Annotated in this window: 33 protein-coding genes and 1 pseudogene; 10 read left to right on the top strand and 24 right to left on the bottom strand. The window is 71.2% G+C overall.

Translation table 11 applies throughout. The annotated features are described in order from the left end of the window. The coding region (locus tag C1I98_RS04985) for a CAP domain-containing protein (protein WP_233507173.1) at window positions 1-435 on the top strand (435 nt) is incomplete at its 5' end. A 49-nt stretch (window positions 436-484) separates the two neighbouring features. Here the strand turns inward: C1I98_RS04985 and ilvC are convergent. The 7 genes and pseudogenes from ilvC to C1I98_RS04950 all read right to left on the bottom strand — a co-directional run bounded on the left by ilvC (window position 485) and on the right by C1I98_RS04950 (window position 9336). After that, window positions 485-1471, bottom strand: coding sequence for a ketol-acid reductoisomerase (gene ilvC / locus C1I98_RS04980; RefSeq protein WP_111165882.1), 987 nt, complete (start codon window positions 1469-1471; stop codon window positions 485-487). 44 nt (window positions 1472-1515) lie between these two features. Further along, window positions 1516-2040 (bottom strand): acetolactate synthase small subunit, encoded by a 525-nt coding sequence (gene ilvN / locus C1I98_RS04975; protein WP_111165878.1) that lies wholly within the window; start codon window positions 2038-2040, stop codon window positions 1516-1518. Between the two features lie 4 nt (window positions 2041-2044). After that, window positions 2045-3796 (bottom strand): annotated as a pseudogene (locus tag C1I98_RS04970) (acetolactate synthase large subunit); the annotation flags it as partial. Between the two features lie 232 nt (window positions 3797-4028). Next, window positions 4029-6719 carry a putative bifunctional diguanylate cyclase/phosphodiesterase gene (locus C1I98_RS04965; RefSeq protein ID WP_111165876.1) on the bottom strand — a complete coding sequence of 897 codons (2691 nt, stop codon included), beginning with the start codon at window positions 6717-6719 and terminating at the stop codon, window positions 4029-4031. A 401-nt stretch (window positions 6720-7120) separates the two neighbouring features. After that, a complete protein-coding gene (locus C1I98_RS04960; RefSeq protein WP_111165875.1) occupies window positions 7121-8056 on the bottom strand; it encodes a 2-hydroxyacid dehydrogenase in 936 nt (311 codons plus the stop codon). A gap of 80 nt (window positions 8057-8136) precedes the next feature. Next, window positions 8137-8709, bottom strand: coding sequence for a DUF421 domain-containing protein (locus C1I98_RS04955; RefSeq protein ID WP_111165874.1), 573 nt, complete (start codon window positions 8707-8709; stop codon window positions 8137-8139). A 63-nt stretch (window positions 8710-8772) separates the two neighbouring features. Then, on the bottom strand, window positions 8773-9336 hold the full coding sequence (locus C1I98_RS04950; protein WP_199536729.1) for a TipAS antibiotic-recognition domain-containing protein: 564 nt from the start codon (window positions 9334-9336) through the stop codon (window positions 8773-8775). 320 nt (window positions 9337-9656) lie between these two features. On the opposite strand from C1I98_RS04950, the gene C1I98_RS04945 reads away from it, so the two are divergent. Next, complete coding sequence (locus C1I98_RS04945; RefSeq protein ID WP_111165873.1) at window positions 9657-10790, top strand: PQQ-dependent sugar dehydrogenase; 1134 nt, start codon at window positions 9657-9659, stop codon at window positions 10788-10790. A 14-nt stretch (window positions 10791-10804) separates the two neighbouring features. Here the strand turns inward: C1I98_RS04945 and C1I98_RS04940 are convergent, their stop codons facing one another. The 9 genes from C1I98_RS04940 to C1I98_RS04900 form a co-directional block, all read right to left on the bottom strand. Beyond that, complete coding sequence (locus C1I98_RS04940; RefSeq protein WP_146607290.1) at window positions 10805-12679, bottom strand: VanW family protein; 1875 nt, start codon at window positions 12677-12679, stop codon at window positions 10805-10807. A gap of 520 nt (window positions 12680-13199) precedes the next feature. Continuing rightward, window positions 13200-14705, bottom strand: coding sequence for an Asp-tRNA(Asn)/Glu-tRNA(Gln) amidotransferase subunit GatB (gatB, locus tag C1I98_RS04935; RefSeq protein WP_111165881.1), 1506 nt, complete (start codon window positions 14703-14705; stop codon window positions 13200-13202). 35 nt (window positions 14706-14740) lie between these two features. After that, window positions 14741-15394, bottom strand: a complete 654-nt coding sequence (locus C1I98_RS04930; RefSeq protein WP_111165871.1) for a DUF4276 family protein — start codon at window positions 15392-15394, stop codon at window positions 14741-14743. Continuing rightward, on the bottom strand, window positions 15391-16620 hold the full coding sequence (locus tag C1I98_RS04925; protein ID WP_111165870.1) for an AAA family ATPase: 1230 nt from the start codon (window positions 16618-16620) through the stop codon (window positions 15391-15393). Before C1I98_RS04925 ends, C1I98_RS04930 begins: the two co-directional genes overlap by 4 nt. A gap of 21 nt (window positions 16621-16641) precedes the next feature. Further along, entirely contained in the window at window positions 16642-18132 is a 1491-nt protein-coding gene (gene gatA / locus C1I98_RS04920; protein WP_111165869.1) for an Asp-tRNA(Asn)/Glu-tRNA(Gln) amidotransferase subunit GatA, read from the bottom strand. Continuing rightward, the gene (gene gatC / locus C1I98_RS04915) at window positions 18129-18428 is read right to left on the bottom strand and encodes an Asp-tRNA(Asn)/Glu-tRNA(Gln) amidotransferase subunit GatC (RefSeq protein ID WP_111165868.1); all 300 of its coding nucleotides are present in this window, start codon (window positions 18426-18428) and stop codon (window positions 18129-18131) included. Before gatC ends, gatA begins: the two co-directional genes overlap by 4 nt. Window positions 18429-18542: 114 nt before the next feature. Beyond that, window positions 18543-20723: a putative bifunctional diguanylate cyclase/phosphodiesterase gene (locus C1I98_RS04910; RefSeq protein WP_111165867.1), complete on the bottom strand. Its 2181-nt coding sequence runs from the start codon at window positions 20721-20723 to the stop codon at window positions 18543-18545. Window positions 20724-21029: 306 nt separating this feature from the next. Then, entirely contained in the window at window positions 21030-23342 is a 2313-nt protein-coding gene (ligA, locus tag C1I98_RS04905) for an NAD-dependent DNA ligase LigA (RefSeq protein WP_111165866.1), read from the bottom strand. A 101-nt stretch (window positions 23343-23443) separates the two neighbouring features. Further along, a complete protein-coding gene (locus tag C1I98_RS04900) occupies window positions 23444-24451 on the bottom strand; it encodes a methionine synthase (protein WP_233507172.1) in 1008 nt (335 codons plus the stop codon). Window positions 24452-24470: 19 nt separating this feature from the next. Between C1I98_RS04900 and C1I98_RS04895 the strand changes: the two genes are divergently transcribed. Together C1I98_RS04895 and C1I98_RS04890 are read left to right on the top strand one after the other, a co-directional pair. Continuing rightward, a complete protein-coding gene (locus C1I98_RS04895) occupies window positions 24471-25115 on the top strand; it encodes an MBL fold metallo-hydrolase (RefSeq protein ID WP_111165864.1) in 645 nt (214 codons plus the stop codon). 21 nt (window positions 25116-25136) lie between these two features. Next, window positions 25137-25619 carry a GNAT family N-acetyltransferase gene (locus tag C1I98_RS04890; protein WP_199536728.1) on the top strand — a complete coding sequence of 161 codons (483 nt, stop codon included), beginning with the start codon at window positions 25137-25139 and terminating at the stop codon, window positions 25617-25619. A gap of 35 nt (window positions 25620-25654) precedes the next feature. On the opposite strand, the gene mnmA is transcribed toward C1I98_RS04890, so the two are convergent. Further along, a complete protein-coding gene (gene mnmA / locus C1I98_RS04885) occupies window positions 25655-26728 on the bottom strand; it encodes a tRNA 2-thiouridine(34) synthase MnmA (protein WP_111165863.1) in 1074 nt (357 codons plus the stop codon). Between the two features lie 86 nt (window positions 26729-26814). Here mnmA and C1I98_RS04880 point away from each other — a divergent pair, with 86 nt between their 5' ends. Both C1I98_RS04880 and C1I98_RS04875 read left to right on the top strand, forming a co-directional pair. Further along, a complete protein-coding gene (locus C1I98_RS04880) occupies window positions 26815-27339 on the top strand; it encodes an RNA polymerase sigma factor (RefSeq protein ID WP_111165862.1) in 525 nt (174 codons plus the stop codon). Next, on the top strand, window positions 27336-27818 hold the full coding sequence (locus C1I98_RS04875; RefSeq protein ID WP_111165861.1) for a hypothetical protein: 483 nt from the start codon (window positions 27336-27338) through the stop codon (window positions 27816-27818). Before C1I98_RS04880 ends, C1I98_RS04875 begins: the two co-directional genes overlap by 4 nt. 514 nt (window positions 27819-28332) lie before the next feature. Here the strand turns inward: C1I98_RS04875 and C1I98_RS04870 are convergent. Next, on the bottom strand, window positions 28333-29217 hold the full coding sequence (locus tag C1I98_RS04870; protein WP_233507171.1) for a helix-turn-helix domain-containing protein: 885 nt from the start codon (window positions 29215-29217) through the stop codon (window positions 28333-28335). Window positions 29218-29987: 770 nt separating this feature from the next. Here C1I98_RS04870 and C1I98_RS04865 point away from each other — a divergent pair. Continuing rightward, window positions 29988-31037 (top strand): DUF695 domain-containing protein, encoded by a 1050-nt coding sequence (locus C1I98_RS04865; protein WP_111165859.1) that lies wholly within the window; start codon window positions 29988-29990, stop codon window positions 31035-31037. Between the two features lie 212 nt (window positions 31038-31249). Here the strand turns inward: C1I98_RS04865 and C1I98_RS04860 are convergent, their stop codons facing one another. Then, on the bottom strand, window positions 31250-32416 hold the full coding sequence (locus C1I98_RS04860; protein WP_111165858.1) for a cysteine desulfurase family protein: 1167 nt from the start codon (window positions 32414-32416) through the stop codon (window positions 31250-31252). Between the two features lie 137 nt (window positions 32417-32553). Here C1I98_RS04860 and C1I98_RS04855 point away from each other — a divergent pair, with 137 nt between their 5' ends. Together C1I98_RS04855 and C1I98_RS04850 are read left to right on the top strand one after the other, a co-directional pair. After that, window positions 32554-33081 carry a TetR/AcrR family transcriptional regulator gene (locus C1I98_RS04855; RefSeq protein WP_111165857.1) on the top strand — a complete coding sequence of 176 codons (528 nt, stop codon included), beginning with the start codon at window positions 32554-32556 and terminating at the stop codon, window positions 33079-33081. A 228-nt stretch (window positions 33082-33309) separates the two neighbouring features. Further along, complete coding sequence (locus C1I98_RS04850; RefSeq protein WP_111165856.1) at window positions 33310-34545, top strand: MFS transporter; 1236 nt, start codon at window positions 33310-33312, stop codon at window positions 34543-34545. A gap of 15 nt (window positions 34546-34560) precedes the next feature. On the opposite strand, the gene C1I98_RS04845 is transcribed toward C1I98_RS04850, so the two are convergent. The 5 genes from C1I98_RS04845 to C1I98_RS04825 all read right to left on the bottom strand — a co-directional run bounded on the left by C1I98_RS04845 (window position 34561) and on the right by C1I98_RS04825 (window position 40266). Next, window positions 34561-35514, bottom strand: a complete 954-nt coding sequence (locus C1I98_RS04845) for an electron transfer flavoprotein subunit alpha/FixB family protein (protein ID WP_111165855.1) — start codon at window positions 35512-35514, stop codon at window positions 34561-34563. 18 nt (window positions 35515-35532) lie between these two features. Next, window positions 35533-36318: an electron transfer flavoprotein subunit beta/FixA family protein gene (locus tag C1I98_RS04840; protein WP_111165879.1), complete on the bottom strand. Its 786-nt coding sequence runs from the start codon at window positions 36316-36318 to the stop codon at window positions 35533-35535. Window positions 36319-36461: 143 nt separating this feature from the next. Beyond that, window positions 36462-37733: a serine/threonine-protein kinase gene (locus C1I98_RS04835; RefSeq protein ID WP_111165854.1), complete on the bottom strand. Its 1272-nt coding sequence runs from the start codon at window positions 37731-37733 to the stop codon at window positions 36462-36464. Between the two features lie 92 nt (window positions 37734-37825). Beyond that, on the bottom strand, window positions 37826-39685 hold the full coding sequence (locus C1I98_RS04830; RefSeq protein ID WP_111165853.1) for a serine/threonine-protein kinase: 1860 nt from the start codon (window positions 39683-39685) through the stop codon (window positions 37826-37828). Next, window positions 39685-40266, bottom strand: coding sequence for a hypothetical protein (locus C1I98_RS04825; protein ID WP_111165852.1), 582 nt, complete (start codon window positions 40264-40266; stop codon window positions 39685-39687). The genes C1I98_RS04830 and C1I98_RS04825 overlap by 1 nt, the downstream gene beginning before the upstream one ends. 33 nt (window positions 40267-40299) lie before the next feature. On the opposite strand from C1I98_RS04825, the gene C1I98_RS41180 reads away from it, so the two are divergent. Next, the coding region (locus C1I98_RS41180; protein WP_158557915.1) for a hypothetical protein at window positions 40300-40566 on the top strand (267 nt) is incomplete at its 3' end.

The raw sequence follows: 40566 nt of genomic DNA, 5'->3' as shown, positions 1-40566 counted from the left end.
CCCGGGACCAAGCCCGCCCCCACTCCCACTCCGCCCGCAGGCTCGGTGGGCACGCGGATCGAAGAAGAGGTCGTCCGGCTGACCAACGAGGCCAGAAAGCGCGCGGGCTGCGCCCCCCTCACGCACGACGCCAAGCTGCGCGCCGCCGCCCACGGGCACTCCGCAGACATGGCGCAGAAGAACTACTTCTCGCACACGTCCAAGGACGGCAGGGACCCCGGGGCCCGGATCAGGGCGGCCGGCTTCGCCCCGATCAGGGCCTGGGGCGAGAACATCGCCATGGGCCAGCCCACCCCGGCCTCCGTGGTCAAGACCTGGCTGAACTCCTCCGGTCACCGGGCCAACATCGAGAACTGCTCCTTCACCCACATCGGCAGCGGAGCGGTCAAGGGCGCACGCGGCCTGTACTGGACGCAGACCTTCGCCCGCCACTGACCCGGCATGCCCCGAGCACGGCAGGCGGCCTGCCGTGCTCGGGCAGCGGTCACTTCTCCTTGAGCCAGCTCATCATCGGGCGCAGCTCGGCCCCGGTCTTCTCGATCGGGTGCTCGGCCAGTTCCTCGCGGAACCTGCGGAACTGCTGCTGCCCGCCGTCGAACTCCTCAACGAGCTGACGCGCGAACGTGCCGTCCTGGATCTCGCCGAGGATGCGCTGCATCTCCTTCTTGGTCTCGGCGTTGACCACGCGCGGGCCGCGGGTGTAGCCGCCGTACTCGGCGGTGTCGGACACCGACCAGTACATCTTGGACAGGCCGCCCTCGTACATCAGGTCGACGATCAGCTTCATCTCGTGCAGGCACTCGAAGTAGGCGACCTCCGGCTGGTAGCCGGCCTCGATCAGGGTCTCGAAACCCGACTTGATCAGCTCGGACACGCCGCCGCAGAGCACCGCCTGCTCACCGAACAGGTCGGTCTCGGTCTCCTCGGTGAAGGTCGTCTTCAGCGCGCCCGCGCGGGTGCCGCCGATGCCCTTGGCGTAGGAGAGCGCGAGGTCCCAGGCGTTGCCGCTGGCGTCCTTCTCCACCGCCACCAGGACGGGCACGCCCCGGCCCGCGGCGAACTGCCTGCGCACCAGGTGACCCGGGCCCTTCGGGGCGACCATGGCCACGTCCACGCCCTCCGGCGGGGTGATCAGGTTGTAGCGGATGTTGAGGCCGTGCCCGAAGAACAGCGCGTCGCCCTCGACCAGGTTGGGCGCGACGTGCTCGGTGTACAGGGCGCGCTGGATGTGGTCGGGAGCCAGGATCATGATGAGGTCGGCCTCCTCTGCCGCCTCGCCCGGCGTGAGCACCCGCAGGCCGTCGTTCTCGGCCTTCTCCCTGCTCTTGGACCCCTCCGGCAGGCCCACCCGCACGTCCACGCCCGAGTCGCGAAGCGACAGCGCGTGGGCGTGGCCCTGGCTGCCGTAGCCCAGGACGGCGACGTGCCGGCCCTGGACGATCGACAGGTCGGCCTGGTCGTCGTAGAAGATCTCGGTCAAAATTCTTACCTTTCCTAACTCTCTGCGGAAGGGCCCTACGCGCTGCGGTCCAGGGCGCGCAGGGAGCGGTCGGTGATGGAGCGGGCGCCGCGGCCGATGGCCACCATGCCCGACTGCACGAGTTCCTTGATCCCGAACGGCTCCAGCACCCGGATGAACGCGTCCAGCTTGTCCGGCGTGCCGGTGACCTCGATGGTCACCGCGTCCGACACGACGTCCACGCACCGGGCGCGGAAGAGTTGCACCAGCTCAAGGACGTGCGAGCGGGTCTCCCCGTCCGCGCGGACCTTGATGAGCATCAGCTCTCGCTGCACCGACAGGGAAGTGTCCAGTTCAACGATCTTGAGAACGTTGACCAGCTTGTTGAGCTGCTTGGTCACCTGCTCCAGTGGGAGGTCTTCCACGTTGACCACGATCGTCATCCGGGAGATGTCGTCGTGTTCGGTGGGGCCGACGGCCAGCGAGTCGATGTTGAACCCGCGCCTGCTGAACAAGGCCGCGACCCGGGCGAGCACGCCGGGCTTGTTCTCCACGAGCACCGACAGCGTGTGCCTGCTCATATCGCTATTCCTCCGCGTCCCAGACGGGCGCCATGTCCCGGGCCACCTGAATGTCGTCGTTGCTGGTGCCCGCGGCCACCATGGGCCAGACCATGGCGTCCTCGTGCACCACGAAGTCGATCACGACGGGCACGTCGTTGATCTCCATCGCCTTCTTGATGGTGGCGTCGACGTCCTCGGCCCGCTCACAGCGCAGGCCGACACAACCGTACGCCTCCGCGAGCTTCACGAAGTCCGGAATCCGCTTGACGGCCTGCAGGTTCGTGTTGGAGTAGCGCTGGTTGTAGAACAGCGTCTGCCACTGGCGGACCATGCCGAGGTTGCCGTTGTTGATCACGGCGACCTTGATCGGCACGCCCTCCAGGGCGCAGGTGGCGAGCTCCTGATTGGTCATCTGGAAACAGCCGTCGCCGTCGACGGCCCACACGGCGGAGTCCGGGCGGCCCATCTTGGCGCCCATCGCGGCCGGGACGGCGAAGCCCATCGTGCCCGCGCCCCCGGAGTTGATGAACGATCCGGGCTTTTCGTAGCCGATGAACTGCGCGGCCCACATCTGGTGCTGGCCGACGCCCGCGACGTAGTAGGCGTCCGGGCCGACCAGCGCGCTCAGCCGTTCCATGACGTACTGCGGGGCCAGCTCACCCTCGCCCGGCTCGTCATAGCCGAGGGCGTAGGTCGTCTTGTAGCCGTTGAGCTGTGTCCACCAGGCGCTGTAGTCGCCTCGGCGGCCCTCGCGGTGCTCGTTCTCCACGGCGTTGATCAGCTCGGTGATCACCTCGCGGCAGTCGCCCACGATCGGGACGTCGGCGTGCCGGTTCTTGGAGATCTCCGCCGGGTCGATGTCGGCATGGACGATCTTGGCGTGCGGGGCGAAGCTGTCCAGCCGGCCGGTCACCCGGTCGTCGAAGCGGGTGCCCAGGGCGATGACCAGGTCGCTGCGCTGGAGCGATCCCACCGCCGCCACGCTGCCGTGCATGCCGGGCATGCCGAGGTGCTGGGGGTGGCTGTCGGGGAAGGTGCCCCTGGCCATCAGCGTGGTGATGACCGGGATGCCGGTCAGCTCGGCCAGCCGGAGCAGCTCTGCCGCCGCGCGCGCCTTGTGGACGCCGCCGCCGACGTAGAGGACCGGGCGCTTGGACTCGGCCATCAGCCGGGCGGCCTCGCGGATCTGCTTGGAGTGCGGCCGGGTCACCGGCCGATAGCCCGGCAGTTGCAGCGTCGGCGGCCAGGAGAAGGACGTCATGGCCTGGAGCGCGTCCTTGGAGACGTCCACGAGGACAGGCCCGGGGCGGCCGGTGGAGGCGATGTGGAACGCCTCGGCGATCGTGCGGGCGATGTCACCGGCCTCGGTGACCAGGAAGTTGTGCTTGGTGATCGGCATGGTGATGCCGGAGATGTCGGCTTCCTGGAAGGCGTCGGTACCGATCAGCGGCGCGGCCACCTGGCCGGTGATCGCCACGATCGGCACTGAGTCCATGTACGCGTCGGCGATCGGCGTGACCAGGTTCGTCGCCCCCGGTCCACTCGTCGCCATGCAGACGCCGACCTTGCCGGTCGCCTGCGCGTATCCCTCGGCCGCGTGCCCGGCGCCCTGCTCGTGACGCACGAGCACATGCCGGACCTTGGTCGAGTCGTAGAGTGGATCGTAGGCGGGGAGGACCGCGCCGCCAGGGATCCCGAACACCGTGTCGACCCCGACGTGCTCCAGCGCTCTCACGAGTGCCTGCGCACCTGTCATCCGTTCGGTCATCGGCTCGTTCCTTGCGTGGCTGAGCGGGCATGAGCTGTCTCGTCACATAAAAAACGCCCCGCCCGCCGAAGTCGGCGGCGCTGGGGCGGCGCGCAGGTCGAAGTGCTTCGCTAGTGGCCTGCGCGCCAGCGAAGTACTACGAGAATGTCCCTGCGGAGCATGGCATCTACCATAGCCGCTCCAGCGGCCAGAATGTCAACTTACTGGGACGGTTGTCTCAGGATTCGAGATCGGTGTTTCAGGCGGTGCTCTGCAGGCTGGTGCGCATCAGCGTGTCGACGCCCCGGGCGGCCATCGGCCGGGCCACCAGATAGCCCTGCCCGCGGGTGCAGCCCATCTCGCGCAGCAGCTCCAGTTGCTCGGGCCGCTCGATGCCTTCGGCGACCACGATCAGGCCGAGGTCGTGGCCGAGCCGCACGATCGTGCGGGTCAGCAGGCTCAGCGTCTCGTCGCGGCCGAGCCCGGACACGAACGACGGGTCGATCTTGATCATGTCCACCGGGAGCTGGCGCAGGAACGCCAGCGAGGCGTAGCCGGTGCCGAAGTCGTCGATGGCCAGCCGTACGCCGAGGTTGCGCAGCTCCGACAGCCGGGTGATGGTCTCCTCGGCGTCCTCCACCAGCATCTCCTCGATGACCTCAAGGGTCAGCGCGCTCGGCGGCAGCCCGCTCTCGGCCAGCGCCTCGGCGACGGTCTCCACGAAGCGCGGCGCGGTGATCTGGCGCGCGGAGAGGTTCACTGACAGGCCGATGTCCCAGGACGAGGCCCGCCAGGCGGCCACCTCGCGGCACGACTCGCGCAGTATCCACTCGCTGAGCGGCACGATCAGCCCGGTGTCCTCGGCCGGGCCCAGGAACTCGTGCGGCGGGACGAACGCGCTGCCCCGCCACCAGCGGACCAGCGCCTCGACCGCGGTCACCCGGGAGGTCGCGAGGTCCACGATCGGCTGGAACTCCACCGCGAACTGCCGGTCCAGCAGCGCCCGTTGCAGGTCGGCGGCCAGCTCCAGGCGGCGGACCACGTCGGCGTGCATGTGCGCGGCGAACACCTCGACCCGTCGCCCGCCCTGCTCCTTGGACCTGGCCATCGCCACGTCGGCGTTGCGGATCAGGTCGCCGGCCGGTACGCCGTCCTCGGCGAAGGCCACCCCCACGCTCGCGGTCAGCGCGATGTCGCGGTCGGCCACCCGGAACGGCTCCTGCGACACCGCCCGCACCAGCCGTTCGGCGAGGTCCACCACCGCCTTGGCCTCGATCGGCGACTCGACGAGCACCGCGAACTCGTCGCCGCCCCAGCGGGCCAGCGTGTCGTCGGAGCGTACGGCCGAGCGCAGCCGACGCGCGGCCTGCGCGAGCAGGTAGTCGCCGCTGGCGTGCCCCACCGAGTCGTTGACCGCGGTGAAGCCGTCGAGATCCAGGAAGATCACCGAGCAGCCGGCCGCCCGGCCGGCCAGCACCTCGCGGGTGCGCTCTTCGAAGTAGGCCCGGTTGGGCAGCCCGGTCACGCCGTCGTGGAAGGTCAGGTGCGCGACCTGGTTGCGCAGCGCCTCCTGGTCGGTGATGTCGCGGGCGCTGATCAGCAGCAGGTCCTCGCCGCGCAGGTGGCGGGTGGCGACGGCCTCCGTCGGCCGCCAGGTGCCGTCGGCCGCGCGGACCCGGCAGGCGATCACGCAGGTGGTGCCCTGTTCGGGGGCGTCGTCGTCGAGGTCCATGTCGTGCAGCGCGGTGCGCAGGCCAGGGACGTCCTCGGGGTGGATGTAGTCGAAGATCGAGCCGCCGACCAGGTCGCCGGGGCGGTAGCCGTACACGCTCTCGACCTCGTCGCAGACCTCGTGCAGCACGCCCTCGTGGTCGCACAGCAGCACGATGTCGCCGGTGCTCGCGGCCAGCTCGCGCAACTGGCGGTCGCCCAGCGCGACCAGACGGCGCAGCCGCGCGCCCTCGGCCAGCAGCACGAACAGCCGGACCAGCATGACCAGCACCACCGAGGCGATGACCGCGGAGATCATCGGCACCGGGGCGGTCGCCCCGCCGCGGATCACGTCGGACAGCACGAAACCGGTGGCCAGCGCGACCAGCGCCAGCGGGGCCCCGGCGATCAGCCCGGCCACCACCGGGCCGGTGGTGGCGCGGACGCCGTCGTCGCCGTCGTCGGTCCGCTCGTCGCCGGGCGACGGCGTGCGGCGGCGGCACCATGGCGTCGCGGCCAGCAGCAGGAACCCGGCGGGGGCCAGCCACAGAGCCCACGGAATGCCGTCGTCGCCGGCCAGCCGGGCGACCGCGGTGGCCAGCTCGCCCGCGGTGATCGCGGCGAGCACGGCCAGCCCGGCCAGCCCGACCGCCCAGCCGGGCGCGCGGGCCGCGACCACCGCGGGCCCCACCGCGCACGTGGTCACCAGGCACAGGATCGGCGACAGCAGCGGTACGACGAACGCCGAGGAGTCGCCGATCTCCTGGTAGACCGGGCCGAGCACGGCCACCCAACTGATCACGAACAGGGACGCGGCGCACAGGTAGGCGTCGGTGACGTACCGGACCAGCGCCTGCCCCTGCGGGCGCGACGCCGCGGTCAGCCACGCGCCGCCCGCGAGCAGCACCGTGCCCACGAGAACGGGTAGATCAGCGAAACCCATCGCGAAGGCGACGTCCTGGGCGACCGGGCGCAGGCCGATGCCGATCAGCCAGGCCAGCCCGCCCGCGGCGAGCCACCGCCAGGCCAGCGTCGTACGGCGGCGTCCCGGGGTGATCCGCCCGCCCGCCACGATCAGCGACACCACGGCGCACATCGCGGCGAGGGCGCCGGCCGCCGCGCCGGCGACGACCGCGGACGCGCCGGCGATCAGCGCGGCCGCCAACCCCGCCGCACCCACCGCCGCGGAGGCGGTGAGCGGCAACCGTGGATCTCGCCAGCGGATCAAATTCCTGCCCATCCGGTGTCTTGGAGTGTGGCCGGCCCGTGCCTGGCCGGCTCTGGCCGGCTCGCCCGGCCGGTCGCGGTGTGTTCGCCGTCGGACACGCCACGACAACTCATCGACAGTCTGTGCGCTTCCGCCGACGCGGGGTACGGCAACGGTTCAGTTGTCACCGATCTGATAACCAGCCTGGCCCGGTCGCCACCGATCCGATGGCGGGCCCGGCCCGGCGGCCGGTGCGTGCCGATGTGCCCGGCAGCGCCCGGCCTGCGTCGCGTGAGACGCCGGTGCGGCTTCACAACGGCGCTTACTGACTTTCAAGGCCAAGGTACGCATCGCAGGTCACAAGGCAGCCACGGTCAGGATTCCATTGTCCGGCGACCGTGCCCGCACACCGGGCCGCGGCGTGTCTCAGGGGCTCAGTAGGCACCTGTGATGACGTTGACCAGCGGTTCCCCGGCCAGGTGACGGGCGACCTGAGCGCGTATGAGTTTCCTCACCCGCCGCCCGGAGGCGGGCGTGCTGCCCGCGATGTGCGGGGTGATGAACACTCCGGGCGCGCTCCACAGCGGATGCCCGCGCGGCAGCGGCTCCGGTTCGGTCACGTCGAGGGCGGCCAGCAGGCGGCCCGATTTCAGCTCGGCCAGCAAGGCCGCGGTGTCCACCACGGTGCCCCTGGCCGCGTTGACCACAAGTGCGCCGTCGCGCATCCGGGCCAGGAAGGCGGCGTCCACCATCCCGGCGGTGGCGGGGGTGGCGGGCATGAGCAGTACGACGACGTCGGCCCGGGGCAGCAGGTCGGGGAGTTCGTCCTCGCCGTGGACGAGCACGGGCCTGCCGTCGGGTCCCTCGACTTCGCGGCGGGCGCGGGCCACCCGTACGACGTCCACCTCGAAACCGGCCAGCCGCCGCTCCAGGGCGGCCCCGATGGACCCGTAGCCGACGATCAGCACGGTCGAGTCGGCCAGCACGCCGGTGTGGTGGTACGTCCACTCGCCGGCCCGCTGCGCCACCGCGAACCCGGGGAACTCCCGCAGCACCGCCAGCATCGCCCCGACCGCCCACTCCGCCGTCCCGGCGTCGTGCACGCCGCGGGCGTTGCAGAGCACCACGCCCTCGGGCAGGTGCGGCCGGTACGGCTCGACCCCGGCCGTGACGGTCTGGACCAGGCGCAGCTTGGGCATGACGGCGAAGGTGCCCGGGACGTCGTTCAACGGCATCAGTGGGGGGACGAGCACTTCCACGTCTTCCGCTCCGGGGGGAAGCGGCGTGCGGCCGTCGTAGACCGCGCACCGCACCCCTGGGAGATCCGCCAAAGCCTCGGCGATGTCCCCCGATGGCACCCAGATCATCATGAGGCACACCATAGCCGGGCGGCCGGGGCCGGGGAGCCGGAAAACCTGAGCATCTTTCGGGTGCCACGACCCGCGTGGGGTCATCGCGGGCGGGCGGCCAGGGAGCGGAGGGTGTGTTCGATGCGGTCCAGGCGGGCGGTGAGTTCGGCGAGGTCCCCGACCGAGGCGCCCTCCTCCTCGGGGCGCAGCCGGACGACCACCGTGCCGCCCGGCTCCAGCGTCACCTTGGCGGTGTCCCCGACGCTCCCACCGCCCTGCCTCCTGATCGCCATCTCCAGGTCGGCGAGCCGCAACCCGAGCCGCCTGATGGTCGCGATGTCGTAGCGGCCGTCCTCGGCCAGGACCGTGTCCCTGCCTTCGAGCAGCCGCCCGGCCCGCCCCCATCTGGCCGCGGCCCGCGCCAGCACGGTGTTGGTGCCGAGCAGCACCACGGCGCCGAAGATCGCGCCGGTGACGGAGTCGTCGTCACCGATGATCGCGTTCTGCACCACGTTGGACAGCAGCAGCATCACGACCAGGTCGAGGGTGTTGAGCTGGGCCAGGTCCCGCCTGCCGATGACCCGCAGCAGGACGACGATGCAGAGGTAGACCGCGACCGTGCGGATCGCCTTCTCCGCCAGCGGAATGCCGCTGGCGAGCATGTCGTGCCACATCGCCGGACTCCTCCAGGGGCGACCTGGACCCCTTGTGGTGTGCCTACCCGTCGCGGGCGCGGCTCAGCTCAGTCGCGCGGCGGCGTAGGCCGCCATGGCGTCGCGCATGAACTCGGCGAGCCCGGCGGCGACGCGCTCGTACTCGGCGCGGAACCGCTCGTCCTCCGCCTGCATCGCGCCGAAGGAGGCGTACTCCTCGGCGCTCGGCGTCCAGAACTTCGCCATCTGCGCATAGTGGGCGTCCAGTTCGGTGAACACCGCCGGATCGTCCACCGGCGTGCCCGCCTCCATCAGCCCGGCCATCCGGACCAGCGCGGCGGTGGCCTCCCGCTGCATGCGCTCGAGCTCCTCGGGCGAGGACGACTCGATCAGCCGGAGCTGCCCGGCGTTCTCCCACTGCTCGCCGTACTGCCGGGCGGCCTCGTCGCGGTAGCTCTCCGGGTCGAATCCCGCGAACAGGTTCTCCGGCTGGTTGATCTTCCGCATGGTCCCCATCTCCTTGTCGTGCCGGAGTTCGGCAATGGTGCCGGCGACGCTCGCGATCACCGAGTCGAGCCGGTCGCGTTCGGTGAGCAGCCGTTCGTGGTGCTCGCGCAGCGCCACCACCGGGTCGGTGTGCCGGTCCACGATCGCCCGCCGTTGGCCCCGATGCTGGCGGGGATCAGGAGCCCGATTTCGTGGTAATGGCGTAGAGTACGCGCCGTCACCCCGGCATCCGCGCCACTTCGGCGATCGATCAAGCCATCTCGCAGCCCCGCTTTTCCGATCCGTTTTCCGATCCGCTTGGTTTCGACCGTAGCCGTTGCCGTAACGGAAGGGTCAACACCGGCCTTTATCCAGGTCTGCCTGCGGACTCATGGCGCCGGACGCGGATTTACGCGGCCGTGCGGTGCCGGGTGGGAAGCTGGCGCGAGGTGGGAAGAGGCGATTTGATGAGGAGGTGCCCGATGAGGATCGGCATACCGGCGGCGGTGGCCGTAACGGCGGCGGTGCTGCTCGGGGCGTGTTCGGCCGCGCCGGAGACGGGGGTCGGGGCCGGGCGGACGCCGAGTCCGGCCCCCACGGAAAGCCCCGTGACCAGCCCGCCGGCCAGTCCTCCCAGTGGCGACATGCGGGTGGCGGAAGCGCGGACCCTGGTCAAGGGGCTGGCGGCGCCGTGGGCCATCGCCTTTTTGCCGAATGGCGACGCGCTGGTGACCGAACGGGATTCGGCGCGCCTGCTCCGGGTGACCCCGCAGGGGAAGGTCACGCCGCTCGGCACGATCGAGGGCGTTTCCCCGGCGGGCGAGGGCGGCCTGATGGGCGTCGCGGTTTCACCGGACCACGCCGATGACAATTACATCTTTCTCTACTTCACCGCCGATGACGACAACCGGATCGTGCGTTACCGGCTCACCGGCAATGGGCTTTCCGACGCCCGGGTCATTCTCTCCGGCATTCCCAAGGGCGCCATTCACAATGGCGGCCGGCTGGCCTTCGGCCCAGACCGGCGGCTTTACGCCACGACCGGGGAGGTCGGCGACCGGCCGCTCGCCCAGGACCGCGGCTCCCTGGCCGGGAAGATACTGCGGATGACCGTGGACGGCAAGCCCGCGCCGGGCAACCCGTTCGACGGCTCCCTGGTGTGGAGCTACGGCCACCGCAACGTGCAGGGCCTCGCCTGGGACCCGGCCGGGCGGCTGTTCGCGACCGAGTTCGGGGCCGACACCTTCGACGAGGTCAACCTCATCCGCGAAGGACAGAACTACGGGTGGCCCGAGGTCGAGGGCGTGGGCGGCGGCGGCCGGTTCGTGGACCCACTGCTGACCTGGTCCACCGGCGAGGCTTCGCCGTCCGGGCTCGCGTACGCGGGCGGCTCGCTGTGGGCGGGCGCGCTGCGCGGCGCGCGGCTGTGGCAGGTGCCGGTGTCCGGCGAGGGCGCGGTGGGCACGCCGGTGGCCCACTTCCGCGAGGAGTACGGCCGGCTGCGCGCGGTCGCCGCCGCCCCCGACGGCTCACTGTGGGTGGCCACCAGCAACAAGGACGGCCGCGGCTCCCCCGCTGCCGACGACGACCGCGTTCTCGTCGTCCCCGCCGGCTGACGCGAGGGCCCGGCTCAGCTCCCGCCGCTCGGCTTCGGGGACGCGGTGGGGGCGGGCCCGCAGGTCAGGTCGGTCTCCGGGCGGTACACCGTGCGGATCGGCGAGTCGCGCCTGATCTCTTTCCCGTCGTTGAAGAAGACCCGGGTGACCTCGATGGTGAACCCGCGCTGCCCGGTCATCGGAATGCAGTCCGGCTTGTCGTCGGTCTCACGGGTGAAGTCGGTGAAACTGTGCGGCTCGGTGGCCACCGCCTTGATGGTGTCGTACCGTTTGGTCCCCCAGAACGACACCGTGATCGACGTCGAGGTATAACTGGTCTTGATCAGCACCCCGTGGCCGGAGTCGTTCTGCCACTGGAAGTCCGGTTGCGGGAAGGACACCGTGGACTCCCGGCCCGCCGGATACCGGGAGATGTAGAACTCGTGCGGCGTGTGCTTCACGTCCTTCAGGCCCGCGAAGAACACGGCGTTGTACATCGTCGTGACGAACTGGGAGATGCCACCGCCCACCTCGTTCACCAGGCGGCCCGCGGTGATCTGCGGGGCCGGGACGAAACCGCGCGCCGTGTCGCGCCGCCCGACGATCTCGTTGAGTGAGAACGTCTCCCCAGGCTTGACCAGGTGCCCGTCCAGGATGTCGGCGATCGCGTGGATGTTGGTCACCCGGGGAGCGCAGCAGGGGTGCTGGGTGGTGAACTCGCTGATCTTCTCCTTGATGCCCAGCTTGCGCACCTCGGCCGCGCCCACCCTCGGCTCGACCTCGACGAGCGACACCCGGATCGTCCGGCTCCCGCCCTCCTCGACGACCTTCTCCACCGCCGCGGCCAGCTTGTCGGCATCGACGCCGAGGCCGGGCTTGCCGGGGGTCAGCTTCGGCTTGCCGTTGACGATGTCGTAACCGGCCTCGACGGGGGCCTTGGCCGGGTCCACCAGGCGGCTTTCCACCGCGGCCAGCGCCGCCTTGGCGTCGAAGACCGGGTCGAGCCCGCCGCTCTCGCCCGGCTCGAAGGTGAGGTTGGCGGCCAGCACGGACGGCGTCAGCCGAGCGCGCCCGACGCCCGTGCTGAGCACGATCGGCGCGGCGACCGCAGCCCGGGCCATCGCCGCCGCCGCCTTGAACTCCTTCTTGGCGACCTTGGGCCGCACCACGGTGACCGGAAGCTGGACGGGGCCGCTCGCCTCCGACAGGTAGGCGCCCTTGATCAACTCGGCGGCGGCGGCCCGCTGCAGCGCGGCGCCGTCACGCGGCTCGACGATCCGCGGCCGGACGCCGCTGTAGCGGATCTCGCCCTCGCGCACCGGCCGGTCGATCTTCTTGGCCAGGTCGTCAACGGCCTCCGACAGCCGGGCGGAGTCCACTGTGATCTTGGGTTCGAGCACGGTGGTGCCGGTCAGCCCGCGCCACACCTCGATCGGATCGGGGAACCCGCTGGGGGCGTGCTCGATGGTGCCCACCACGTCGAGCTCCAGCCCGGCGCGCTCCGGCTTGATCTCGTACGGCACGCTCAGCGCCCGTACGGTGATCTCCTCCCTGCTGCGCTCGTCGAGCCGCTCGCGCAACCGCTCGGCCGCCTGGGTGACGGTCAGCCCGCCGAGATCGACGCCCCGCACGGTGGTGCCGGGCAGGATGGCGCCCGACATGTACACCGCGGGCAGGGTATAGGCCAGGGCCAGGACGATCAGCACGCACATGACCGTGACGAGCGTGCCGCGCCCGCGGCGGCGCGGCGGCGGGTCGGGCACCTGGATCTGCACGGGAGCGCCACCGCTGAACGTGTGATCGCCCTCCATCGCCCCGGAGACCGGTGCCGACAGCGGCGCGGACAACGGAACCGGATGACGCCGCTCCGGCGGGCCGGAGGTGGGCCAGGGCTGCGGCGGCAACGGCACCGGGGGCAGCTTGGTACCGGCCGCGGAATCGGAGCCACCGGCATTTTCCGATGGTGAATCCAATCCGCCGAAAATGTCGGGAGAAACCCCTGGCGGCAGTTTTCTGTCGCCGTCACCGTCCGGGTCGGACGCTTCGGAACGCTGCTCCGCGGCCCCGGGCTTTCCGCGTTTTCCGGCCTTGCCGCCGGACTCCGGCGGAGCGGGCAGGGGTATCGCAGCGAACGGGTCCGTCGGCGGGTCTATCGACGCTCCGGCGTTCCGCACGCCTCCGTCCTCTCGCTTCGTGGCCTCTCCTCACGCAACCCTACGGCACGGCCGTGATCTGATGTCGCAGAAAGAAGACATTGCACATCGAGGTCCGGCGGTGCCGAGCGGTCCTGCGATTTGGCAGGGAGTCGGGCTGGTCCTGTGACGCACAGGTATTCAAGGTAGCGGCGCGCGCTCACCCGGGAAAGCCCGATGAACACGGTTCTTTCCGCGTGCTAAGGAACGCGCGCCCGACCCTCTGCGGGGGCCTCGCTCACTCGGAGACGCCGAGCTTGGCCAGGATCAGCTCGCGGGCCCGGCCCGCGTCGGCCTTGCCCCTGCTGGCCTTCATCACCCCGCCGACCAGCGCGCCGACCGCGGCGACCTTGCCGCCGCGCACCTTGTCGGCCGCCGCCGCGTTGTCCGCGATGACCTGGTCGATGATCGCCGACAGCTCGCCCTCGTCGCTCACGACGCGCAGGCCACGCCGCTCCACGACCTCGTCGGGGCCGCCCTCGCCGGCCAGTACGCCTTCCAGCACCTGCCTGGCCAGCTTGTCGTTGACCGCGCCCTCGGCCACCATCGCGCACACCCGGGCCACCTGCACCGGCGTGATCGCCAGCTCGACCAGTGCGGAACCGGCCTCGTTGGCCCGCCTGGCCAGCTCGCCCATCCACCACTTCCGCGCGTCGGCGGGCGCGGCCCCGGCGGCGACGGTCGCCTCCACCAGGTCGATCGCGTCGGCGTTGTGCATCGAGCGCATGTCCAGGTCGGACGCGCCCCACTCCTCCTGCAACCGCCCGCGGCGCACCCGGGGCAGCTCCGGCAGCCCGGACCGCAGGCTCTCCACCCACTCCGGGTCGGGGGCGATCGGCACCAGGTCGGGCTCGGGGAAGTAGCGGTAGTCCTGGGCCTCTTCCTTGGACCGCCCGGCGGTCGTGGCGCCGGTGTCCTCGTGGAAGTGCCGCGTCTCCTGGATGATCCGGCCGCCGTCGGCGAGGATCGCGCCCTGCCGCTCGATCTCGTGCCGGACCGCCCGCTCCACGCTGCGCAGCGAGTTGACGTTCTTGGTCTCGGTACGGGTGCCCCAGGTGGACGTGCCGCGCGGCATCAGCGAGACGTTGACGTCACAGCGCAGCGACCCCTCCTCCATCCGCACGTCGGACACCCCGAGCGCGCGCATCAGCTCACGCAGCTCCGCGACGTACGCCCTGGCGATCTCCGGCGCGAGCCGGTCGGTGCCCTCGATCGGCCTGGTCACGATCTCCACCAGCGGGATGCCCGCACGGTTGTAGTCGACGATCGAGTGGTCGGCCCCCTGGATCCGCCCGGTCGCCCCGCCCACATGGGTGGACTTCCCGGTGTCCTCCTCCAGGTGCACCCGCTCGATCTCGACCCTGACGATGCGCCCGTCCACCTCGACATCGAGGTACCCGTCGGTGCACAGCGGCTCGTCGTACTGGCTGATCTGGTAGTTCTTCGGCATGTCCGGGTAGAAGTAGTTCTTCCGCGCGAACCTGCACCACGACGCGATCGAGCAGTTCAGAGCCAGCCCGATCCTGATCGTCGACTCGATCGCCTTCTCGTTGGCCACCGGCAACGACCCCGGCAACGCCAAACACACCGGACACACCTGCGTGTTCGGCGCCCCCCCGAACTCCGCCCTGCACCCGCAGAACATCTTCGACGCCGTCCCCAGCTCGACATGGACCTCCATGCCCAGCACGGGCTCGAAGCGCTCAAGCGCCTCGTCGTAGGCCATGAGTGTCTCAGTGCTCATCAGCTCTCCCACCACTTCTCACATATCCCTGGTCGTCAGCCGTACCGGAAGCCCAGCCGATCCAGCGCGCGCACCATCTCGTTCCACCAGTCGCCGAACGCGGGAACCTCCCGCAGCAGCGGTATGTTCAGATTCTCCGCGATCTCACTGAAGTATCGCTCCACATCGTCGCCGTCCGGCCGCACTCTGCGATGACGCCTGACCAGCGACCGCATCACCTGGCCCAGCACCGCCTTGGGGTCGGGCACCCCCTCGGCCTGCGTGGCCTGCGCCGGGACCAGTGCCCTGACCCTGTCCTCGGGCACGGACAGCGCCATGGCCAGCGTACGCGGGTCGGCGAGGATCCAGACCTCGGTCTCGCGTACCGGCACCACGGACACGCAGTCCTCGGTCACCCCGGCCTTGTCCAGTGCCGCGCGCACCTCGGCGATCTTCTGCTCCGCCGTACGCCTCGGGGCCCCGTCGTGGTGGTAGAGCAGCACGTCGAAGGCCCCGCGCTCGCGCAGCACCGCCGCCACGATCTCCGCGGGGATCTGGTGGTCGGCGCGGAGCACCCGGACGTCTCTGACCTCCACGTCGCCGGGGAAGGTCTCCAGGCAGATGGCGTGCGTGGCCCGCTGGAGCAGCACCGGCAGCAGCCACTCGTCGGTCCGTCCTTCGCACACGAGCACGGACTGCAGGCTTCTCATGGGGAGAGCGACTCCCTCCCGGCACGGAAGCGGTCGAGTTCGCTCTCCGTCACCCGGGGAAGCTCCTCTCCCGGCATCTTGTTGGGCTGCCCCGGCTCCACCAGCCGTCTCGCTTGGGTGACCCGCGAGGCCACGCCGTTCTGGATGCGGGTCACGTTGTCCAGGAAGACGATCTCGCGACGCGGGACGGTGTCCAAAACCACCGGCGAATGGCTGGTGATCAGCACCTGCTTGAGCGGCCAGTCGGGATCGTCGTGAGCCGGATCGCTGACCAGGCGGCGCATGGTGGTCAGCAGCTCGCGCAGCCGCTCGGGGAACACGCCGTTCTCAGGCTCCTCCACGGCGAGCATCCCGGACTTGTGCGGGTCGTTGAGCACGGCCAGCAGCGCCAGCACCCGCAACGTGCCATCGGAGGCCACCTCCGCCCCGAACCTCGGGGTGTCCCGGCCCTCGAACACGATCCGCAGGTCACGCCGTTCGATGTCCTCGATCACGTCGAACGACACGACCTCCCGCACGATCCGCACCAGATCGGCCTTGATCTCGGCCAGCACCCCCTGCGGCTCCTCGGCGGTGGCACTCGCCCGCCGTAGGAACTCCAGGTAGGCGGGCAGCCCACCGCCATTCGGCTGAAGGTCGGGCCGCGCGGGCATGGGACTGACCCGCCGGAGCGCCGTGTCCTCCAGTTGGAAGGCGTCGATCGCGGCGAGAGTGGTCTCGACGCCGTGGAACAAGGCCTTGTCGTCGGGCAGAGACCTCCATTTCGCCTGGTCCATATAGCTGATGTAATTCGCCGACCAGGCGGGATCGGCGTTGATCGACTCCGCCCAGCGGTCGGCCGACTCGCCCAGTGGAGAGAACGATCCCACGGTCCTGATCCCGTTCTCGATGAGCCGGACCGTGACGTCATAACGCCACCGGGAGCCGGGCCACTCCCCCTCGGGCACGTCCCAAAGCCGTGGGTCCACCACGCACTCGACGCCGAATGTCATCGTGTCCACCCGGGAGCCGTCGCCGAGCTGCCGGAACAGGCCGATCGCATCCCCCCGAACCGCGTCAACGGCGTCGAAGACGCTGCCGCGGGACAACGCTGACAGGAAGCGCAGCGCGTCGAACAGGTTGGATTTGCCGCTGGCGTTGGTGCCGATGACGGCGAGGAACGGCGGCAGATCGATGCTGAAGTCGGCGAAGGACTTGAAGCCGTCGATCTCGATGCGGGTGATCATGCCACCGTTCCTCCCCTCTTGCTACAGGGCCGGGGCCTTGGACAGCAGGGGGCCGCCCCAGCGGGACTCCAGGGCCGTTTCCAGAGCGGCGCCGACGCGGTAGCAGCGGTCGTCGCCGAGGACCGGGGCCATGATCTGGAGGCCGACCGGGAGGCCGTCCTCGTCGGCGAGGCCGCAGGGGATGGAGATGGCCGCGTTGCCGGCGAGGTTGGCCGGGATGGTGCAGAGGTCGGCGAGGTACATCGCCATCGGGTCGTCCACGCGCTCGCCGATCGGGAAGGCGGTGGTCGGGGTGGTGGGCGAGATAAGGACGTCGACCTGGTGGAAGGCGGCCTCGAAGTCGCGGGCGATCAGGGTGCGGACCTTCTGGGCCTGGCCGTAGTAGGCGTCGTAGTAGCCGCTGGACAGGGCGTAGGTGCCGAGCATGATGCGGCGCTTGACCTCGGGGCCGAAGCCGGCCGCCCGGGTCATCGCCATGACCTCCTCGGCGCTGCGCTCGCCGTCGTCGCCGACCCGCAGGCCGTACCGCATGGCGTCGAAGCGGGCCAGGTTGGAGGAGCACTCCGAGGGCGCGATCAGGTAGTAGGCCGGCAGCGCCGTGGTGAAGGACGGGCAGGACAGCTCGACGACCTTGGCGCCCAGGGACTCCAGCAGCTCGACGGTCTCGTGGAAGCGGGCCACCACGCCGGCCTGGAAGCCCTCGCTGTCGAACTCCCGGACCACGCCGACGCGCAGCCCCGCGATGTCGGCGCGCTTGGCCGCCTCGACGACGCCGGGGACCGGCGCGTCGATCGACGTGGAGTCCATCGGGTCGTGGCCGGAGAACGCCTCGTGCAGCAGCGCCGCGTCGAGCACGTTGCGGGCGAACGGCCCGGGGGTGTCGAGCGAGGAGGCGAACGCGATCAGCCCGTACCGGGAGGAACCCCCATAGGTCGGCTTCATGCCGACGATGCCGGTGACGGCGGCGGGCTGCCGGATCGAGCCGCCGGTGTCGGTGCCGGTGGACAGCGGGGCGGCGTAGGCGGCGACGGCGGCGCTGGAGCCGCCGGAGGAGCCGCCGGGGACGCGCGTGAGGTCCCACGGGTTGCGGGTGGGGCCGAACGCGGAGTTTTCGGTGGAGGAGCCCATCGCGAACTCGTCCAGGTTGGTCTTGCCCAGGATCACCAGCCCGGCCTCGCGCAGCCGCCGGGTGACCGTCGCGTCGTACGGCGGGCGCCAGCCCTGGAGGATCTTCGAGCCCGCGGTGGTCGGCATGTCGGAGGTGGTGAAGACGTCCTTGTGCGCGATCGGCACGCCGGCCAGCGGCCCCAGCCTCTCGCCCTTCGCCCGGCGTTCGTCGATCGCGCGCGCCTGGGCGAGCGCCGACTCGGCGGCCACGTGCAGGAAGGCGTGGACCTTGCCGTCGATCTCGGCGACGCGGTCGAGATGGGCCTGGGCCACCTCGACGGCGGACACCTCGCCCGCGCCCAGCAGCGCGCCCAGCTCGGCGGCGCTCTTGCGGATCAGGCTCATGCCTCCTCCCCGAGGATGCGCGGCACCCGGAACCGGTCGTCCTCCACGGCGGGCGCGCCGGACAACGCCTGCTGCGGCGTGAGGCTCGGGCGCACCTGGTCGGGGCGGTAGACGTTGGTGATCGGCAACGCGTGCGACGACGGCGGCACATCCTCGGCGGCGACCTCGCTCACCTTGGCGACAGCGACGATGATGGCATCGAGCTGGGCCGCGTAGTGGTCGAGCTCGTCGTCGGAGAGCGCCAGCCGGGACAACCGCGCCAGATGGGCGACCTCGTCGCGGGTTATGGCTGACATAAGTCGTTAACCCGTTTCATGAATGGCGATTGGACACAGCCATCCTAGGGGCAGTGACCGGCCGTGGCCGAACGGATAAGCGCCAGGGCGGGCCCGCGCCTCACCATTCGTGCCTCACCAGAGGTCGGCCATCGCCAGGCCGTCGGTGAGCCCGTCGTTGAACCCGGCCTTGCCGACCGCCGCGGGCATGCGTTCGCCCGCGGGGACGGTACGCGCCGCCGCGCCCGCCGCGGTGAACACCGCCGCCGGTCCCTGCGCGGGCGCCAGCATCGTACGGCGGGAGCGCAGCCAGGTGGTCGCCTCGCCGGCCGGCATCGCCGCGCAGAACCACCAGCCCTGCCCGACGTCGCAGCCCATCTCCGAAAGCCGCCTGCTGACCTCGTCGGTCTCGACGCCCTCGGCGACCGAACGCAGCCCGAGCGAACGCACCAGATCGATGATCGAGCGCACGATGCGCGCGTTGTCCTCACCGGCGGGGTCGGCCAGCCGCCGTACGAAGGACGCGTCGATCTTGACCTCGGAGACCGCCATCCGCTGTAGCCGTACCAGCGAGGAGTATCCGGTGCCGAAGTCGTCGAGCGCGAGCGGCACACCGAGGCCGACCAGGGCGTGGATCATGTCGGCCGCGTACGCCTGGTCGGTCATCAAGATCCGCTCGGTGACTTCGAGCTGGATGGCGGTGGGCGGCAGGCCGTAGCGGTCCAGCCCGGCCGCCAGGCGCTCGGGCAGACCGCTGTCGAGCAGGTCGCGGGCCGAGACGTTGACCGAGACCTGCACCCGCAGCCCGGCGTCCCACCAGCTCGCGGCCTGTTTCAGCGCCGCGTCGATGACGTACTGGGTGAGCTGCCGCATCAGGTAGGACTGTTCGGCGAGCGGCACGAAGTCGGCGGGGGCGATCAGGCCCCTGGTCGGGTGCTCCCAGCGCAGCAGGCCCTCCAGGCCGACGACCCGGCCGGTGCCCAGGCCGATCTTGGGCTGGTAGTGCAGGGTCAGCTCCCCGGCGTCCAGGCCGCGGCGCAGGTCGCCGAGCAGCAGCAGTCGCTCCGGGGAGTTGCGGTCGCGGTCGGCGACGTAGGTCTCGACGCCGGTGCGCCCCTCCTTGGCCAGGTACATCGCGACGTCGGCGCGTTGCAGCAGGAGCTGGAAGTCGGGGGCGTGGTCGGGGTGCAGCGCGATGCCGACCGAGGCGTCCAGGTCGAAGGTCATGCCCTCCAGGCGCACCGGTTCGGTCAGCGCCACCCGCAGCCGCGCGGCCACCTCCCTGGCCGCCGTGGCGTCTCTGACCGAGGGCAGGAGTACCGCGAACTCGTCTCCGCCGAGCCTGGCCACCACGTCGCCGGGGCGCACACTGTGGGTGAGGCGGTGCGCGACGATCTGGAGCAGCCGGTCGCCGACCGGGTGTCCGAGGGTGTCGTTGACCTCCTTGAAGCGGTCCAGGTCGAGCAGGAACAGGCCGACCCGGTCTTCGCCGCGCGCCTCGGCGATGGCCTCCTCGGTGCGCAGCAGCAGCAGTTTGCGGTTGGGCAGCCCGGTCAGGCCGTCGTGCAGGGCCTGGTGGTCGCGGCGCATCGACATGCCGGCGGTGAAGTAGACCGCGACCAGCGGGGCGACGAACAGCGGCACGAGCACCGGCGAGTACGTCATCACGACGACCACCAGCGGGGCCAGGCCGAGCAGCCCGGTGTAGACGAGGGCCTGGTGGCCGATGGTGGCCCTGATCACCCGCATCGGGGAGCGGCGCTCGTGCAGGGACACCGCCCAGCACACCAGCATGGCGCGGACCAGGAAGTAGGCCGCCGCGGCGAACACGATGGCGATCAGGTCGCCGCCGCCGGGGACCCAGGGGGCGAGCGGGCTCGGCCGGATGCCGAAGGCGGTCAGCACCGCGGCCGCCGCCGTGCCGGCCATGGTGACCTGGGCGATGTTGAACATCACCCGGTGCCATGCCTTGCGGGTGACCACGCCGTTCACCAGTACCGCGACGGCGTGCAGCAGGAGCGCCACCGGCAACCCGTAGTGCATGAGCACGGCGAAGTTGAACATCACCGAGGGGTAGGTGCCGTTGACCACCACCGACGAGGAGATCATCACCGGCCGCAGCTCGCCGAGCACGACCAGGACGCCGAGCATCCAGAACAGCGGTTCGCGGGTGAGCCCCGCCGCCTCGGCGGGGTCGAGCAGAGCCAGGGCCACGGCCAGCGTCGTGAAGCCGATCGTGATGACGCCCGCCAGGTAGGCCCACAGCGGTGAGCCGACGCGGGGTCCGGTGTCGCGTGTGTCGGTCGGGTCGGTCATGAGTAACGAAACCCCCTGGAGGTCACTATGGGAGGGTACGACCTATGGGCCACTTCGCGAAACCGGCTGCGTACGGTGCGTCACGGGCGATTTCTGGGGAAATGTCACTATTCACCCAATGAGTGACGACAGAGCGCTACATCGCCGCCGGTTCGGTCATGATTTCGTCACCCTCAGTGAGGGAAGAATTCGGAAATTTCGTATACCAAATTTGGCCGGAACAGGGGTTCCGGCTGTTCTCCCATGCTGCCCCCGATGCCCGTCTGGTGTCCGTCGTCTCACGTGGTCGTCCCGCAGTCGTGACCTTCAGGACCCCGGCTCGGGCTCTTGCGCAGGCCCCGGCTCAGGCCCCGGTTCAGCCTCGGGCTCGGGCTCAGCATCGGGCTCAGGTTCGGGCCGGACGGCGTCCGGGCCCTCGGAGAGCAGCAGGTGGAAGGCGGCCTCATCGAGGATCGGCACCCCGAGCTGAAGCGCCTTGTCGTACTTCGACCCGGCGTTCTCCCCCGCCACCAGGAAGCTCGTCTTCTTCGACACCGACCCGATGGCCTTGCCCCCGCGCTTGGCGATCTCCTCGCCCGCCTCGTCCCGGCTGAAGTCGTCAAGGCTGCCGGTGACCACGAACGTCAGCCCGGCCAGGGTCTGCGGAAGCTGCTCGGCGGGCGGATCGTCGACCATCCGCACCCCGGCCGCCCGCCACCGGTCGACGATCTCGCGGTGCCAGTCGACCGCGTACCACTCCTTGACCGAGGCGGCGATCGTCGGCCCGACGCCCTCGACCTCGGCCAGCTCCTCCTCGGTGGCCGCGAGGATCCGGCCGAGGTCGCGGAACTCGGCCGCCAGCGCCTGCGCCGCCGTGGGCCCCACATGCCGGATCGACAGTGCCACCAGCACCCGCCACAGCGGCTGCCGCTTGGCCTTCTCCAGCTCCTCCATCAACTCCAGGGTGAGCTTCTTCGGCTCGCCCTTGAGATTGGCGAAGAACGTGACGACCTTCTCCTCGCCCGTCTTCTCGTCGATCTTGGGCAGCCCGGTCTCCCGGTCGCGGATCACCGTCCGGATCGGCAGCAGTCGCTCGACGGTCAGGTCGAACAGGTCGGCCTCGGTGCGGATCGGCGGCTGCTCCGGCGGGAGCGGCCGGGTGAGCGCGGTGGCCGCGATGTAGCCAAGTGACCCGATGTCGAAGGCCCCGCGCCCGGCCGCGAAGAAGACGCGCTCACGCAACTGCGCCGGGCAGGTCTCGGCGTTGGGGCAGCGGATGTCGACGTCGGCCTCCTTCTGGCGGCGCAGCTCGGTGCCGCACTCGGGACAGTGCGTCGGCATCACGAACTCCCGCTCGGAGCCGTCGCGCAACTCGGTCACCGGCTTGACGATCTCGGGGATGACGTCGCCCGCCTTGCGCAACACCACGGTGTCGCCGATCAGCACGCCCTTGCGGGCCACCTCCGAGGCGTTGTGCAGAGTCGCCCGCTCGACCGTCGACCCGGCCACCTCGACGGCCTTCATCACCCCGTACGGGGTGACCCTCCCAGTGCGCCCGACCCCTACCTGAATGTCGAGAAGCTGGGTGTTGACCTCTTCGGGTGGGTATTTGTAGGCGATCGCCCACCGGGGCGCGCGGCTCGTCGAGCCCAGCGCGCGTTGCACCGACAGCCGGTCGGCCTTGATCACCACACCGTCGATCTCGTAGGCGGGATCGTGGCGGTGCTCCCGGTAGTGCTCGATGTACGCCTTGATCCCGTCGAGGTCCTTTACCACCTGGTACAGGTCGCTGACCGGCAGGCCGAACTCGCGCAGCCGCGCGTAGACCTCCGACTGCGACTGCGACTGCGGCTCGCGCGCGCCGCCCTGCCACAGGCCCACCCCATGGGTGATCATCCGCAGCTCGCGCTGCGCGGTGACCCTCGGGTCCTTCTGCCGCAGCGAGCCGGCCCCGGAGTTGCGCGGGTTGGCGAACGGCTGCTTGCCGTCGGCCACGAGTTGCTCGTTGAGCCGCAGGAAGCCATCGACCGGCAGGAAGACCTCGCCGCGCACCTCCATCACGTCGGGGATGTCGGACCCGGTCAGCCGGTCGGGCACGTCGCGGATGGTGCGGACGTTGGGCGTCACGTCTTCGCCCTCGCGCCCGTCGCCACGGGTCGCGCCGCGCACCAGGCGGCCCTTCTCGTAGACCAGCGCGATGGCCAGCCCGTCGATCTTCAGCTCGCACAGGTAGGGCCCGGCGTCGCCCTCGGCCAGCTTCTCCACCCTGGCCATCCACGCTGTCAGCTCGTCGTCGGTCAGCGCGTTGTCCAGGCTCTCCAGCCGACGCAGGTGCCGCACGGTGGCGAAGTCGGTGGAGATCGGCGCGCCCACACGCTGGGTGGGCGAGTCGGGGGTGCGCAGCGCCGGGTGGGCCTCCTCCAGCGCGCGGATCTCCCGCATCCACCCGTCGTACTCCGCGTCGCTCGCCGTGGGCGAGTCGAGCACGTAGTAGCGCCAGTTGGCGTCGTCGATCAGCTCGGTGAGCTCGGCGTGCCGCCGCCTCGCCGAGACGTCCACGCCATTGTCGACGGCACTGTCACCAGCGCTGTCCACAGTGCCGTCGACACCGCTGTCAACGCCTTCGGCATCGGTGCCCATGGCCACCTCTCCCCTCTGTCGGCCGCGCCGGACTCGGTCCTGTACTGGAAAAACGTACCGCCTGGCACCGACAAACAGCGGCTGCGACCCTGGGCCAGGGGCTACTCCCCCGGATCTTCGCGCAGGACCACGGCGGCCTCGCGGCAGCGGGCCAGCGCCTGCCTGGCGTAGCGGGGCGAGGCCCCGGCCAGCCCGCAGGCGGGGGTCAGCACGACCTGGGCGGCGAGCGTGGCGGGCGGGAAGCCGAGCCTGCCCCACAGCCGCTGGGCGGGTCCGGCGATCACGCCGATGTCGGCGAGCGGTACGTCGGTGCCGGGGACCACGCCGAGGAACAGCGCCGTACCGGCCTCCACGGCCTCGCCGATCGCGTCCTCGTCACGGCGGCGCAGCAGCGCCGCGTCGGTCGACACGCCCTTGGCCCCGGCCCTCCGCAGCAGCGTGAACGGCACGCCGGGGGCGCAGCAGTGCACGATGGGGAACGCGTCCGTGGCGTCGAACACGGTGGTGAGGTGCCGTGCCACGATGTCGGGCTCGGCGGCGGGCAGCCGGGCGAAGCCCGAGGCGGTGGGGACCGTTCCGGCGAGTACGCCCGGCAGGCCAGGTTCGTCCACCTGTAGGACGATGGCGGTCACACCGGGCAGGCGCCGCCGTACCGTGTCCACGTGCGCGGCGACCCCCTCGGCCAGCGAGCCCGCCATGTCGCGCACGGCTCCCGGGTCGGCCAGCGCCTTGTCCCCGTACCGCAACTCGATCGCGGCGGCGAGCGTCCACGGCCCGCAGACCTGGAGCTTCAGCGGCCCCTCATAGCCCTGGGCGACCTCCTCCAGCCCGTCCAGGTCTCTGACCAGGTGGTCGTACGCCCTGCGGGCGTCGCGGCCCGGCCGGTCGGCGAACCTCCACCCGGACGGCTGGACCTCCACCGGCAGCTCCACCAGCAGCCCGGCGGTCCGGCCGATCATGTCGGCGCCGACACCGCGTGCGGGCAGCTCCGGGAGGTACGGCAGGGCCGGCACTTCGCCGAAGACCACCCGCAGCGCCTCCAGGTGGGACTCGCCCGGATGCGACCCGACTCCGGTCGCGGTGGCCTCACGCCAGGGATATTCACTCACGGCAGCTAGCGTAGGCCCCATGGAACTGACCAAGTTCACACACGCGTGCGTCCGGCTGGAGAAGGACGGCAAGGTCCTGGTCATCGATCCCGGCGCGTTCAGCGAGGAGTCGGCCCTGGAGGGCGCGGACGCGGTGCTGATCACGCACGAGCACTTCGACCACCTGGAGCCCGAACGGCTGCGCGCCGCCGCGGCGGCCGAGCCCGGGCTGTCCATCTGGACCTGCGACGCCGTCGCGAGGGTCCTGACGGACTCGGGGGTGCCCGCGCAGATCCAGACCGTCCGTCACGGCGACGCCTTCGAGGCGGCGGGCTTCCGGGTCCGGACCTTCGGCGAGCTGCACGCCAAGAACCACCCCGACCTGCCGCAGGTGCAGAACGTCGGATTCCTGGTGGAGGAGCAGGTCTTCTACGCGGGCGACGCCCTCACCGTGCCGGGGGTGGACGTGCACACATTGCTGGTGCCGACCGGCGGTCCGTGGCTGAAGCTGGCCGAGATGATCGGCTACCTGCGCGAGGTACGGCCCGAGCGCGCGTACTCCACGCACGACGCGCTCTACAGCGAGGCCGGTCTCGGGCTGATCGACAACTGGCTCGCCGGTGAGGGCGATGAGCAGAAGGCGGAGTTCCGCAGGCTGGCGATCGGCGAGACGGTCGCGCTGTGAGGCTCCAGGAGCCACCGGCCGGTGAAATTCGGTCGCACCGAAACCGGCCTGCTGACATACTCCGGCAGCGTGACAGCAGAGCCGACCCCCATCCTGACCGTCGGTGGCGACGACCGCGAGCTCGACGAACGGCTCGACCGGGAGCTGGCCGCGTTCAATGAGGCCGCCATCGGCGCGCCCTATGGCGATTCCTTCTCCGTCAAGGTCGTCGATGACGACGGCGAGCTGGTCGGCGGCCTGACCGCCTACACCTGGGGCGCCCTGTGCCTGATCTCGCTGCTCTGGGTCCGCGAGGACGGCCGCGCGCACGGCTGGGGCGCCAAGATCCTCAAAGCCGCCGAGCTGGAGGCCGGACGACGGGGCTGCGACCGGGTCATCGTCTCGACCTACACGTTCCAGGCGCCCGGTTTCTACCAGCGGCAGGGCTACGCCGAGATCAGCCGGGTGCCGGGCATCCCCGGCGGCCATGAGGACGTGTACCTCCTCAAGCGGCTGGAAGCCTGACCCATCGGCGTTGTCGGCCTTATCGGCTCGGGACCTCAGGCGGCGGCCGAGATGGTCGCCGAGCCGATCACGATGTCGCCGTCGTAGAGGACGGCCGTCTGGCCGGGCGCCACGCCGGTGGCCGGCTCGTCCAGCTCGATGTGCAGGGTGTCGCCGGTGAGCTGGGCCCGGCAGCCGTACACCTCGCCGTGCGCGCGAAGCTGCACGGTGCAGCCCCGAGGCTCGGCAGGGCCCGCGACCGGGCCGTTCCAGACCGGACGCTCGCAGGTGATCGACCCGACCTTGAGCGCTTCGCGCGGCCCCACGGTGACGGTGTTGGACACCGGCTCGATGGACAGCACGTAACGGGGACGGCCGTCGGCCGACGGACGGTCCAGGGCCAGGCCCCGGCGCTGCCCGATGGTGTAGCCGTAGGCCCCGTGGTGGCCGCCGACCACCTCCCCGGACAGGGCGTCGATGACCGGCCCCTCCGCCGTGCCCAGCCGCTCGGCCAGGAAGGAGCGGGTGTCGCCGTCGGCGATGAAGCAGATGTCGTGGCTGTCGGGCTTGTCGGCGACCGACAGCCCGCGGGCCGCGGCCTCCGCCCTGACCTCGGCCTTGGTGGAGTCGCCCAGCGGGAACATGGCGTGCCCGAGCTGCCGGCCGGTGAGCACGGCGAGCACGTAGGACTGGTCCTTGTCGGCGTCAACGCTGCGTCGCAGCACGCCGCCGGACAGGCGCGCGTGGTGCCCGGTGACCACGGCGTCGAACCCGAGCGCCAGCGCCCGGTCGAGCACCGCGGCGAACTTGATCTTCTCGTTGCAGCGCACGCACGGATTGGGCGTACGGCCGGCGGCGTACTCGCTGACGAAGTCGTCCACCACGTCACGGGCGAAACGCTCGGCCATGTCCCAGATGTAGAAGGGAATGCCGATCACGTCGGCGGCCCGCCTGGCATCCCGCGCGTCCTCGACCGTGCAACACCCACGCGCCCCGGTGCGGTACGACTGCGGGTTGGCCGACAGCGCCAGATGCACGCCGGTGACATCATGCCCGGCCTCGGCCGCCCGCGCGGCGGCCACGGCCGAATCGACACCGCCCGACATGGCGGCAAGCACACGAAGTCCCATAACACCATCGAGCGTACCCGCCTTCGCCGGGCGATCGTGAACCTCCGCCGCCTCCCGCCCGACTGTGTGGGTGACAGGAGGACGAGATGACCGATGAGGCACTGGTGATCCGCGCCCAGTTGGGCGAGCGCGAGGCGCTGGCCGAGCTGCTGGCGCGGTGGCGGGTGCCGGTGTGGACGTACGTCCGGCGCATGCTGGACGCCGACCGGGCCGACGACGTCAGCCAGGAGATCTGGCTGGCCGTGGTCCGCGGCCTGCCCCGGCTCAGGAAACCCGGCCGGTTCACGCCATGGCTGTTCACGATCGCCCGGCGTTCGATCACCGAACGGCTGCGCGCGGAGTACGCCCAGGCCGAGAAGGTCTTTCTGGTCGGCGACAGCACGGTAGAAGATCCGGCCGAGGCCATGGTGGATCGGGCCGCCCTGGTGAGCGCGCTGTCCGCGCTGCCGGTACTGGAACGGGAGATCCTCGTCCTTTTCTACCTGGAGGACCTGCCAGTGGAGGAATGCGCGCACATCTGCCAGATCCCCGCCGGAACGGTCAAATCCCGGCTCAACCGCGCCCGCCGCCTGCTGCGCGAACACCTGGAGGAGAAGGGAGACCTGCCATGACCGACGAACCGCGCCTGTCGGCGCAAAACATGATCGAACACCTGACGCCGGTACTGTCACCGAGAACCCGCATCCGCGCGGTGACGGCACTGGTGGCGGGCACGACGGGCGGGGCGTTCACCGGCGCCCTGTGGTGGTCGGAGCCCGGCCCCCTCCCCGGCCACACCCATCTGGCATTCGCGATGTTCACCACGTTCTGCCTGGCCTGGGCGGGGTACGGCGGCTGGCTGCTGACCCGCCGGGTCCCACTGTTCGCCACCGACCGCCTGATCGCCGCCTGGCTCGCCCTGACCGCCTCCATCACCACCACGGCGGTCCTGACGACCGTCGCCGCCCAGCGCGACACCGCCACCTGGCCGGTCCTGACGGTCGGGGGCGTGTTCATCACCACGTCCCTGCTCCTGACGGTACGCGCCCACCTCCGACGAGCGGCCCTGGTACGCCGCCTGCTCGAACTGACCCACCGCGAGAACCAGTGAACGCACCCGCCCCACGGACGGGCCGGATTTCGCGCTGCAGGATCGTGTCGGCCCCCGCGGACGATGGGGAACCGCTCATGGCGTTCCCTCCCACGCGTCACCGGCCACGGAGACGGTCGCACCTTCCGTGCGATGCGCGGTGACCAGGGTCGTGCCGTACCGATAGTCGTAGATGGGCCCGCGCGGCGCGGGACCAGACACGCGTACCGGACCCGGCCCCGCGCCCTCGGAAACGACGCGAGGTCATCGAGCATCGCCTTCTCGGCGGCGACCTCATCCCTGGTCACGCCGCCTGCGCCGGAGTCGCCGGCGTCGACCTCCCACACCACGAACAGATCGCTGTCTCGGTCGATGGGGTACGGCACGGTCCAGGACCCGCCTGATGTGCGGGGCGCCTGCTCAGGAAGCATGGCGACGACCGTAGGCAACAGACTGTGACGGAGGAGGCACAGAATGTGCCCCCTCGTTCCGGTCAGACCAGAAGGCCGATAAGGTCCGCCAGCTCTCGTACCTGCTAGCGCAGCCCGGCCGGACCCGCTTCTACGAGCTCCAACACCATGCGCCGCGCGAAGCCGTTGTACCGGATCGTCTCCGGTGCCGTTCGGTTGGCAAGCTGAAGTGTCCCCAGTACAGCCGAGTGGTCGCGCCGGAGCCGGCGAGCGCGGGCGACCTCGATGAGATGCCGCCCACGCCGAGGTACCGAAGGAATCGCCGTCGATCCGGCGCGGTCGGCCTGTCGCGCGGCCTCGCCGCTCTTGTGCAGCTCCACGGCGATCGTCACAGCGTGCGGCTTCATGATGATCCGGGAGAACGACGTCCACGGCTGGTAGTACTGCGCAGGCAGGCGCCCCGCCACCCGCTCCGGCGTCAGCCCATAGGTCTCAGCGAGCACGGCCTGGGCCCGCCGCCGCGTGTCGCCACGGTACATCTGCGCCGCGACCTGGGCGTCACGCAGCAGGTCGGGCAGAAGCGCACCGAGCGCGGTCCGGTGATCAGGCGAGGAATGCCGGATCTGCCACGCTCGATCGAGCCGGGTGCGCAGGGTTCCCAACGGCTGCACTGCGCCGTCGGCGGCTTGGACGGGCAATGCGTTGACGGCCGCGCGAACCGCGGCGAGAGCGGGATGCCCCGGGCCGGTGAACATTCGCACCGGCATGGATTGATCGCCCGTGATTTCCGAAAGGTCGCGAACACGGAGGGCCTCCGCGAATTCCAGCAGTATCGGCAAACGGGGATTCTGTTGCAGCCGCCCCTTCTCCACTCTCTTCAGCCACGACTCACTCTTACCGACCAGGCCCGCCAGGACCTCGCGGGTCATCCCGCGGCGTTCACGTAGCTTCTGGATGCGCTGCCCCAATGTGAGTTCCGGCGCGCTGGAATCATCGGTACCGTCGCTCAAGGCCGTGCTGCCTTTCGTTGAAGTCTCGACGACCTCAGGCTAGGCGCGCAGGTCTTGCTCATGCCAGGGATCACGCAGGTCCGAACCGTGAAACGCCCTGTTGTGTCACAACAATGCCCGGAATGCCGACCTTGGGGCCACGCCCTTGGAGATGCCGATCCGTCCGTTCAGAAGTAGAGGTACGGGGAGGGCACAGTGGCGTGAAGGCCGACGCCGTACAGCGGCTTTAGCCACCATGCCCAAGTCACGGAAGAGGCCGGCGCACACCTCGGGCCGCACACCCGATCGTCGGGCTAACGGCAGCCCACCGGCCATCAGGGACCGTCTTAGCCGGTGCTGGAACGGCGGGCGACCACGACACACACGAAACTCGGACACAAGGCCACAACCGAGCACGGCGGGCGGCGAGAGCAGGCCTGCCGTACATCGGGCGAAGCCCGGCGTCCGAGCGAAGCGAGGGCCTTTGGGCGCGCGGAGCGCGTCCCCGCCGGAGGCGGGGGAATGCGAGCGATCATGGACTCTCCCACCGTGGCCAAGCACGGCCTGCGCGAGCGAAGCGAGGCGCTCGGCTTTGCCCGGGCGCGGCCGTGTCCGGAGCGACGAGCGATGGAGTGAGGGAGCGAGGGAGCGAGGGACGAGCGAGTGAGCGACTGAGCGACTGAGCGAGGAGAGGAGGGCGCGGCCTTGAGGGCGCCCGGGCCTAGCGTGAGCTAAGCGAGCGCCATGGGCACAACGAGCGCCATGACCACATAGCGGATAGCATCCCCTGCATGCGATTGTTCGGCCGCGATGGTGGGGAGTCCGGGCCGCGTTCTCGGCGTTCCGCGGAGATCGCGAAGTTCTGGGAGTGGTGGTCACAGGCAAGGCCGGAGCTGGACGGGCTGGTCGTGGCTGGGGAGAACGACGAGCTGGCCGAGCGGATCGAGGCCGCCGTGGCGGCGGTGCATCCGTCGCTCGTGTGGGAGATCGCCCCCGGCCGGTCGGCGGAGCAGGCGCTGGTGGTGACCGCCGCGGGCGATCCCGAGCTGCGCTCGCTGGCGCACCGCTGGGCGCTGGCCGCGCCGCCCCCTGACGAGCGCTGGGAGTACCACCCGGCGCGGCAGGCCAACCAGGCCGCCGCGGAGTTGTCGATCGACGTCGGCGGGTATGAGTTCGACTTCGACAAGCTGATGCTCGGGCTGCACGTACCGCGCGGCAAGCCGCGCGTCGATGTGACCGCCTACCATCCGATCTTCACACTGCTGGAGGAGGAGACCCGGCTGTCGGCCACGCTGCTCGCGCTCGACTGGCTGCTCGGCGAGGACGACGTGGCCCGCTGGATCGGTGAGATCCAGCCGGCCGCCTTCCAGCCCATCGACGCGGTGGCCGCGGTGCATCTGCCGAGCGTGGTGGCCGATGTGGCGGCGGAGTTCGCCGAGGAGCAGTGGGCGCTGATGGAGGGCCAGACGGCCGACGGCGCGAAGCTGGTCGCGACGGTACGTTATCCGCTGCGGCCGGTCGACTACCCGATCTTCGACCGGCATGTCGCGATCGGCCTGGGCTACCGGCACCGCGACGCCGACGGTCTGCCCGACGGGGCCTCGGTACCGGCGTTGCGCGACTTCGAGGAGCGGCTGGCGGCCGGGCTGAAGCCGGAGTCGGCGGTACTGGTGGCGTACATCGGCTCGGACGGCCAGCGGGTGATCCACATCTACGCCGACCCGGAGGGCGACGCCGAACGGCACGCCGAGGAGCTGGCGAGCAGCTGGCGGGAGGGCGACGTGGAGGTCGAGGCGGAGGACGACCCCGCCTGGGCGGAGGTCTCCCCCTTCCTCGCCTGACCTCCTACCGAACCGGCTCAGGCCGGCGCGGGAGGCGCATCCATCGCGGGGGGAGCCGATGATCTCGGCCGCCCGGCGGGCCGGCCCCGGCCGGCACGTCCACCACCAGGGCGAAGACCTCATCCAGGCCGGCACCCGGGCAACGACCGGCCCGCCGGCAGATCAGCCCAGGCCAATGCGTCCACCGCCCGGGCGATGTGGCGGGCGGTGGGTCAGCTCAGGCCGGCGCGGGAGGCGCGGTCCACGGCTGGGGCGATGACCTCGGCGAGGCGGTCGATGTCCGCCTGGGTGGAGGTGTGGCCGAGGGTGAAGCGCAGGGATCCGCGGGCCGCCGCGGCCCCCGTGCCCATCGCCAGCAGTACGTGCGAAGGCTGCGCCACCCCCGCCGAGCACGCCGAGCCCGTGGAGCACTCGACCCCCTTGGCGTCGAGCAGCATCAGCAGCGCGTCTCCCTCGCAACCCGGGAAGGAGAAGTGCGCGTTGCCGGGCAGCCGGTCGTCGGGGGCGCCGTTGAGGACCACGTCGGGTACGGCGGCGCGGACCTTCGCGATCAGCTCGTCGCGCAGCGCGGTCAGCCGCTTGGCCTGCTCCTCCTGCTCGGCCACCGCCCCGGTCACCGCAGCCGCGAACCCGGCCACCGCCGGGGCGTCGAGCGTGCCCGAGCGCACGTCGCGCTCCTGGCCGCCACCGTGCAGCACGGGAACCGGGTCGATGCCCCTGGCCAGCAGCAGCGCGCCGACCCCCATCGGGCCGCCCGCCTTGTGCCCGGACAGGGTGAGCGCGTCGACCCCCGAGCCCGCGAACGACACCGGAAGCTGCCCGATGGCCTGCACCGCGTCGGTGTGGAAGGGGACGCCGTGGTCGTGCGCGACGGCGGCGAGCACCTTGACCGGTTGCACCGTTCCGACTTCGTTGTTCGCCCACATGACGCTGACCAGGGCGACGCTCTCCGGGTCGCGTTCGATCGCGGCCCGGAGCGTGTCGGGGTGGACCCTGCCGTACTCGTCGACGGGCAGGAGTTCGACCTGCGCGCCCTGGTGCTCGGCCAGCCAGTGCGCGCCGTCCAGCACCGCGTGGTGCTCGACCGCGCTGAGCAGTATCCGGGTGGCCCCGGTGGCGGCCCTGCGCGCCCAGTACAGCCCCTTGACGGCGAGGTTGTCGGCCTCGGTGCCGCCGGCCGTGAAGACGATTTCGCTGGGCCGCGCGTCCAGGGCCTGGGCGATGGCCTCCCTGGATTCTTCGACCACCCTGCGCACCCGGCGTCCGGCCGCGTGCAACGACGAGGCGTTGCCGACCTGGCCGAGTTGCTCGGTCATCGCCGCGATGGCTTGCGCACGCATTGGCGTTGTCGCCGCGTGGTCGAGATAGGCCGAATGCACGACCGCCCTCCCCTCACTTACCAATACCTGTAGTACTGACCCTTTCGGGGAATACGACCTTCCAAGACTAGCCGCGCTTTCGAGTATGCGGAGTCCCGGGTTTGCCTGCTGTACCGTCCGGCCGGTACAGTAGCAGCGTGAAGAGAGACGAGTTGCTCGACGCGGCGGAGCGGCTGCTGGCCGACCGTGGCGCACCGGCGCTCACCCTGGCCACCTGCGCCCAGGCCGCGGGCGTCAGCAAAGGGGGCCTTCTCTATCACTTCAACAGCAAGGAAGCATTGATCCGCGCCCTGGTCGAGCGGCTCATCGCCGACTTCGACCAGCTTATCGGTGAGCACCCCCCACCCGGCGGGCCGAGCGGGCCGCCGCGCGCCTACACCGAGCGCTATGTCCACGCGACGTTCGCCGCGCTGCGCACCGGCCGGTTGCGACGATGGGCGGTCGTCACGGCCGCGGCCGGAGACCCCGACCTGCTCGCGCCGCTGCGCGAGGCGATGGCCCGATGGCATTCGGACGAGCTCGCCCACGAGCCCGACCCGGCGGTCTCGGAGGTCGTGCGGCTGGCCTGCGAGGGGGTCTGGGAAGTCGCCACACATGCGCCCGGCCTCTACTCTCAACAGCACTACGACGATCTGGAGCAACGGCTGCTCGCCATGCTGCGCTGAGGCCGCACAGATCACCCCGCATCCCCCGGGCAAGCGGCCGACCGGCCCCTCGTGATGCCCCGCTGACGGCGGCCTGCGCCACCGCTCCGCCGATCCCCCCTGCGAGATCGCCCACTGGTGGTCGCCCGCAACGGCCCGGGCCGTTCGGGCGACCTGCTTCTGTGTGCCCGCCTCGCCGCCGCCGAAACCAAACGTGAGCACCTTCTATTGCATTGGAAAGGAGCGACGATGACCCGCGAGCTGAGAACGGCCAGAATTGGGGCTATCGTCACATTCGTCCTGGCTGGGCTTTTGTGCGGGAGCTTCACCGTGCGCATTCCGGCGCTGGCCGACCGGCTCGAATTGAATGAGGCGGCGGTCGGCGCGGTACTACTGGCCTGGGGCGTCGGCGCGCTGGTGACGATGCAGTCGATGCGCGCGGTGATGGCCCGCGCGGGCAGCCGCGCGGTACTGCGCGTCGGCGGGCCGCTGTGCGCGGCCGCGCTGGTCCTGGTGGCCCTCGCACCGAGCTTCCCGCTGCTCCTCGCGGGCGCGGCGGCGTTCGGCATGGCGTTCGGGACCGTGGACATCGCGATGAACGCGCAGGGTTCGGTGGTGGAGCGGGCCGCCGGGCGGCACCTGATGAACGGCATGCACGCGGGCTGGTGCGTGGGGGCGATCTCCGCGGGACTGCTCGGCACGCTGGCCATCACGGCGGGCCTGCCGTACGGGACGCACCTGACGCTGGTCGCCGTGGCGGCGCTGCCGGTGCTGATCGTGATCGGCCGCGCCTACCTGGCCGAGCCCCGCCAGGACGCCGGGCGGGGCGCACGGACCGGCGCGCGGCGCGTACCGCCCGTGGTCTACCTGCTGGGCGTGATCGCGTTCTGCGCGTTCATGGTGGAGGGCACGATCGCCGACTGGAACGGGCTGTTCCTGCGGAACACCCTCGGCGCCCCGGAGGCGCTGGCCGCGCTCGGCTACCCGCTGTTCGAGGCGGGCATGCTGGCCGGGCGGCTGGCCGGTGACCGGGTCCGCGCCCGCGTGGGCGCCCCGGCGCTGCTCGGACTGTCCGGGCTGGCGACGGCGGCGACGTTCGCGGTCGTGGTCAGCGCGCCCACGGCCGCGGTGGCGATCACCGGGATGGTGTTCGTGGGGATCGCGGTCGCGACCATCTCGCCCGTGGCGCTCTCCCTGGCGGGCACGGCCACCGGGTCGCCCGGCCCGGCCATCGCGCAGACCAGCGCGATGGGATACGCGGGCCTGCTGCTGGGACCGGTGGTGATCGGTTTCGTCTCCGACCACGCATCCCTGCGGACCGCGATGTTCAGCGCGGTGGTGCTGGGCGTGATCATCGCGATCACGACCCGCCTGCTGCCGCGCCGCCCGGCCGTACCGGAGCGCCCTGCCCTGCAACTGACGGCACTGCCGGGCGTGCGCGCGGAGGAGGTACGGCAGGCGGCCAAGGACCCCATGGCCGCCTGAGCACCCCCGCCGCCGCTACTTGCGCTTCTCGATCTCCTCGATGAGCTGGGGGACCACCTGGAACAGGTCCCCCACCACGCCGAAGTCGGCCAGCTCGAAGATCGGGGCCTCGCTGTCCTTGTTGACGGCGATGATCGTCTTCGCGGTCTGCATCCCGGCCCGGTGCTGGATCGCGCCGGAGATGCCGACCGCGATGTAAAGCTGCGGGGAGACCGTCTTGCCGGTCTGGCCGACCTGGAACTGGTGCGGGTACCACCCCAGGTCGGTGGCGGCCCTGGACGCGCCCACCGCCGCGCCGAGGGAGTCGGCGAGCCGTTCGATCAGCGCGAAGTCCTCCGCCGACCCGACGCCACGGCCGCCGGAGACCACGATCGCGGCCTCGGCCAGCTCGGGGCGCGCGCCCTTCTCCTCCTTGACCCGCTCGGCCACCCGTGCGGCCCGCGCCGCGTCGGACAGAGTGACGCTCACCCGCTCCTCGGCACCCGCGCCCGCGGCGGGCTCGGGGGTCACCGAGTTGGGGCGGACCGCCACGATCGGGGTGCCCTTGGCGACCCGGGACCTGACGTTGACCCCGCCGCCGAAGATGGACTGGTCGGCCACGAAGCCCTCGCCCAGCCCCACCGCGTCGGTGATCACGCCGGAGTCGGTCTTGATCGCCAGCCGGCCGGCGATCTCCTTGCCCTCGGCGGTGGCCGCGACCAGCACCCCGCCTGCCGAAGCGGAGGCGACCAACTGCGCGAGGAGTTCGGCCTTGGGCGCGACGACGTAATCGACGATCTCCTGGGAGTCGGCCACGTAGACCTTCTCCGCGCCGTACTCGGCGAGCCTGGCCCTGACCTCCTCGGTGTAGCCGGGCCCGGCCCACACGGCGCTGGGCGCGCCCTGGCCGCGGGCCAGGGTCAGCAGCTCAAGGGTGACCTTCTTGACCTCACCGTCGACGTGTTCGACGAGAACGAGAATCTCCGACATCGTTTGTAACCCCCGTCCTCAGATGAACTTCTTGGTGACCAGGAAGTCGGCGGTCTTGGTGCCGCCGTCGCCGTCGCCCTTGACGATGGTGCCCGCGCCGCGCGGCGGGGCGGCGGCGAACTCCGCCACCTCGCTCCACGCCCCGGCCAGGCCGACCTGGTCGGCGGCGATGCCGGCGTCGGCCACCGACAGCGTCTCCACCGGCTTCTTCTTGGCCGCCATGATGCCCTTGAACGACGGGTAACGCGGCTCGTTGATCTTCTCGACCACCGACACGACGGCGGGCAGGGTGGCCTCGACCTTGTCGTAGCCGTACTCGGTGACCCGCTCGACGGCGATCGAGGTGCCGGACACCTCGACCTTCTTGGCCTGCGTGAGCTGGGCCACGCCGAGCCGTTCGGCCAGCATCGCGGCCAGCACGCCGGTACGGGCGTCGGTGGACTCCGAGCCGAGCACGACCAGGTCGAACCCGATCCTGCCGAGCGCCTGGGCCATCGCGTAGGAGGTGGAGAGCGCGTCGGACCCGTGCAGCGCGTCGTCGGTCAGGTGGACCGCCTTGTCTGCGCCCATGGCGAGGGCCTTGCGAATGGTCTCGGTGGCCTTGGCCGGCCCCATGGTGAGCACGGTCACCGCCGCCTCGCCGCCATGCGCCTCCTTGAGCTTGAGAGCCTCCTCCACGGCATATTCGTCCAGCTCGTTGATGACGCCGTCGGCGGCGTCTCTGTCCAGGGTCTTGTCATCCGACCTGAGCTTGCGCTCGGTCGCCGTGTCGGGGACCTGCTTCACGCAGACGACGATGTTCATGGGGTCCATGGCCTCCGGACGATTTATCCCATCATGCTTCGCGCTGCCAAGACTGCCAGGCATGACGCCTCGGGCGGACGGCGGGCCGACCGCCTGCGCACACTTTACCGAACAATATTCCGGTGCGCCGAGGTGGGTCCGCCCTACCCCGCCAGGACCAGTACCAGCAGTACGAAGACCACCGTACCCAGTGCCAGCACCAGCGTGAACGTGCTGAACACCGTGCTCAGCAGCAGCCACAGCGCGACCGTGCCGACGCCGCCGCCCACGTCGATCAGCACCCGCGTGCGCTGCGGCCCGCCGCGCGAGAGCAGCCCGACCGCGGCGTCGCCGAGCACCCCGACCGCGTAGCCGGCCAGCACCAGCAGCGCGACCTCCGGAAGGTTTTCCGAGGCCGCGGCGGCGGCCAGCGCCGCCACGATGCCCGAGCCGATCACCCACCGGGTGCGGATCTTCGCCGCGTGCCTGGCCCTGACCTCGTCGGGAGAGGGCCGCCCGGCCTGGCGGATCTGGCCGACCTCGCGGGTGGCCATCGAGTGCACGGTGTCGGCCCCGCCGTTCGCGGGCACCGGCGGGATCTGGCCGACCAGCGTGCCCCCCACCGCGGCGGGCGACGACGCCTCGACCGGCACCCCGAGCCGCGCCGCGAGCTGTGCGGCGGTCGGCCGGATCGACGGCTCCCGCACCAGGCACTCGCGCAGCAGCGGCGCCAGCCAGTCGGGCACGCCGTCCAGGTCGGGCTCGTGGTGGACCACCCGGTAGGCGACCGCGGTGGCCGGCCCCTGCCCGTACGGCTGGCGGCCCGTCGCCGCGTACGCCAGCGTGGCCGCGAACGCGAACACGTCGGCCGCGGCCCCCGACTCGGCGCCCTCGATCACCTCCGGCGCCAGGTAACCCGGCGTGCCCAGCACCGCCCCCGACGCGGTGACCGACACCGAGTCGAGCGCGTGCGCGATGCCGAAGTCGATCACCACGGGCACGCCGTCGGCCACGATCACGTTGGCCGGCTTCAGGTCGCGGTGGATCACCCCGGCCCCGTGGATGGACGTCAGCGCGGCGACCAGCCCGCGCGCCAGGCGCAGCAGGAAGTCACCGCCGATCGCCCCGTCCTCGGCCACCAGCGTGCTCAGCGGCCTGCCCTGCACGTAACGGGTGACCAGGTAGGGGCGGCCGCCGCCGAGTGAGGCGTCGCGCACCTCGGCGATGTGGTCGCCGCGCACCCGGCGCATGGTCTCGACCTCCCGCGCGAGCCGCGCGAGCGCGCCCGTGTCGGCCGCGACGTGCGGATGCAGGATCTTCACCGCCACCGTCCGGCCCTCGGGATCGAGCGCCAGATGAACCTCTCCGAACCCGCCCGCCCCGATCAGCGAGAGCAGCCGGTAATCGCCCAGGCGCTCACCCTCTGGCCCGCCCATGACACTCCCTCCGCCACATTCATCGTGCCTCAGAAGAAGCCGTCGCGCACGCGAAGGCGCACGGGCGGAGGAAGTCGTCCGGCCCCGCCGGGTCAGGACCAGGGCGAGAGGAAGCCGAGCCCCAGACTGGACATCAGGTCGCCGATGAGCCCGGTCACCAGGTCGACAGCGCCCATGGACGCCTCGTCGGTGCGCCTGCGGAACTCGTCGGTGAGGTTCTCGATGACCTGCTCCGGCGGTTTCCAGGGCGCGAAGGACGGGGCCGTGCTGAACGCGATCAACAGCACGAACGCCGTGATCACCGCCAGGGACACCGCGGTGACCATCCCGGCCCGCGGGCTCCTGATCACCCCGGTGAGCACCCGGGACACCGCGCGCCGTGGCTTGCGGCCGCCGGGCAGCACGAACAGGCCCGCGGTGAACGCGCCCGCCGCGTAGGCCGCGGCGCCGTTGGTGCTCATCCCCCCGCCGTACGCGAGCACGCCCCACACGCACATCCCGAACATCACCGACAGCGGCACGTGCACCGCGGTGCCGAGACCCGCCTTGATCAGCGCCCACGGCGTGCCGAGTAGCGCCAGCACCGGGTCGGCCCCGCTGTTGCCGCGCACCTTGCGCCGCTCGGCGAGGTCGCCGAACAGGTGCTCGCCGACCCGCAGGCACAGCACCAGCACAATGGCCAGGGCGCTGACCAGCACCGGCATGATGAAGGCCGCCCCGACCAGGGTCGCCAGCAACAGCGCGCCCAGCACCGGGTGCGAGACCCGGTAGGGCGGGCGGCGCTCACGCGGCGGGGCCGGCGGTTCGTAGGGCCGGGCCTCGCCCGGCGGCGCGTACGCCGCCGGCCGCCCGGCGGGCTGCGGCGGCGGGTATCCGGCGACCCGCTGGTCGGCGTAGGGCGCCGGCGGGACGTACGGCGGCACCTGGACCGGCGGCGGCGCGGCAGGCGGCGCGGCGGCCGCGGCCATCCGGCTGGTCTCCGCCGCGGAATGGTCCTTGCGCCCGCGCCCCGGCCGGGTGTACTCCACCGGCGGCAGCAGGTCGGCGTAGCCGTCCTCGTGCGACAGCACCCGCGTGCCGTCCTTGCGACCGCCCATCACCTTGGTCTGCTCCCGGGGCGGGGCGGCCTCGTGGAAGGAGGTGACCGAAGGGTCGAGGGAACGCGCCATCTGCGCGAGCCCACGGGCCGTCGGGCGGGACCCTGGCTCCACCGCCAGCGCCGCCCGCAGCCAGCCGCGCAGCCAGGCGGGGGCCTCGTCGACCTGGGCGCTGCCGTTCATGATGTTGAAGCAGACCGACTCGAACGTGCCGGTGCCGAACGGCGGCTTGCCGGTCGCGCCGAAGAACACCGTGGAGGCCAGCGCGTGCACGTCGGCGGCCTGGGTGATCTCGGTGTCCTTGATGATCTCGGGCGCGAGGTAGCCGGGCGTGCCCACGAACATCCCGGTCTGCGTGAGGCGGGTCGCGTTGACCAGGTGCGCGATGCCGAAGTCGATGACCAGCGGCTCGCCGCCGACCAGGATCACGTTGGCCGGCTTGAGGTCGCGGTGGATCACGTCGGCCGCGTGGATCGCCACCAGCGCCGCGCACAGGCCACGGGCCAGCCGGATCACCTCCGCCGCCGGCAGCGGCCCGTCGACCAGGACCGTCTCCTCCAGCGTGCGCCCCGGCGCGAACCGGGTCACGATGAACGGCTGCGCCCCGGTCAGCTCGGCGTCGATCACGTCGGCCACGTGCGGGCTGCGCACCCGGCGCATGGTCTCGACCTCGCGCGTCAGCCGGTCGCGCGCCTTGAGGTCGGCCGCGACGTGCGGATGCAGGATCTTGACGGCCAGGTCGGTGCCCTCGTCGTCGATGCCGAGGTAGACGACCCCCATCCCGCCCTCGCCGATCTTCTTGATCAGCCGATAGTGGCCGACCATGTCGGGCGTCTGCGTCTCCTGTGGATTCATCACTCCGGCCCTCCTGCCTTCTTTCGCAGGCTGTCGAGCTGTCCCGTAATTTGTTCCACTCCGATCGGCGCGAACTCCGCCTTGCCCGAGCCGGTCACTGTACCCACGACGAGCACCGCCATTACCAGCGCCAGGCCCGCCAGCACCGCCGTCGCCACGGTGGCCGCGGTCCGCTCGGGCAGCAGGGAGGCCAGCGTGCGGCGCAACTGGCGGCCCGGGCCCTCGACCCCGGGACCGGCGCAGACCGTCCACAGCGCGACCGCCGAACCCCAGCTCAGCGCGTTGACCAGTTCCATGTTCGTGAGCAGCACGGTGAGCAGCAGCGTCACCGGCAGGCCCAGGATCAGCCCGTAGGGCACCAGCGCGAGCGTGACGCCCGCGGACTTGGCGAGCGCGGCCGGACGGCCGAACACCCGCACGACGTCTGCCGCCGCCGACCCTGCCGGGCGGTCGCCGAAGGACGGCTGCGCGATGTCGGCGGCGCGCAGCACGACGGCCAGCGGGATCACGATCAGCGCCACGACGACCGGGGCCAGGACCGCCACCGCGGCCACGATGGCCAGCAGCAGGATCGCGGCCACGGCATGCATCTTGTTCTGTGACGCCTGCTCCTGATGCGGCGCCTGCTGCCGGTCGTGGCCCTGCGCGGGCCGCTGCGGCGGGGGCTGCTGGGCGGGCCGGTGGCCAGGCCCGGGGTAGCCCTGCTGTGGGTACGGCGGGGCGTACTGCTGCTGCCCGCCGTACGCCGGGGTGACCGCGCTCTGGCCGTACCCCTGCTGACCCGGCTGACCCTGCTGACCCGATTGCCCCTGCTGACCCGGCCTGCCGTACTGGCCGGGCTGCTGGTAGCCGGGGGGCGGGTAGTTCCTGACGTATTCCTG

It is taken from the genome of Spongiactinospora gelatinilytica, assembly GCF_003236385.1.
GTDB lineage: Bacteria > Actinomycetota > Actinomycetes > Streptosporangiales > Streptosporangiaceae > Spongiactinospora > Spongiactinospora gelatinilytica.
Note: the sequence above shows the minus strand (reverse complement) of the source record. Positions and strands in the feature narration are given on the sequence as shown.

Excerpts from the sequence above, each read along its gene's own strand:
- ilvN (WP_111165878.1), bottom strand. The coding sequence starts at position 2,040 with ATGAGCAGGCACACGCTGTCGGTGCTCGTGGAGAACAAGCCCGGCGTG.
- C1I98_RS04965 (WP_111165876.1), bottom strand. The coding sequence starts at position 6,719 with ATGGGCAGGAATTTGATCCGCTGGCGAGATCCACGGTTGCCGCTCACC.
- C1I98_RS04960 (WP_111165875.1), bottom strand. The coding sequence starts at position 8,056 with ATGATGATCTGGGTGCCATCGGGGGACATCGCCGAGGCTTTGGCGGAT.
- C1I98_RS04955 (WP_111165874.1), bottom strand. The coding sequence starts at position 8,709 with ATGTGGCACGACATGCTCGCCAGCGGCATTCCGCTGGCGGAGAAGGCG.
- C1I98_RS04945 (WP_111165873.1), top strand. The coding sequence starts at position 9,657 with ATGAGGATCGGCATACCGGCGGCGGTGGCCGTAACGGCGGCGGTGCTG.
- gatB (WP_111165881.1), bottom strand. The coding sequence starts at position 14,705 with ATGAGCACTGAGACACTCATGGCCTACGACGAGGCGCTTGAGCGCTTC.
- C1I98_RS04930 (WP_111165871.1), bottom strand. The coding sequence starts at position 15,394 with ATGAGAAGCCTGCAGTCCGTGCTCGTGTGCGAAGGACGGACCGACGAG.
- C1I98_RS04925 (WP_111165870.1), bottom strand. The coding sequence starts at position 16,620 with ATGATCACCCGCATCGAGATCGACGGCTTCAAGTCCTTCGCCGACTTC.
- gatA (WP_111165869.1), bottom strand. The coding sequence starts at position 18,132 with ATGAGCCTGATCCGCAAGAGCGCCGCCGAGCTGGGCGCGCTGCTGGGC.
- gatC (WP_111165868.1), bottom strand. The coding sequence starts at position 18,428 with ATGTCAGCCATAACCCGCGACGAGGTCGCCCATCTGGCGCGGTTGTCC.
- C1I98_RS04910 (WP_111165867.1), bottom strand. The coding sequence starts at position 20,723 with ATGACCGACCCGACCGACACACGCGACACCGGACCCCGCGTCGGCTCA.
- ligA (WP_111165866.1), bottom strand. The coding sequence starts at position 23,342 with ATGGGCACCGATGCCGAAGGCGTTGACAGCGGTGTCGACGGCACTGTG.
- C1I98_RS04895 (WP_111165864.1), top strand. The coding sequence starts at position 24,471 with ATGGAACTGACCAAGTTCACACACGCGTGCGTCCGGCTGGAGAAGGAC.
- mnmA (WP_111165863.1), bottom strand. The coding sequence starts at position 26,728 with ATGGGACTTCGTGTGCTTGCCGCCATGTCGGGCGGTGTCGATTCGGCC.
- C1I98_RS04880 (WP_111165862.1), top strand. The coding sequence starts at position 26,815 with ATGACCGATGAGGCACTGGTGATCCGCGCCCAGTTGGGCGAGCGCGAG.
- C1I98_RS04875 (WP_111165861.1), top strand. The coding sequence starts at position 27,336 with ATGACCGACGAACCGCGCCTGTCGGCGCAAAACATGATCGAACACCTG.
- C1I98_RS04865 (WP_111165859.1), top strand. The coding sequence starts at position 29,988 with ATGCGATTGTTCGGCCGCGATGGTGGGGAGTCCGGGCCGCGTTCTCGG.
- C1I98_RS04850 (WP_111165856.1), top strand. The coding sequence starts at position 33,310 with ATGACCCGCGAGCTGAGAACGGCCAGAATTGGGGCTATCGTCACATTC.
- C1I98_RS04845 (WP_111165855.1), bottom strand. The coding sequence starts at position 35,514 with ATGTCGGAGATTCTCGTTCTCGTCGAACACGTCGACGGTGAGGTCAAG.
- C1I98_RS04840 (WP_111165879.1), bottom strand. The coding sequence starts at position 36,318 with ATGAACATCGTCGTCTGCGTGAAGCAGGTCCCCGACACGGCGACCGAG.
- C1I98_RS04835 (WP_111165854.1), bottom strand. The coding sequence starts at position 37,733 with ATGGGCGGGCCAGAGGGTGAGCGCCTGGGCGATTACCGGCTGCTCTCG.
- C1I98_RS04830 (WP_111165853.1), bottom strand. The coding sequence starts at position 39,685 with ATGAATCCACAGGAGACGCAGACGCCCGACATGGTCGGCCACTATCGG.